The sequence below is a fragment of the Pseudobutyrivibrio sp. ACV-2 genome (genome assembly GCF_900107545.1).
Classification (GTDB): Bacteria; Bacillota; Clostridia; order Lachnospirales; family Lachnospiraceae; genus Pseudobutyrivibrio.
The window spans coordinates 519,042-576,712 of record NZ_FNQZ01000001.1; the positions used below are offsets into that span (position 1 = coordinate 519,042).

Annotated in this window: 61 protein-coding genes, 1 tRNA gene and 1 CRISPR repeat array (2 of these 63 cut by a window edge); of the genes, 4 read left to right on the forward strand and 58 right to left on the reverse strand. The window is 37.6% G+C overall.

Annotated elements, in window-relative coordinates; all coding sequences use genetic code 11:
* The 30 genes from BLV53_RS02350 to BLV53_RS02500 form a co-directional block, all read right to left on the reverse strand.
* Window positions 1-535 carry the 5' portion of an ABC transporter ATP-binding protein gene (locus BLV53_RS02350; protein WP_090296532.1) on the reverse strand. It extends 257 nt beyond the left edge of the window, so only the first 535 of its 792 coding nucleotides appear in the window; its start codon is at window positions 533-535; the stop codon falls past the left edge of the window.
* Window positions 535-1,563, reverse strand: a complete 1,029-nt coding sequence (locus tag BLV53_RS02355) for a FecCD family ABC transporter permease (RefSeq protein WP_090296535.1) — start codon at window positions 1,561-1,563, stop codon at window positions 535-537. Before BLV53_RS02355 ends, BLV53_RS02350 begins: the two co-directional genes overlap by 1 nt.
* Window positions 1,560-2,558 (reverse strand): FecCD family ABC transporter permease, encoded by a 999-nt coding sequence (locus BLV53_RS02360; protein WP_090296538.1) that lies wholly within the window; start codon window positions 2,556-2,558, stop codon window positions 1,560-1,562. Before BLV53_RS02360 ends, BLV53_RS02355 begins: the two co-directional genes overlap by 4 nt.
* Window positions 2,551-3,606 carry an iron-siderophore ABC transporter substrate-binding protein gene (locus BLV53_RS02365; protein ID WP_090296540.1) on the reverse strand — a complete coding sequence of 352 codons (1,056 nt, stop codon included), beginning with the start codon at window positions 3,604-3,606 and terminating at the stop codon, window positions 2,551-2,553. Before BLV53_RS02365 ends, BLV53_RS02360 begins: the two co-directional genes overlap by 8 nt.
* A 212-nt stretch (window positions 3,607-3,818) precedes the next feature.
* Window positions 3,819-4,511 carry an LrgB family protein gene (locus tag BLV53_RS02370; protein WP_090296542.1) on the reverse strand — a complete coding sequence of 231 codons (693 nt, stop codon included), beginning with the start codon at window positions 4,509-4,511 and terminating at the stop codon, window positions 3,819-3,821.
* Window positions 4,511-4,870, reverse strand: a complete 360-nt coding sequence (locus tag BLV53_RS02375) for a CidA/LrgA family protein (protein ID WP_090296545.1) — start codon at window positions 4,868-4,870, stop codon at window positions 4,511-4,513. Before BLV53_RS02375 ends, BLV53_RS02370 begins: the two co-directional genes overlap by 1 nt.
* A gap of 124 nt (window positions 4,871-4,994) precedes the next feature.
* Window positions 4,995-5,732 carry an alpha/beta hydrolase gene (locus BLV53_RS02380; RefSeq protein WP_090296548.1) on the reverse strand — a complete coding sequence of 246 codons (738 nt, stop codon included), beginning with the start codon at window positions 5,730-5,732 and terminating at the stop codon, window positions 4,995-4,997.
* 22 nt (window positions 5,733-5,754) lie between these two features.
* Window positions 5,755-6,057, reverse strand: a complete 303-nt coding sequence (locus BLV53_RS02385; protein ID WP_090296550.1) for a Dabb family protein — start codon at window positions 6,055-6,057, stop codon at window positions 5,755-5,757.
* A 66-nt stretch (window positions 6,058-6,123) separates the two neighbouring features.
* Entirely contained in the window at window positions 6,124-6,672 is a 549-nt protein-coding gene (locus tag BLV53_RS02390) for a DUF3990 domain-containing protein (protein ID WP_090296553.1), read from the reverse strand.
* A 37-nt stretch (window positions 6,673-6,709) separates the two neighbouring features.
* The gene (locus BLV53_RS02395) at window positions 6,710-6,940 is read right to left on the reverse strand and encodes a purine biosynthesis protein PurH (RefSeq protein ID WP_090296554.1); all 231 of its coding nucleotides are present in this window, start codon (window positions 6,938-6,940) and stop codon (window positions 6,710-6,712) included.
* A 12-nt stretch (window positions 6,941-6,952) separates the two neighbouring features.
* Window positions 6,953-7,642, reverse strand: coding sequence for a YczE/YyaS/YitT family protein (locus tag BLV53_RS02400; protein ID WP_242879022.1), 690 nt, complete (start codon window positions 7,640-7,642; stop codon window positions 6,953-6,955).
* A 109-nt stretch (window positions 7,643-7,751) separates the two neighbouring features.
* Window positions 7,752-8,063, reverse strand: coding sequence for a YbjQ family protein (locus BLV53_RS02405; protein ID WP_090296558.1), 312 nt, complete (start codon window positions 8,061-8,063; stop codon window positions 7,752-7,754).
* Window positions 8,044-8,688 (reverse strand): MerR family transcriptional regulator, encoded by a 645-nt coding sequence (locus tag BLV53_RS02410; RefSeq protein WP_090296561.1) that lies wholly within the window; start codon window positions 8,686-8,688, stop codon window positions 8,044-8,046. Before BLV53_RS02410 ends, BLV53_RS02405 begins: the two co-directional genes overlap by 20 nt.
* The gene (locus BLV53_RS02415) at window positions 8,685-9,500 is read right to left on the reverse strand and encodes an alpha/beta fold hydrolase (protein ID WP_090296564.1); all 816 of its coding nucleotides are present in this window, start codon (window positions 9,498-9,500) and stop codon (window positions 8,685-8,687) included. The genes BLV53_RS02410 and BLV53_RS02415 overlap by 4 nt, the downstream gene beginning before the upstream one ends.
* Window positions 9,501-9,502: 2 nt before the next feature.
* A complete protein-coding gene (locus BLV53_RS02420) occupies window positions 9,503-10,288 on the reverse strand; it encodes a YhfC family intramembrane metalloprotease (protein ID WP_090296566.1) in 786 nt (261 codons plus the stop codon).
* A 205-nt stretch (window positions 10,289-10,493) separates the two neighbouring features.
* Window positions 10,494-10,883, reverse strand: coding sequence for a flavodoxin family protein (locus BLV53_RS02425; protein WP_170830728.1), 390 nt, complete (start codon window positions 10,881-10,883; stop codon window positions 10,494-10,496).
* A 251-nt stretch (window positions 10,884-11,134) separates the two neighbouring features.
* A CRISPR array of direct repeats spans window positions 11,135-11,694; the repeat unit is 36 nt; unit sequence GTTTGGCACCTAACTGAATTAACAAGGCTCTCAAAC.
* 62 nt (window positions 11,695-11,756) lie between these two features.
* Complete coding sequence (csn2, locus tag BLV53_RS02430; protein WP_090296570.1) at window positions 11,757-12,428, reverse strand: type II-A CRISPR-associated protein Csn2; 672 nt, start codon at window positions 12,426-12,428, stop codon at window positions 11,757-11,759.
* Complete coding sequence (cas2, locus tag BLV53_RS02435) at window positions 12,425-12,730, reverse strand: CRISPR-associated endonuclease Cas2 (RefSeq protein WP_090296753.1); 306 nt, start codon at window positions 12,728-12,730, stop codon at window positions 12,425-12,427. Before cas2 ends, csn2 begins: the two co-directional genes overlap by 4 nt.
* Window positions 12,731-12,734: 4 nt before the next feature.
* Window positions 12,735-13,607, reverse strand: coding sequence for a type II CRISPR-associated endonuclease Cas1 (gene cas1, locus BLV53_RS02440; protein WP_090296573.1), 873 nt, complete (start codon window positions 13,605-13,607; stop codon window positions 12,735-12,737).
* Window positions 13,604-17,668, reverse strand: a complete 4,065-nt coding sequence (cas9, locus tag BLV53_RS02445; protein ID WP_090296575.1) for a type II CRISPR RNA-guided endonuclease Cas9 — start codon at window positions 17,666-17,668, stop codon at window positions 13,604-13,606. The genes cas1 and cas9 overlap by 4 nt, the downstream gene beginning before the upstream one ends.
* A 741-nt stretch (window positions 17,669-18,409) precedes the next feature.
* Window positions 18,410-21,610 (reverse strand): carbamoyl-phosphate synthase large subunit, encoded by a 3,201-nt coding sequence (gene carB, locus BLV53_RS02455; RefSeq protein ID WP_090296581.1) that lies wholly within the window; start codon window positions 21,608-21,610, stop codon window positions 18,410-18,412.
* Window positions 21,610-22,680 carry a carbamoyl phosphate synthase small subunit gene (locus BLV53_RS02460; RefSeq protein WP_090296583.1) on the reverse strand — a complete coding sequence of 357 codons (1,071 nt, stop codon included), beginning with the start codon at window positions 22,678-22,680 and terminating at the stop codon, window positions 21,610-21,612. Before BLV53_RS02460 ends, carB begins: the two co-directional genes overlap by 1 nt.
* 237 nt (window positions 22,681-22,917) lie before the next feature.
* Window positions 22,918-26,718: a phosphoribosylformylglycinamidine synthase gene (locus tag BLV53_RS02465; protein ID WP_090296586.1), complete on the reverse strand. Its 3,801-nt coding sequence runs from the start codon at window positions 26,716-26,718 to the stop codon at window positions 22,918-22,920.
* Window positions 26,719-26,957: 239 nt separating this feature from the next.
* Complete coding sequence (locus BLV53_RS02470; protein ID WP_090296588.1) at window positions 26,958-29,363, reverse strand: ATP-dependent DNA helicase; 2,406 nt, start codon at window positions 29,361-29,363, stop codon at window positions 26,958-26,960.
* Between the two features lie 62 nt (window positions 29,364-29,425).
* Window positions 29,426-29,653 carry an HPr family phosphocarrier protein gene (locus BLV53_RS02475; protein ID WP_090296591.1) on the reverse strand — a complete coding sequence of 76 codons (228 nt, stop codon included), beginning with the start codon at window positions 29,651-29,653 and terminating at the stop codon, window positions 29,426-29,428.
* Between the two features lie 384 nt (window positions 29,654-30,037).
* The gene (locus BLV53_RS02480; protein WP_090296594.1) at window positions 30,038-31,261 is read right to left on the reverse strand and encodes an EAL and HDOD domain-containing protein; all 1,224 of its coding nucleotides are present in this window, start codon (window positions 31,259-31,261) and stop codon (window positions 30,038-30,040) included.
* 195 nt (window positions 31,262-31,456) lie between these two features.
* Complete coding sequence (locus tag BLV53_RS02485; RefSeq protein ID WP_090296597.1) at window positions 31,457-32,989, reverse strand: glycoside hydrolase family 32 protein; 1,533 nt, start codon at window positions 32,987-32,989, stop codon at window positions 31,457-31,459.
* Window positions 32,990-33,014: 25 nt separating this feature from the next.
* Window positions 33,015-34,676, reverse strand: coding sequence for an extracellular solute-binding protein (locus BLV53_RS02490; RefSeq protein WP_090296600.1), 1,662 nt, complete (start codon window positions 34,674-34,676; stop codon window positions 33,015-33,017).
* Between the two features lie 52 nt (window positions 34,677-34,728).
* Entirely contained in the window at window positions 34,729-35,637 is a 909-nt protein-coding gene (locus BLV53_RS02495) for a carbohydrate ABC transporter permease (protein ID WP_090296602.1), read from the reverse strand.
* 14 nt (window positions 35,638-35,651) lie between these two features.
* The gene (locus BLV53_RS02500; RefSeq protein WP_242879023.1) at window positions 35,652-36,563 is read right to left on the reverse strand and encodes an ABC transporter permease; all 912 of its coding nucleotides are present in this window, start codon (window positions 36,561-36,563) and stop codon (window positions 35,652-35,654) included.
* A 253-nt stretch (window positions 36,564-36,816) separates the two neighbouring features.
* On the opposite strand from BLV53_RS02500, the gene BLV53_RS02505 reads away from it, so the two are divergent.
* Window positions 36,817-37,878 (forward strand): LacI family DNA-binding transcriptional regulator, encoded by a 1,062-nt coding sequence (locus BLV53_RS02505; protein ID WP_090296607.1) that lies wholly within the window; start codon window positions 36,817-36,819, stop codon window positions 37,876-37,878.
* A 63-nt stretch (window positions 37,879-37,941) separates the two neighbouring features.
* On the opposite strand, the gene BLV53_RS02510 is transcribed toward BLV53_RS02505, so the two are convergent.
* From BLV53_RS02510 to BLV53_RS02570, 13 genes are all read right to left on the reverse strand, one after another.
* Complete coding sequence (locus tag BLV53_RS02510) at window positions 37,942-38,553, reverse strand: sugar O-acetyltransferase (protein ID WP_090296610.1); 612 nt, start codon at window positions 38,551-38,553, stop codon at window positions 37,942-37,944.
* 12 nt (window positions 38,554-38,565) lie between these two features.
* On the reverse strand, window positions 38,566-39,093 hold the full coding sequence (locus tag BLV53_RS02515) for a 2'-5' RNA ligase family protein (protein ID WP_090296612.1): 528 nt from the start codon (window positions 39,091-39,093) through the stop codon (window positions 38,566-38,568).
* Between the two features lie 129 nt (window positions 39,094-39,222).
* The gene (locus tag BLV53_RS02520) at window positions 39,223-39,492 is read right to left on the reverse strand and encodes a hypothetical protein (RefSeq protein ID WP_090296615.1); all 270 of its coding nucleotides are present in this window, start codon (window positions 39,490-39,492) and stop codon (window positions 39,223-39,225) included.
* Window positions 39,493-39,494: 2 nt separating this feature from the next.
* Window positions 39,495-39,791 (reverse strand): hypothetical protein, encoded by a 297-nt coding sequence (locus BLV53_RS02525; protein WP_090296617.1) that lies wholly within the window; start codon window positions 39,789-39,791, stop codon window positions 39,495-39,497.
* Between the two features lie 44 nt (window positions 39,792-39,835).
* Window positions 39,836-40,081, reverse strand: a complete 246-nt coding sequence (locus tag BLV53_RS02530) for a heavy-metal-associated domain-containing protein (protein ID WP_090296620.1) — start codon at window positions 40,079-40,081, stop codon at window positions 39,836-39,838.
* A gap of 258 nt (window positions 40,082-40,339) precedes the next feature.
* The gene (locus BLV53_RS02535) at window positions 40,340-40,510 is read right to left on the reverse strand and encodes a hypothetical protein (RefSeq protein WP_242879024.1); all 171 of its coding nucleotides are present in this window, start codon (window positions 40,508-40,510) and stop codon (window positions 40,340-40,342) included.
* 48 nt (window positions 40,511-40,558) lie between these two features.
* Window positions 40,559-41,212, reverse strand: coding sequence for a hypothetical protein (locus tag BLV53_RS02540; RefSeq protein WP_090296624.1), 654 nt, complete (start codon window positions 41,210-41,212; stop codon window positions 40,559-40,561).
* An 85-nt stretch (window positions 41,213-41,297) separates the two neighbouring features.
* Window positions 41,298-41,696 carry a (deoxy)nucleoside triphosphate pyrophosphohydrolase gene (locus tag BLV53_RS02545; protein WP_090296627.1) on the reverse strand — a complete coding sequence of 133 codons (399 nt, stop codon included), beginning with the start codon at window positions 41,694-41,696 and terminating at the stop codon, window positions 41,298-41,300.
* 116 nt (window positions 41,697-41,812) lie between these two features.
* Window positions 41,813-42,133, reverse strand: a complete 321-nt coding sequence (locus BLV53_RS02550) for a nucleotide pyrophosphohydrolase (RefSeq protein ID WP_090296756.1) — start codon at window positions 42,131-42,133, stop codon at window positions 41,813-41,815.
* Window positions 42,134-42,362: 229 nt separating this feature from the next.
* Window positions 42,363-43,202, reverse strand: a complete 840-nt coding sequence (locus BLV53_RS02555; protein ID WP_090296629.1) for an aldo/keto reductase — start codon at window positions 43,200-43,202, stop codon at window positions 42,363-42,365.
* 13 nt (window positions 43,203-43,215) lie between these two features.
* Window positions 43,216-43,584 (reverse strand): nuclear transport factor 2 family protein, encoded by a 369-nt coding sequence (locus BLV53_RS02560; protein ID WP_090296630.1) that lies wholly within the window; start codon window positions 43,582-43,584, stop codon window positions 43,216-43,218.
* 2 nt (window positions 43,585-43,586) lie between these two features.
* Window positions 43,587-44,171, reverse strand: coding sequence for a DapH/DapD/GlmU-related protein (locus tag BLV53_RS17690; RefSeq protein WP_090296632.1), 585 nt, complete (start codon window positions 44,169-44,171; stop codon window positions 43,587-43,589).
* A gap of 25 nt (window positions 44,172-44,196) precedes the next feature.
* Window positions 44,197-44,718: a flavodoxin gene (locus BLV53_RS02570; RefSeq protein ID WP_170830730.1), complete on the reverse strand. Its 522-nt coding sequence runs from the start codon at window positions 44,716-44,718 to the stop codon at window positions 44,197-44,199.
* A gap of 149 nt (window positions 44,719-44,867) precedes the next feature.
* Here BLV53_RS02570 and BLV53_RS02575 point away from each other — a divergent pair, with 149 nt between their 5' ends.
* The gene (locus BLV53_RS02575; RefSeq protein WP_090296637.1) at window positions 44,868-45,755 is read left to right on the forward strand and encodes a LysR family transcriptional regulator; all 888 of its coding nucleotides are present in this window, start codon (window positions 44,868-44,870) and stop codon (window positions 45,753-45,755) included.
* 134 nt (window positions 45,756-45,889) lie between these two features.
* Here the strand turns inward: BLV53_RS02575 and BLV53_RS02580 are convergent, their stop codons facing one another.
* The 7 genes from BLV53_RS02580 to BLV53_RS02610 form a co-directional block, all read right to left on the reverse strand.
* Entirely contained in the window at window positions 45,890-46,189 is a 300-nt protein-coding gene (locus BLV53_RS02580; RefSeq protein WP_090296640.1) for a helix-turn-helix domain-containing protein, read from the reverse strand.
* 238 nt (window positions 46,190-46,427) lie between these two features.
* Window positions 46,428-46,499: transfer RNA gene (locus tag BLV53_RS02585), tRNA-Leu, on the reverse strand.
* 100 nt (window positions 46,500-46,599) lie between these two features.
* On the reverse strand, window positions 46,600-47,259 hold the full coding sequence (locus BLV53_RS02590; protein ID WP_090296643.1) for a hypothetical protein: 660 nt from the start codon (window positions 47,257-47,259) through the stop codon (window positions 46,600-46,602).
* Between the two features lie 100 nt (window positions 47,260-47,359).
* Window positions 47,360-48,670 (reverse strand): DUF6557 family protein, encoded by a 1,311-nt coding sequence (locus tag BLV53_RS02595; RefSeq protein ID WP_090296646.1) that lies wholly within the window; start codon window positions 48,668-48,670, stop codon window positions 47,360-47,362.
* A 19-nt stretch (window positions 48,671-48,689) separates the two neighbouring features.
* Window positions 48,690-49,730, reverse strand: a complete 1,041-nt coding sequence (locus BLV53_RS02600) for an RNA ligase family protein (RefSeq protein ID WP_028235823.1) — start codon at window positions 49,728-49,730, stop codon at window positions 48,690-48,692.
* A gap of 22 nt (window positions 49,731-49,752) precedes the next feature.
* On the reverse strand, window positions 49,753-50,469 hold the full coding sequence (locus tag BLV53_RS02605; protein ID WP_090296649.1) for a hypothetical protein: 717 nt from the start codon (window positions 50,467-50,469) through the stop codon (window positions 49,753-49,755).
* A 128-nt stretch (window positions 50,470-50,597) separates the two neighbouring features.
* Window positions 50,598-51,179 (reverse strand): metallophosphoesterase family protein, encoded by a 582-nt coding sequence (locus tag BLV53_RS02610; RefSeq protein WP_090296651.1) that lies wholly within the window; start codon window positions 51,177-51,179, stop codon window positions 50,598-50,600.
* Between the two features lie 117 nt (window positions 51,180-51,296).
* Between BLV53_RS02610 and BLV53_RS02615 the strand changes: the two genes are divergently transcribed.
* On the forward strand, window positions 51,297-51,614 hold the full coding sequence (locus BLV53_RS02615; protein ID WP_090296654.1) for a helix-turn-helix domain-containing protein: 318 nt from the start codon (window positions 51,297-51,299) through the stop codon (window positions 51,612-51,614).
* 293 nt (window positions 51,615-51,907) lie between these two features.
* Here the strand turns inward: BLV53_RS02615 and BLV53_RS17790 are convergent, their stop codons facing one another.
* From BLV53_RS17790 to BLV53_RS02650, 8 genes are all read right to left on the reverse strand, one after another.
* Window positions 51,908-52,102 (reverse strand): DUF7695 domain-containing protein, encoded by a 195-nt coding sequence (locus tag BLV53_RS17790; RefSeq protein WP_330400065.1) that lies wholly within the window; start codon window positions 52,100-52,102, stop codon window positions 51,908-51,910.
* Between the two features lie 249 nt (window positions 52,103-52,351).
* Window positions 52,352-52,507: a hypothetical protein gene (locus BLV53_RS16950; protein ID WP_170830731.1), complete on the reverse strand. Its 156-nt coding sequence runs from the start codon at window positions 52,505-52,507 to the stop codon at window positions 52,352-52,354.
* A 497-nt stretch (window positions 52,508-53,004) separates the two neighbouring features.
* Window positions 53,005-53,364: a hypothetical protein gene (locus tag BLV53_RS02625; RefSeq protein WP_170830711.1), complete on the reverse strand. Its 360-nt coding sequence runs from the start codon at window positions 53,362-53,364 to the stop codon at window positions 53,005-53,007.
* Between the two features lie 134 nt (window positions 53,365-53,498).
* Entirely contained in the window at window positions 53,499-54,884 is a 1,386-nt protein-coding gene (gene amrA / locus BLV53_RS02630; protein WP_090296658.1) for an AmmeMemoRadiSam system protein A, read from the reverse strand.
* Window positions 54,885-54,896: 12 nt separating this feature from the next.
* Window positions 54,897-55,733, reverse strand: coding sequence for an AmmeMemoRadiSam system radical SAM enzyme (amrS, locus tag BLV53_RS02635; protein ID WP_090296661.1), 837 nt, complete (start codon window positions 55,731-55,733; stop codon window positions 54,897-54,899).
* 66 nt (window positions 55,734-55,799) lie between these two features.
* On the reverse strand, window positions 55,800-56,594 hold the full coding sequence (locus BLV53_RS02640; protein ID WP_090296663.1) for an alpha/beta fold hydrolase: 795 nt from the start codon (window positions 56,592-56,594) through the stop codon (window positions 55,800-55,802).
* 19 nt (window positions 56,595-56,613) lie between these two features.
* Window positions 56,614-56,787: a chorismate--pyruvate lyase gene (locus BLV53_RS02645; RefSeq protein ID WP_090296666.1), complete on the reverse strand. Its 174-nt coding sequence runs from the start codon at window positions 56,785-56,787 to the stop codon at window positions 56,614-56,616.
* Between the two features lie 12 nt (window positions 56,788-56,799).
* A complete protein-coding gene (locus BLV53_RS02650) occupies window positions 56,800-57,189 on the reverse strand; it encodes a DUF3795 domain-containing protein (RefSeq protein ID WP_090296669.1) in 390 nt (129 codons plus the stop codon).
* Between the two features lie 267 nt (window positions 57,190-57,456).
* Between BLV53_RS02650 and BLV53_RS02655 the strand changes: the two genes are divergently transcribed.
* Window positions 57,457-57,671, forward strand: partial view of a hypothetical protein gene (locus BLV53_RS02655; protein WP_090296672.1) — the 5' portion only. The gene runs 586 nt beyond the window's last position; the window shows 215 of its 801 coding nt (coding positions 1-215); its start codon is at window positions 57,457-57,459; the stop codon falls past the right edge of the window.

Consider the following 57,671-nt stretch of genomic DNA (forward strand, 5'->3'; position numbering starts at 1 on the left):
CCACCTGATATGCAATATCAAGGAATGTGGTAGGCTCGTCTAAAAATAAAATATCTGTCTGCTGTGCCAAAGATAATGCTATAAACACACGCTGTCTTTGTCCACCTGAAAGCTCATCTATGCTGGCATCAGCCAAATCATTAATTCCCATAAAACACATAGCTTCGCTTATGGCCTCATAGTCGTGCTTGCTGAGCGGCGTCATAAATTTGCGATATGGAAATCTTCCTCTGGCCACCAAGTCTGCCACCTTTATTCCCTCTGGGGCGATTGAATTCTGTGGAAGAAGCCCTATTGTTTTGGCAAGGGTTTTAGAATTTATGCTGGAAATATTTTTTCCATCTAATGTCACCTGTCCTTCAGCTGGACATAACAACCTGCAAAATGTTTTAAGCATAGTAGATTTACCACTACCATTTGATCCTAAAATAACACTGATTTTATTCTGAGGAATGGTTATATCTACACCATGCAGAATTTCCTTATCAGAATATCCTGCATGAATTTGTTCAGCTCTAAGAATGTTTTCACTCACTAGACCTTTTCTCCTTTGTTGATGTTGATGAGTAAATATAGTAAATAAGGCGCTCCGAGAATTCCTGTGATTACACCTACCGGATATCTGGTTGGAAGCAGGTTTTGTCCCACAAAATCTGCTGCAAGTACAATGCACGCTCCAACTAAACCTGCGCTTACTGTATTAGTCTGTCTTTTACCACAAATCCTTGTAGCAATTGGTCCTGACAAAAAAGCGATTGAGGAAATAGGGCCTGTTACAGACGTTGCAAATGCAATTAATACAACTGCCAGAATTATAATGATTATTCTCGATAGATTTACATTTATTCCAAGCACTGTTGCGTAGGCATCCCCAAGCTCAAGCCCCTTTAGGATATTGCCCATAAACATAATCCCACCGGTTATTATAATAACTACAAAAATAAGTAGTGGAAGTCCATCAGACTTAATATCGTTTAGATTTCCTGTCATCCATCTCATGGCTGATGGCACATCATATTCTGCCCCCTTTAAAACCATCCAGTTTATAAGTGCTGTAAAAAATGCCTGTGCACCTATACCTGTAAGTATGAGTCTGGCTCCAGAATATCCACCTTTAGTTGCAATCCAATATATAGCCCCTGCTGCAGCCAAACCAGAAATTAGAGCCATAACCGAAACAGCTCCATTTGAGGCATGTAAATACAAAATTCCATATACAGCTGCCACTGTAGAGCCCGTTGAAACGCCTATTATGTCCGGGCTGGCAAGTGGATTTCTAAGCAATGTCTGAAAGGTATTTCCAGCTACACCAAATGCAATACCGCAAAATACTGCTGCAATTGTTCTTGGTAAACGGAGATTTTTAATTATATATGCACCCTTGATTCCATCCTGCCCCATGAGCACTTTAAACACATCTGAAAGTGGATATGTTGCATTAGTGCCTAATGTCATATTTATGCAAATAAGGGAAAGCAGCATCAAAAGAATAATACACAAAATCAAGTTATATCTCTTTTTACGCTTTTCAATTCCCACTAAAAAGCCTTTGTTTTCTATCATATATTTGCCACCTTTGCCCTTCTTATAATTGCAATAAAGCAAGGTGCACCGATAAGTGCTGTCATAATTCCTGATTCCAACTCACCTGGTCTTCCAAGCAATCTGCCAAGCACATCAGAAATCACAAGTATGCTTCCTCCATATAAAGCGCTGATAAGTATCAGCTTCTTTTGCTCAGAGCCTACAAGTAGTCTGATTAAATGAGGAATCATAAGTCCTATAAAGCTGATTGGACCAGCAAGTGCTGTTATGGATGAGCAAAGTAGCACTCCACATACTGCAGCAATAAGTCTTGTACGATTAACATTTAATCCCAAAGCTGTGGCTGTTTCCTCTGATAAAAGTAAAGTGTTTAAATCTGAAGATATAAAAACACTTACGATCAATGAAATGATTACAACAGGAAGAATTAATAAAATATCCTCATTACTTGCACCACCCACACTTCCAATCTGCCAAAATCTAAAGGATGTCATAACACTTGAATCAGGCATAACAAATACACTAACGAGTGATGAAAGGGCTGTTGAAATAGCAGCACCGGAAAGGGCAAGCTTTATAGGTGTTGCTCCACCATAGCCCATAGATGCCAGCTTATATACTAAAATTGCTGTAAGCATAGCTCCTAAAAAAGCAAGTGATATATAAGATAGCTTTGATTGAATATTAAAAACAGAAATTCCTATTACGATAAAAAGTGATGCTCCTGTGTTAACACCTAGTATGCTTGGGTCGGCAATTGGATTTCTGGTTATGGTCTGCATCAATACACCAGAAACACTAAGTGCAGCTCCTGCCAAAATCCCAAAAACGGTACGTGGAATTCGGGCCTGCACCACATTCACATTGTAATTTTCTATATTTCGTCCAAGTACTGCATCTATAACATCAGCAAAACCTACGGATTTTGCTCCGTAGGTTATTGAAAGCATTGATGCAATAATAAGAATTACTGTACCTGTAATTATTGTAAGATATATCTTTTTATTACTCATTTACCTTGCTGGCTGCCTCATTTAATACTGTCAAATAATCATCAATTGCATAAGGGATAGATAAAATGGAAGGTGTAGTTGCTGCTGCAAGTACTGATGTAGAATCAAGAAGTACAACTGCACCATTTTTAACTGCTGGAATCTGGCTCATAAGTGGATCAGCCTGCATTGCCTCAAGCAATCCCTCGTCACCATAGCACACCATGATATCCACATCTGAAAGAATATCTGCATTTTCTCTTGAAATAGTTACTGAGAATTCTTCAGTATCTTCACCTAATTTATGAATACTATCTGGTGTTGCAAGCCCTAAATCATTTAAATATGCTGCTCTAGGATCTGCTGGTAAATATGCGTAGAAGGTACTCATATCATCCTGTGATACCCAGAAAAATCCTGCTGTCTTTCCATCTAAGTCTGGATATTCAGCTAACTTATCTGCAATGAGCTTGTCTGTTTCTGCTACAAGCTCCTCGCCTTTTTCCTTCATGCCTACCGCTGTAGCATTTGTAATCATCTGCTCTCTCCAGGTAGTCTTCCATGCTATCTCAGCGAAAGGAACTGTTGGTGCAATTTCTGAAAGCTGATTATACTCATCCTCTGAAAATCCTGAATATGAAGCTACAATTGCATCAGGCTCTGCTACTGCAATAGCCTCAAAATCCCAGCTAGTCTCGTCGTTAAATACATTAGGTGAGTCTACTCCAAGCTCTGTAAAGGCATCCTTTGTCCATAAATGAAGCTTGTCCTCTGTTACAGCTCCATAATTTGCTGCTGATACACCTACTGGAACGATTCCAAGTGCAAGCATTGTGTCCTGGTTGCCCCAGCCTAATGTAACTACACGCTCTGGCTTGCTTTCAATGACTGTCTGTCCGTATGCATGCTCCATAGTGATTGGGAAACCTTCAGTCGCTTCCAAATTACTTGCAGCCGCTATATTATCTGAAGCCTCACCTACTGCCTCGTTATTTGTGGTTCCACATGCCATAAATGCAGATGTAGCCACTGCAGCAGTGAGCATCAATGATGTTATCTTCTTTTTCATGTTGTTATTCCTCCTGATAGTTAAAGCTTATATCTGTTAGACTTCGCTAACAGGTCATTACTTTACCATAGAAAGTTAGTGGTGTCAAATCTATTTTAGCGCAATCTAACATGTAAAATAAAAGTGCACCCTGGTTTACAAGCTTTTATGATAAAAAAGCTCATTTACCAGGATGCACATCCTAATTTTATTATTATATTTCTACTCCTTTATTAGATTAAGCCTGCAAATAATGAGGCAAGTACTACAGTAAGCACTCCTGCCACTGCAATAGAAAGTGAACTCATAGCACCTTCCACATCACCAAGCTCCATTGCCTTGGCAGTTCCAATTGCATGTGCTGCTGTTCCAAATGCAAGCCCCTTAGAAATCGGCTCATGAATTCTAAATATTTTGCAGATAAGCTCTCCAAAGATATTGCCTAAAACTCCTGTAATAACGATTACTGCAACAGTGATGGTAACATATCCGCCAAGCTCCTCTGAAACACCCATCCCAATGGCTGTGGTGATCGATTTTGGAAGCAGTGTAACATAGTTGGCATGATTGAGTCCCATCAAGCGAGCCAAAATGAATACTGTCACAAGGCTTGTGAGCACTCCTGCAGTTACCCCTAGCATAACTGCACTGGCGTTTTTCTTTAAAAGCTCCCATTCCTCATAAAGTGGAATGGCAAGACATACAGTAGCTGGAGTGAGCAGCCAGCTTAAATATTTTGCACCTTCATTGTAGGTTTCATAATCTACATGGGAACCTATTAAAACAAGGATTGTTACGATAATAGATATCAACAACGGATTAAAAAATCCAAAACCAAATTTTCTTTTGAGCTTTGCGCCAATTGCGTAGGAAATCAAGCTGATAGTTACTCCTGCGTAGGCGCTGTTTTGCATAAACTCTACCATTATTTTGCCTCCCTTTTACTGCGTCTGATAATGAACTGAGAAATGACTCCCGTAGCTCCCATTACAGTAAATATCGTAATTACGGTAATGATGGATACAGGTAAAAGCACTGGTGCTAAAACGCCCCAAGAGGACATAAGCCCTACACCAGCAGGAACAAACATGACAGGCATGATTTCGATAAGGAACTTTCCAGTGTCACGAACCTGTTCAAGCTTTATCAGTCCACTTAAAAGGGCAATGAATAAAAGTACCATGCCATAGATACTTGCAGGAATTGGAAGTGGCAGTACTGCCTTTAGTATCTCTCCAATAAGAGAAATAGCTAAAATAATAAGAAATTGTTTTAAGTATTTCATTGTATATTATTAAACCTCGTGCAATAAAAAAAATTAGGGTTTGAAGAAACTATCCCCCAAACCCCAAATCATTATACTACTTGGAATTGCATTTACAATTCTATTTTGACAGCAAATTGTATTATTATAAGTTCATTATGAAATCCTTTACCACATCTGTCACCTGATCTAAATGTCTGTCATAGCAGTGGTCGTCATCTTTAATCAGCTCAAGTCTAGCATTTGCAAACTTTTTAGCTGCTTCTATAGAGAATTCAACAGGTACTGCTTCATCTGCATCACCGTGAACAAGAAGCACCGGCCCTGTGTATTTTGCTATTGCACCATCTAAATCGATAGTCTGAGCAACCCTGATATAGTTGCCACTAAGTGTCAATCCATCCCAGGATATAAGCTCATCAGGAATATTTACAGGATCAAATGGCTGTCCTAAAAGCTCGCCTTCTTTTGCACCCTTAATAATCACATAAGCAGGTGAAAGTGGAATGAGAGCCCTTACCACATCCTGCTCCATTGCTGCTGCAAGTGTTACCGCAAGACCTCCCTGAGAATGGCCGCACATATAAATATCAGTGACAAAATCTAAGCTCTTTGCATAATCAACTACAGCTAAAATATTATTCAGCCATTTGTAAAGATTGTGATTTCTGAATTCTCCATCACTTTTTCCATGACCAAACAAATCAACTCTAAGTGTGGCTACTCCCACCTCATTCATTGCCTTTGCAACTTTTACAATATGCTCCTCTTCTATGTGTCCTGTAAAACCATGAAACACAAGACAGAGAGGACATTTGTCTGCCCCTGCTTCTGGCATATCAAGCTTGGCATTAAGCTTAATATCATCATCAAGTATGTACATTTCTTCTCCCTCCAATAAACTTTTAAATTTCAAAATCCAGACAACTTCTGATTTTGGTATAAGGTCTTACCTTACCATCCGCTACAGCCACATGCTCTGGATGAGTTGCATAACCCTTTAAAGCTTCTTCGCTTTCAAATGTGGAATCAAGCATCAAATCTGCATTTGAGCTTGCAAGCCCGTTGATATTAACCTTGATATCTACCATTCCAGGAATCTTGCCAGCAAGTCCTTCAAGTCCTTCTTTAATACCCTTTTTTACCTCTTCCTTTTCTGCAGCTGAAAGCTCATCCTTAAGTGTCCATAAAATAATATGCTTTACCATAATATACCTCCCAAATTTATTTCATAATGTCTATTATACCTATCTGGTTTTAGAAGACAAACTCGTCTAAACTAATTTTTCCATTCCTGCAGCAAAAAGCTCCTGAAACTCTTCCTCTTCTATTTTCATCTGTTTATGATAATCAACTAGCTCTTCAGAAGTTAAAACACTGCTTTTAATCCATGATAACTGAGATACTGCTTTTTCAGATTTAATAACTATTTGTTTGTAGGTAGGCCCAATCAAAAACAGCTTCATGGCATCATCCTTTGGTAGAAAGCCACTTGTGGTGATTCCCAGGACATCATAAATAATATCATTGGCGATAGGACCTATAATAACATCTGCCCCTATCTCATCTGGCTTAAGGTGCCTGTTTCCATAGATATAATTGAACCAGTCCTCACCGCGTGTAAACTCATGAACACTAAGCCCTGTTAAATCCAATTCATATTCATTTAGAATTGTATCTGCTCCAGATTTTTCCTTTGCCCATCTATAGGAAAACTCTTTGTCATCTGTCAAATAAAATCCCTGTCCAAAATCGGCATTTTTGCGCCCATAATGTATATCAGGAATTTTTATTGTGTCAAAACCAACATGATAAACAAGCATAGATTTAGTCCTTTCTACACTATAACAAACACATCCACTACATCACGCAGCTTCTACCTTCACTGCCTTCCATATTGTCATCCTTAACATATCTGGCATTGAACTCCATATTGATTTCACGAAGCTCCTTTTTGCCCTCAATATACTCATCATACATCTCTGCCAAACCTGCCATGCAACCATCGCAGTTCGCTTCAATATTTCCAAGGGACTCCTTAACTATCTGCTCTCTTTCTTCTTTTGTTGTGTCTTTAATTAAATATGACATATCACATCTCCATTACTTGTTAAAAATAGTTTTAAAAGATTCGCTCAATCTCTGATGGCGAATCTTTGCAGCATCAAAATGAACTGAATTGAAAGCCAACTGCATTATAGGTCCTGTACCAAAAGCACAAATCAAAGTTCCCACTCCAACAGGGCCTCCAAGTAGCCAACCTACAAAAGTGGCCATACTTAAAAGCACAATACTCACTGCACCAATAGGCAATCGTTTAATTCTTTTGACTAATGCCACAAGTAAAGTATCCCTTGGGCCACAGCCAAGTGCCGCTGCCATATAAGTATACTGCGTATAGGAGATAATAACCAGCCCTATAAACATAACAGGAATACCTGTAGCAAGAGAGTTGCAAGGCTTTACCAAATCTATTTTATTAAACAAATCCACTGATTTTCCAACCACGAATGCATCTATGAACATTGCGATGCCGATTGGTTCCTTCATGAAAATATCGATGCCCAAAATAGTATATGAAACAATAATAGATGCTGTGCCATATAATATCCCAAGACTTTTTGACAGGCCAAGGTTAAGCACATCCCATGGGCTAGCTCCTATATTTGCCTGTATTGTCAGATACACTCCAAATCCATTAATAAATAAGCTTACTGCTGCAAGTATCACATTAGAAAGAATAGTGCGCTTATTGCTATTGCTTCTATTCTCTTCTCTTATAAATCTGTACACGTAATATTTCCTCGGTAAATCTAAGTTTAATTTTACTCAATTAATCCGCGAACAATTATACAACATACCTATAAAAAGAGCCAGAAGTTTTACCTTCTGGCTCCTGGCATTATATAAATTTCACTGCTGTTCCATAGGCTAGCACTTCTGCAGCCCCTTGCATTACAGATGATGAAGTATATCTGACACCTACAATGGCATCTGCACCGAGCTGTTCAGCCTCATCTACCATTCTTTTTGTGGCAATTTGACGAGCCTCAACAAGCATATCAGTGTAGCCTACTATTTCCCCACCTACAAGAGTTTTCATTCCAGCCATAAAATCTTTACCGAAATTTTTCGACTGTACAATAGTTCCCTTTACTACTCCTAAAACCTCAAAGTTCTGTCCTGGAATTGTTTCAATACTTACGAGCTTCATTTAATTCTCCTCCATCAATTTCATTTAATCTTTGTTTAAGTGCAACAATAGTTCCAACAATCATTGCAATAAATAGAGCTATTATGATTGCAATAAATCCCATTGGTGTGTCAGGGTCACTTAAAGCTGTAAATCCAATTACTACAATCATTGCAATAAAAAATACTATGCTCACAATTGCTGCAATAATAGGTCCCTGCTTACTTTTCTTTATATCAGTTTTATTTACATCCATAAATCTAATGCCTCCCTTCTCAAGTTTTTTCATCTCCTCAAGATAAGAGTCAGCCTGTAGATTATCAAAGTGAACATCCGCTTCTATCATTTCCCTACACATTTCCTTCATTACATCCAGTTCCTGCTGTCTGTGAGTGAAATGAGAAATGTGCCTATCCAAACAATCTGTCACAGAGATTTCTCCTATTTCAAGTCGTTTTATTTCTTCTATGGGAACCTCTAATCTTCTAAGAAGCTTTATCTTGTTTAACAGCTCCACATCCTTCAATGAGTACTCTCTGTATCCATTGTCTCTATTTCTCTCAGGACAAATCAGTCCCTGCTCCTCATAAAAGCGAATATTCTTTTTTGTAATCCCAACTAGTTCTTCTACTTGATTAATCTTCATGCTGTCCTAATAAACTCCGCTATTAAATCATTAATTTCATCTGGCTTATCCGTATTTGCGTTATGCCCAGCTCCTTCTATCCAGTGAATAGGTATTCCTGTGCGGGCATGCCATGCTCTGTTGTATCTTTTGGTTGAGCCTGCCATATCCTTTGTTCCACAAATAAGCATTGCCAGACAGGTGATTTTGTATGGTAGTTCTGCTTCAACAGCATCCACCAAAATCTTATAGCCGCCTCCTGCAAGATTTGCATATCGTTCCTGATCACCATCGTAGGTCATCATAAACTCACGCATCAAGGCACGGCCATACTCAGTAGTTGCTACTCCATTTGTTCCCTGTTTTAAAAGTGTCTTCCAAGGATAATGACGATATACCGGAGTCATCCTATGAAGTAGCCACAGTTCAATCCCTGTATAGTACTGTTTCTGCAAAGGTGCTGAATCAATCGATACAAATCCAACTACCTTTCCTGGGAATAGCTCCATGTACATCTGTCCCAGATAGCCCCCCATGGACTGTCCTATGATAACAGGATTATCAAAACCATTTTCTAAAAGAATTTCATTTAGCCATGTAGCCTTATCTGCCAGGGAAAAATCCATATCAAAAGGATAAGAAAGGGCATGTACTGGTGCATCCCACACGAACACTGGATATTTGCCTTCAAAAAACTCAATCTGCTTATCAAATAATCTATGATCTGCTGTTAATCCTGGCAAAAATACCAGCTGCTTTTCCTGGCACTTACCATCAGGATTTATCCAATAATGAATTTTCCCACACCTTGTGCTGTAAACCTTCTCCACCATAACTATGCTGTCTCCCTATTCTTTGAATACATCTTGTATACCAATACCGCAAGAATACATACCAACACAAGTAGTACTATCTCTAACACTAAACTAGAAACATATCCTGCCAAAAGTACTGTCACAAAATCCAATCCTGCATGAAGAACAATTGCTAAAAACAATAGCTTCACCTTTTTATCTTTCACTGACCTATAAACTATGTAAGAAAGGCAGATATGTAAGGTAATAGCAACAACTCTCTCCACTCCTGCCAGGTAGAAATCCAGCGAGCCTGTAGTCCATAGCAATGAAATTTGGTTCATCGTTTGCTCTTTTGTATCTACATCGATGGATGATAACATTGGCTCAAAGGTTCCCGTGTTAATCATTATTGAAGTTATCAGATTTGATATAGAGGTTAACCCAACAATGATAATTGCCTCTATTCCACCATGGCCTATACCATACATTATTGCATTCCGCTTATTTAGTCCCTTCCGTTTAAATAGGTTCATTGAAGTAAAACGGCCTACCTCTTCAAAAACACCTGCTGCAATTCCACCATAAACCGCCTTCAGCAAAAGATTTTCTGTTAATGCCTCTCCAAAATGCCTAACCATAACAAAATGAAGACATTGCTCTAGAACCAGTGCGAAGACTATAAATGTAACCGCTCCAATTCCAAACCAACGCATATCAGCCTTTAGTTTGAGAAATGCGTAGACCATGAGTACCATTGGAAGACCCACAGCAACCAAAAATGCAAAGCACATTCCTACAATTGATAACACAGGTACTGTTCCCATAAAACAGCCTCCTTAAATAAAATTTTTAAAGACTTGGCCTTGTCTATGCCTAGAATATAAACCTTCCACAGGGGGGAAGGTCAACACTTTTTCAAAAATAATCAAATAATCTACAAATATTTAAAAGTATAGCATAACGTATATAAGTAAGTATACAAAAAGCTCCAATGCATTAACTGCAATTGGAGCTTAAATCCTAATTTAATTATAGGAACTTCTTAGCAAATGCCTCTGCCTCAGCAAGCTGCTTATCATTTGGCTTGTTTCTTACATAGCATGTTTCATCCTCAACCTGAATTTCCTTTTCCCTGAGTGCCTTTTTAATCAAGTCAATAGAATGCTTTGAAAGCCAAGAAGTAGAAAATACTACTGCCTTCTTTACTTTCTTACCATCGATTCCTGCTAAATAGTTATTCATTTCCTTATCAAGACCATAGGCATAAAGTGCACCACCTATGAATAACACATCGATGTCCTCTGTAATCTTTGCGCTATCATCATCTACAGAAATTGGAATAACACCTGCTCCCTTTGCAATTGCCTCTGCAAGAAGCTTTGTATTTCCTGACTTTGAATAATATCGTACTGCGACCATAATTACCTCCATTAATTTAATGATTCGTTTGTATTTGTAGCGCTATTTAATCGTGCGCAATTTATATTCATAATATATACCTGACCTTCTAAGAAGTCAAACAATTTTTCCATCACTAATAATTTTGTATTAGAACATCAAAACTGTATCCAAATTTTTATTAGGCGTACATCATTAAAATCTAATAATCATTCATCAATGAATTAACAAGGCTCTCAAACACCAGAACGGCCACAGTTCCCACTGGAAAGGTTTGACACCTAACTGAATTAACAAGGCTCTCAAACCCGGTCTGCTTCAGAATCGGATAATCGGAGTTTGACACCTAACTGAATTAACAAGGCTCTCAAACGTGTCCACATGCTGTCTCGTAGTTGAACTCGTTTGACACCTAACTGAATTAACAAGGCTCTCAAACGGAACATTGGCGTGAGTTCATGGGCGAAAAGTTTGGCACCTAACTGAATTAACAAGGCTCTCAAACTGAAGTCGATAATGCAGCAGAAGGATGGCTGTTTGGCACCTAACTGAATTAACAAGGCTCTCAAACCAAAATTGATTGAGCACAATCTATGGTATGTTTGGCACCTAACTGAATTAACAAGGCTCTCAAACGAGTTGCGTTAGCTGAATCGCTCCACTTTGGTTTGGCACCTAACTGAATTAACAAGGCTCTCAAACCATCACGCCTGTAGCTGTCTTTATCTTTAGTTTGGCACCTAACTGAATTAACAAGGCTCTCAAACGAAGGCAAATGTCTTACCATTGAAAAAAAGTTTGGCACCTAACTGAATTAACAAGGCTCTCAAACCTCAAATTACAATTTTGGTTCTCACCGAGCCACACATACTTGCGATATGTTGTTAATTCATTCTATGATTCAATTATGCATAAATCGTCGTCTAACACAACCTTTTTTTCTTCATCTAGCTTAGCAGTATCCTTACTTTCGAGTATTACTAAATAAGCTTTGCTATACATTGCCTCTTTATATAGTTGTTTCATTTCATTATCATCTAAATATGTTTTTATATTGACTAGTACATATACTTTTTTCTTCAATACTTGACTAGATGTTTTTATGTAATTAATTATTCTTTCAGTTAATGAAGTATATTCTTCATCAAATTTCACATCATACAGCTTAAATAATCCTTCAATATCTCCGCTAAGCTCGCTTACCAAAGGGTATGGAACATTCTGCAAAACAGTGTCTATTAAATTAAAAATTCTAGAATTAACTTCTGAATAGGCATCGCAATACTTTTGCTCTAAAACATCATGAAGCTCCTTGTAAACGGCATTAAGAATCTTTCTATCATTACATGAAATTGAAAATGGATTGACAATAACTTCAACCCTCTTTGAAATACAGTGTTCCTCATCATTATCTGATAAAATCCAAGCGCCATCATCTCCCTTGGCTTCAGAATAGAAATCATACACCATAGATTTAAATGCATTTCTATTTTCACACACAATATTCAATACTGTATTTTCTGTCAACTGAAACTCAACTCCAAACTCCTTATTGACTAATCTCATAATATAATAAGCCTTTCATCGGAATTAATAACATCTGTCTTCCTATCCCCTACTATATATTCCATATTATTGTATTGCTTTTCAGTCACTTTCAAGGCTTGAACCAAACCTTCAGGTGGTTTATTTTTTTTGACATTTTCAATGACAGCATCGCCAACCGTACTATTCGAGACCAGCTTGCAATAAACTGATTCTTGTACCATCATAAATCCAGATTTAATCAAAAATTTTCTAAACTCTCTATATGCTTTTCTGTTGGCATTTGTCAATACAGGTAAATCAAAAAAGACTATTACTCTCATAAATCTATAATTCATACTGATAAAATTTTATTAACGAAACATCTTCGTCATTTAAAGCGTCAAAAATACTCTTTGTATATATTTTAATAGCGTTTGTTAGATACTCATTTCGCCCTGCAATCATTACTTCCGCCTGAAGTAACCGTAACATCTCAACTTTCTCATCATGTTCAAATTTATCTGGTAATAATACTTTTACAGCCCTATCAACTATTGGTCTAAATGGCTCCATAAGATCCGACCCTAAATTAAATTGATTAAACATATTGTCATGAAAAAGCCCTAACTGTGTAATATATCCATTCGCTACAATCTCTCTGTTAAAAGTCGATAAAATCAATCCGTAACCATAATTCAATGCTGCATTTATACTATTTTCAGCAGTTCGCGTAAAATCCATCCCAAATAAAGCATTAAAATATACTTTAGCTGCGTGCCCTTCTCTGTTCGTTGAATCTCCAAATTTTAGTTCATTGTTATACTTATATAACATCTCTGCCTCTTTTAATCCATATTCTTGGAGATGCTCTGCTTGCTTTTTAATCTTGTCAGAAATAATCTCTGTCCAAACAGAAGCTTTAACATCATTATTCCACGCAATCTGTTTCCTAACTTTAGCACTAGTATCATGGGATCCATAATAAGATATTAACTCTGATGAAGGATTCCTTTTTTCATCACAAAATATAATCTTTACTTTTTTCTTAGTCAGTTCACTCAATAGGGCTGCTGTAATTGCAACTGCTGTGTTTTCAATCATTAACAACCCTATCTCGTCTATATGAACTTTAACCGTTTCAGAACCTCTAACAACTAAATATCCCATTTGATAATCTAGTTTTGCACTACTAGATATTAATACTGTTCTCCAACTCATACTCTCAATAAATCTCTTTTGGTTTCGTATATCCCTGTAATAGACTGGTTTACTAAAACTATTGAATCTATATTACTTATATTTTTATTGATGCGTAAATAACCAAACTTATCAGCTTCGCCAATGACCTTTAATGATGAAAATTGTGCTCCAATACTTGTAAGTTGAATCAAATTTATTAATACATCACTTTGAATGTTTTTATCACTATTAATAAACTTTTCGTACAAGTTATCAAGCTTGTCAATTATACATACTGGCCTCTTATTGAATATGGTATGTTTATGCTTTTCAAGTATCTCAATAAATAAACTAATATTCTGGTTGCAAGTTACTTTCTGGTTATCCTTCTGTTCATTATGCATTTTTTCAAGGTTATGAATGTAATTATTCCATTCATTATTGAGAATAAATGACATTTCATTCTTTAGTAATAATCTATTATCACCTCGACCAGAAATACGGCATCTATATCCATTGATTTCAACCAATGATTGTAATGGTATTCTTTTTACACAGATTCTAGGATTTTTTAAGCCCAAATTATTAATACAGTAGTTAAGCAATCCTTCTTCCGTTCTCTCTATTCTACTCTTTAAATAGATTGGAACTGTTTCTATTGTTCTAATTCTTCGTTTTTTATCATCATGCTCCACTAAAAAGAAATAGGCTGTAGAAACGCTATTATATCCACCATACTTTGTAATATCACGTAATTTATCATCACTTTCTTTTAGTGGTATATATCCATCTTCTTTTGCTTTTTTTGCTGGATATAATGTCTCATTTGCTATTCCCCCTTTAGCTTCATAAACCCACCTTGTTATAAGTGGTGTATTCTTACTCATAACAGTCTTGACCGTATTTATTGTTGGATTTTTCTCACCGTTTTTTGCGGCAATCCATGCTTTATATCCATTTCTCTCAACGTCTTTCTCATACATTTTACCCAAATTATAGCCATACCTGTTTTCATCCTTTGATAACTCATTTTTTATAAAATTCAACGGATTCTGAGTAAATTTGGTAAAGTAAACATTTCCTACAACAATATTTAAATAGGCATCTTTTGCGTGATGAAAATCATTTATCAATCTAGACTTAAGAAAATCATTATCACGCCTAAAATCTGATACATTACTAGCCTTTGCATATACAACAGTAGTATTCTCAGAAAATAGATGCTTAATTAAATCAGCAACGCCTTTTGTTCCTTGGCTAGTTTCCACCAACTGTCTAGCAATGAACCCAGCTTTCTGCTCATCTGTAAACGGATTCCTACCTGTCAATCTTCTATATTTCTCATCATTAATTAATCCCTTAATATGAAGCATACGCCACAGTGAATACACTGCTTCAGGCATTTTTTCTAATGGATAGTTGTCACTCTTTCTTGCGTTTTTTGATTTATTGACTAGAACAAGATTGTTATTAATATTATCATCCTTAACATAATGTCTTGGATAGATATGATCTATATCATACTTATTTGAATCAAATAAGTCTTCTAAATCAATTGGCTCCCCAGTGTACATGCATCGTCCCATCTGAGTGTAATATAAATATAACTTTTTGCTTTTTAAACTTCCATCTTCATCTGCTTTTTTTATTTGCCCAGACCAATCCCTACTTTCATCCTTAATATTCTTATATAATTCAAGCAATTGTTTGCCACGTGAAGTTGTACGCTTTCCCTTTTCTCCATCGCGTCTAGTCATCTCGATAAATACTCTCGTAGGTTCAACTCCCATTTCTTTAGTAATAGTACGCAATAACACAATCGTCTGCCAAACCATTCGCTTTACTGGCGCAGAAAAATAGTATTCATCTAAATCTTCGTTCTTAAACTCTGTCAAACTTTTTAATAATCTTATTTGTTTTTCCTGTAAAGACTCCTTATATGAGAAAACTTCACTGTTAATTAATTCCATAAAATTACAGTTAGTATCCCACATAGACTGAATTAATGATTTTGATTCTCCAGTTTCTTTATCACATCCGGGTAGTTCAAGCATCTCTCTCGATACTCTACCCCAATCCTTGAATTTATAACCTAAAATTCTTTTTATCTTCTTTTCATCTAGCAAATTACCATATTCTTTTTTTAGCCATAACTGCAAATCACTTTTTGATTCTCCAAAAACTGTAGAATAATAAATAATCCTTTCTACTACATTCTTTATTGAATCTTTTTCAATATCATCTCCAAAAATTGCGTAAAATTTTCCATAAGAAGACAGACTACTGTTGATATTAATATCTACACCAGTCAACTGAGTTTCATTCTCTAGTAATCCTCTATTTGCTAAATATTTTGCTAGTTTTCCTTTAGTTAATTTTTTTCCCTTTTTAAATTCATCATTGTAAATATCCTGTTTTAACTGAACAGATATTTTTTTACCATCAATTCGTAAATTATTTATTTCATTAAGAACGCAATATTTTTCGTATAGAAGAGAATTCTTTGGAAGAACCTTTTCACCAGACAAATATGTACAATTACGAACAAGTCTATCTATAAACTGTACCCTAGTAGCTTCAACATCAATCTTTTCTTCAATATTCCATGGTAAAACTTGTCCCTCATCTTTCCTTATTACCCATCCTGTTTTACTTTTCTCTGAAGTTGGGCCAATATAATATGGCATTTGAAAAGAAAACAATCTTAATATCTTTTCACTCACTGAAAGACCTGTCTCATCGTTTTCTTTCAAAAATGATAATTTCTGTTCTGCATTCTTTAGAATTTTCTCCATTTCAAGCCTATGTAATTGATTAGGTATAACTCCATTATCAGATGTAATTTGTTTAGGGAGAAATGTCTCATTTTCTATCTCTTTAAGCACATATTCAACATCTTTGCTAGATAGATTTTTCAAGTCATTTCGGATAGTCTTATATAATTCCTCACGACTTCTACCTTTTCCAACTAATGATCTACGAATTAATCCATCCCCACCTTTTATTCCACTATTAGTAGAATTGACATATGCGCTATAATTTCCAGGTTGAATTTCTCTAAACATAGCATCATACTTTTCAGTTGGTAGTTCTTCTTTATATATTTTCTTTAGTAACGACAAGTCAGCTTTATGCTTATTATATGCCTCAACTCTAGCCAACGATAAAAAAGAATGCCCATGTAAAGTACTTGATAATATACCAGTATCATAAATCTTTTTCATTAAAGCTATTAGTTCATATTTATCATCTCCAATAGCATCTATAATTTCAGTCTCTTTTTTAGAATAATTAGAATCTGAAAAATTAATTTCTACCTTTTCTATTTCATCTAGTTCAAAAATTTTACTAGCATCAATCTTTAAACCACAGATACCACGAACAATCAATTGCTCCTTTTTATTGGCCCTAGAAAGACCCAATTGTTCACTTATCTGTGAGGCTTTTTCACTTCTGGAGATTCCTCTATTTCCAAGAATAGATTCAATTTTCTCAGCTCCATCAACTGGAAAAATAACATTCTCTAATGTATCCTCCATTTTTTCAACAAGAGCCGCGTAAGTCGACTCGATTGCTACTATTCCATCTTTGCCAATCTCGCCCCCTAAAAAATGTCCTCTATGTTTGAACATATTTAAAAGTGCCAAATATACGAAGCGTGCATACCGCTTATCATCTTCAATCGAATCTTCCAACAGTGCTTTTCTCAAGTGGAATATTGTAGGATACTGTGAGAAATATTCTTTATCACTGTAATCCTCATCATTAAATACCCCGTTAACGGATTCCAATAATAAATCTTTATCTTCTTTCCAATACTTACTATTCTCTAATCGCATAAAGAATTGACTATCTTCTTTCTCAATAGCATCATGAAAGAAGCTCTGCAGCATTCCAATTCTGACCTTTTCACGCTGCCTACGTCTTCTGCTAGTTCTATTATGTCTCCTATCCTCAGATGTTTGAGCTTCGTCAAATTCTCTTACGCCCCAATAGTCTTTACCTTTAATTCTTATTAAATTGTACTTATCATCAGTAACTGCCCATCCTATAGAACTGGTTCCTAAATCAAGTCCAACATAATAATTTCTTTTGTTCATTATCTATCCTCCGCTTAAATATTGACTATATATACGCATAAATGATATTATCAATATGAATTAACAAGGCGAGTGCAAATAAGGTTTATCCGGAATCGTCTTTTTTAAGAACCGCATGGTGCGGGTATTTGAAGCCATTGTTATGGCTTCTTTTATTTTTAGTATAATCGAATTCTAATTAAACTCAAATATTTCTTTTTGTCGGTTTCATTATATAGCCTCTAATACATTATGGGAAAATTAATAGTTGAATACATATTTCTATGATGTTATATTATATATAAAGAAAGCACCCACTCCAAAGTGGATGCTACCGAGAATGATTGAATTAGCTCATAAAGAGCCGCCTCTCCCGTTTGCAGACAGGAGAGGCATTTTTATTTGCGCTTATTATTTCTCTTGTCGAGAAAAGTCAGCAACGCAAGGAGAGAATTACAAACTGCAAAAGGCAATGCCAGAATACCTAGCACTATCATAATGATTTCATAATCGCTCACAGGCGCCACCTCCCTTCCGTTAGTGACATCCAAATGGACCACCATATAGGCTCGGGAGACTACCACCCTGTCGTGGGTACTTCTATTAAAACTTGCGGATGAACCGCATGAATAATCTAGCACAAATGTTCTATATTTTCAATCAAACATCCACATTTAACAAGTTCTTTTCTAGATACATTTTACTTCGCATAAATCAAAAATCCTGTCAGGTTTCACCCCAACAGGATTTTATAAATTCTATTTAGATTTTTGCTACATCTACAAGTGTATATTCTGTAGTTGCGCTTTCAAGTGATGTAGCGAGCGCTACTGCAGTATCGATAGCTGTGATACAGTTCACACCTGTCTCGATTGAATTTCTGCGGATAAGGAATCCGTCTCTGGTCTTATCTCCATGTCCCTGAGTAGGTGTATCAATTACAAGGTCAATCTTGTGTCCAAGGATAAGATCCATTACATTTGGAGATTCCTGTGAAATCTTGTTGACCTGAAGCGCATCTACACCGCCATCCTGCAGATATTTAGCAGTAGAACGTGTAGCGTAAATCTTGTAGCCAAGCTTCTCAAATCTCTTTGCGACCTCAAGTGCCTCTGGCTTGTCAGCATCCTTTACAGTGATAATCATCTGCTTGTGCTTTGGAAGTACCACACCTGCGCCAAGGAATGCCTTGTAAAGAGCTTCCTCAAATGTCTTTGCGATACCGAGACACTCACCTGTAGATTTCATCTCAGGTCCAAGGCTAATCTCAGCTCCGCGAAGCTTTTCAAATGAGAACACAGGCATCTTGATTGCAATGTAATCTGCCTCTGGCTGAAGTCCTGGCTTGTATCCCATATCTGTAATCTTGTGACCAAGAATAGCCTTTGCTGCAAGGTCAACGATTGGAATACCTGTAACCTTGCTGATGTATGGAACGGTACGAGAGCTTCGAGGGTTAACCTCAATTACATAAACCTCTCCATCCATGGCAATGAACTGGATGTTAATCATACCAAGTACGTGAAGGGCTTTAGCAAGTCGCTCTGTATAATCTACAATCTTGTCCTTGATATCCTGTGTGATAGTGTGAGCTGGATATACTGAAATACTATCACCTGAGTGGATACCTGTACGCTCGATGTGCTCCATGATACCAGGGATAAGGATGTTCTCTCCATCGCAGATGGCATCTACTTCGATTTCCTTGCCCTGTAAATATTTATCTACAAGGATTGGATGATCCTGAGCAATCTGGTTGATGATATCCATGAATTTTTCGATTTCTTCATCGTTAAAGGCAATCTGCATACCCTGACCACCAAGTACGTAAGAAGGTCTTACAAGTACTGGATAGCCCAGGCGATTTGCAACTTCCTTTGCCTCCTCGGCTGTAAATACTGTACCGCCGGCAGCACGTGGAATCTGTGTCTGTTCAAGGATTGCATCAAAAAGCTCTCTATCTTCTGCTGCATCTACATCCTCTGCCTTTGTTCCAAGGATAGGCACACCAATCTTCATCAAATGCTCTGTAAGCTTGATGGCTGTCTGACCACCGAACTGTACGATAGCTCCATCTGGCTTTTCAAGATTAACGATTGACTCTACATCCTCATTTGTAAGAGGCTCAAAGTAAAGCTTGTCTGCAATATCAAAGTCTGTAGAAACAGTTTCTGGGTTGTTATTTACAATAACTGTCTCCCAGCCTTCCTTGGCAAATGCCCAAGTAGCATGAACTGAACAGTAGTCGAACTCAACACCCTGTCCGATTCTGATAGGACCAGAACCAAGTACTAGTACTTTCTTTCTATCCTTTGTCTCTACCGCTTCGTTTTCGCTGCCGTATACGCTGTAGTAGTAAGGTGTCATAGCATCAAACTCTGCTGCACATGTATCAACCATCTTGTAAGCAGCAACAATGCCATTGTCGTAACGCATCTTTCTAACTTCATCCTCAGTCATCTTGCCATTGAGCTTTGCGATAACACTATCTGGGAATTCGATGCGCTTTGCTTCCTTGAGAAGCTCTACTGTAAGTTCTTCCTGCTGAAGTCTAAGCTCCATCTCAACAAGAATCTTAATCTTATCGATAAACCACATATCAATCTTTGTGATATTGTGGATTGTTTCGTATGACGCGCCGCGTCTTAACGCTTCAGCGATGCAGTAGATTCTTCTGTCGTCAACAACCTTAAGAGCTTCCTCAAGCTCAGCATCTGTCATGTCGCAGAAATCGTAGCTTAAAAGTGAATCTACATGCTGCTCAAGTGAGCGGATAGCCTTCATAAGGGCTCCCTCAAAGTTGTTGCAGATAGACATTACCTCACCAGTAGCCTTCATCTGAGTGGTAAGCTTTCTGGTAGCAGTGATGAATTTATCAAATGGAAGACGTGGAATCTTTACTACGCAGTAATCAAGCATTGGCTCGAATGATGCGAAGGTCTTTTTTGTGATAGCATTTGGAATTTCATCAAGTGTATATCCAAGTGCGATTTTAGCAGCAACCTTTGCAATAGGATAACCTGTAGCCTTTGATGCAAGCGCTGATGAACGAGATACTCGTGGGTTTACCTCGATTACACAGTACTCAAAGCTCTCTGGATGAAGTGCGTACTGTACGTTACATCCACCTGTAATACCCAGCTCATCGATGATGCGAAGAGCAGATGTACGAAGCATCTGGTATTCCTTGTCACCAAGTGTCTGAGATGGCGCTACTACGATTGAGTCACCTGTATGTACACCAACAGGGTCGATATTTTCCATGTTACATACGGTGATGCAGTTGCCGTTAGCGTCACGCATTACCTCGTACTCGATTTCCTTCCAGCCTGCGATACATCTTTCTACAAGTACCTCATGTACACGTGAAAGACGAAGACCATTTGTAAGGATTTCTACTAATTCTGTCTGGTTGTGAGCGATACCACCGCCTGAACCACCAAGTGTATAGGCTGGGCGAAGTACTACCGGATATCCGATAGTGTTTGTAAATCTGATACCATCCTCAACTGTATTTACTACAAGAGAAGCTGCAACAGGCTCACCAAGCTTTTCCATGGTGTCCTTAAAAGCCTGTCTGTCCTCAGCTCTGAAAATTGTCTCTGCTGTGGTACCGATAAGCTTTACCCCCTGCTCCTCTAAGAATCCTGACTCTGCAAGCTCCATACCAAGGTTAAGTCCAGCCTGTCCACCAAGTGTTGGCAACAGTGAATCTGGCTTTTCTTTTATGATAATCTGCTTTAATACATCCACTGTAAGAGGCTCAATGTAAACCTGATCAGCGATTTCTTTGTCTGTCATGATGGTAGCTGGGTTTGAGTTTACAAGACAAACTTCCATGCCCTCTTCCTTAAGTGAACGGCAAGCCTGTGTTCCGGCATAATCAAACTCTGCTGCCTGTCCAATGACGATAGGTCCAGAGCCAATCACCATTACTTTCTTAATGTCACTTCTCTTTGGCATTACTGCTGCCCTCCCATCATCTTAATAAATCTATCAAACAAATATCCGCTGTCCTGTGGTCCTGGGCATGCCTCAGGATGGAACTGAACAGTGAAAATGTTCTTTCCTGTATATTTAAGTCCTTCATTTGTACCATCGTTTACATTTACAAATGCAGGTGTAGCGATTATCTCATCAAGTCCATCAGTATCAACTACGTAACCATGGTTCTGAGATGAAATGTAAACCTTGCCAGTCTCCAAATCCTTTACAGGATGGTTTCCACCTCTGTGACCGTATTTCAGCTTGTGTGTATCAAGACCATTTGCAAGAGCCATAAGCTGATGACCAAGGCAGATTGCAAAAATAGGTACGTCGCTGTCGTATAATTTTTTCACTTCATCTATGATAGGTCCGCAATCCTTTGGATCACCAGGTCCGTTTGAAAGCATAATTCCGTCTGGCTCTGCGGCAAGGATTTCTTTTGCAGATGTGTGTGCTGGATAAATTGTCACCTCACATCCTCTATCATTTAATGACTTTGCAATGTTTCGTTTTGCACCAAAATCAAGAAGGGCTACCTTTTTACCCTTTCCAGATAAAACTGATTTTTCATGACATGTAACCTTTGAAACAACATCACCAGTTCTATAAGCTTCAAGCTTTGGCTTTATCTCCTCAAAATTGAAGTGCTCATTTGTGGTAATCATTCCATTCATGGTTCCTCTATCACGAAGAATCTTTGTAAGAGCACGTGTATCAATACCTGAAATACCTGTAATGTTGTGTTTTACAAGGAAATCCTGGATTGTACCCTTACAACGGAAATTTGATGGAATACGGCTGAGTTCTCTTACAATAAATCCATCAGGCCATGGTCTGCCACTTTCCATATCATCAGTGATACCGTAGTTACCGATAAGTGGATACGTCATACATACAGCCTGTCCCGCATAAGAAGGATCTGTAAGAACTTCTAAGTAACCAGTCATTGAAGTGTTAAAAACTATCTCACTGATGACTTCTCTTGTGGAGCCGATGCTTGTTCCTTCGAAAACTGTACCGTCCTCTAAAATTAAAAATGCTTTCATCTTACCTCTTTCTACCCTTTTATTTTTGCTCGCTTCTGCCTGTAGTCTTTGAAGTGTCCCATCTGCTATTTCTAACTATTCCAATATCGTTTTCACTATATTCATTAGAATAGTAAGAAATAGCAAATGGCACACAGCCCATGTTTTCGAGCAGAAGCTATTTATTAACATCAGAAATCAGAACGATTCTACGTTTTACAAAACTCCAAGGTGGAATTTCACCTTGGAGTTTTAGTTTTATCTGAAGTAATCTACGCCTGATTCGAAGAGCTTCATGTCCTGGTCGCCGTAGATGTTGATTGCTACGCCTTTGCCGATACGCTCTGCGTGGCACATCTTACCAAATACACGTCCATCAGGGCTTGTGATACCCTCGATAGCACAGTAGCTGCCGTTGATGTTCCACTCTTCATCCATTGTAGGATTGCCATTTTCGTCAACATACTGAGTTGCTACCTGACCATTCTCAAAGAGCTTTTTAATCCACTCTTCTGAGGCAACAAAACGTCCCTCACCGTGAGAAGCTGGAGCACAATATGTCTCACCAAGTGTAGCACCTGCAAGCCATGGTGACTTGTTGCTTACTACCTTTGTATAGGCAATCTTTGAAATGTGACGTCCGATTGTGTTGTATGTAAGTGTTGGAGAATCCTCTTTCTGAGTATGGATTTCTCCGTATGGTACTAAGCCAAGCTTGATGAGTGCCTGGAAACCATTACAAATACCAAGCATCAATCCATCGCGATTGTTTAAGAGTCCATGGATTGCTTCCTTCATTTTTTCATTTCTGAATGCAGTAGCAAAGAACTTTGCAGAACCCTCTGGCTCATCACCTGCTGAGAAACCACCTGGGAACATAACAATCTGAGACTGAGCAATGGCGCGTGAGAATTCATCAACTGATTCTCTGATATCCTCTGCACTCTGATTCTTGAATACCTTTACATTTGTGATTGCACCAGCCTTTTCGAAAGCTCTTGCTGAATCGTACTCACAGTTTGTACCTGGGAATACTGGAATGAATACTCTAGGCTTTGCAATCTTGTTCTTGCAGATGTAGAAATTCTTTTCCTCATATACACCTGTGTCCACAAGTGAAGTATCCTCATGGCTCCGAGTCTTAAATACTTTTTCAAGAGTGCCTGTCCATGCTGCGATAGCCTCATCCACAGAAATCTTTACATCTCTATATGTGAATGTAGCATCGTCTGTAACTTCACCGACTACATAGCCACAATCCATGAGACCAACCTTTGAAAGCTCATTCTCGATAGCAGATACTGCATCCTCTGAAACCTCAAGAACTAGATCACCAACAGAGAATCCAAATAATGTCATAGATGAGAAATCATCATAAATCTTAACACCAAGCTTGTTACCGAATGCCATCTTAGAAACAGCAGGTACAAGACCGTTTGCTCCAAGGGCATAAGCTGCTTTAATGTTGTCCATTTCAACCATCTGACGGACAACTGCATAAATCATTTTAGCCTGGTCGTAGTTTGGCTGATCATAATTATCTCTAAGAACTCTGAGAATAAACAGCTTGTCTCCTGCCTGCTTAAGCTCTGGAGTAACAATATCCCCCTGCTTTGCCACATCTACAGCAAAGGAAACAAGTGTAGGTGGAACATCGATTTCATTGAAGGTTCCTGACATTGAGTCCTTACCACCGATAGATGGAAGCTCAAACTGCATCTGAGCTCTATACGCTCCAAGAAGTGCTGCAAAAGGCTGGCTCCATCTCTTTGGATCTTCGCTCATTCTGCGGAAGTATTCCTGGAATGTAAATCTAATTTTCTTAAAGTCACCACCTGATGCTACGATTCTGGCAACAGACTCAAGTACCGCGTACTGTGCACCATGGTAAGGTGACCATGAGCTAAGGTATGGATTGAAACCATAAGCCATCATAGTAACAGCATCAGTGTTTCCATCTGCAACAGGAACCTTTGCTACCATTGACTGTGTCTCAGTAAGCTGATATTTACCACCGAAAGGCATCAAAGTAGATCCAGCTCCGATAGAACCGTCAAACATCTCCACAAGCCCCTTCTGAGAACACTCATTTAAGTCTGCAAGAGAATCAAGCCATGCTGCCTTAAAGTCGTCTGCCTCAACATCCTTTGCAACCTTTTCAATACCAATTTTGTCGATGTATTTGTCATTGTTGTCAGGAAGCTCTACGTAAACGTCTGTCTCCTGATGTGCACCGTTTGTATCAAGGAATGCACGAGAAAGATTTACGATTTCCTTTCCTCTCCAGTTAAGAACAAGACGTGGCTCTTCAGTAACTACAGCAACCTCAATAGCCTCTAAGTTTTCCTCAGCTGCATACTGAAGGAATTTGTTTACATCTGAAGGAGCAACTACTACTGCCATACGCTCCTGTGACTCTGAAATAGCAAGCTCTGTTCCATCAAGTCCTGCGTATTTCTTTGGAACCTTGTCCAAATCAACTACAAGTCCTGGAGCTAATTCACCGATAGCAACAGAAACACCGCCGGCACCAAAGTCGTTACACTTTTTGATTATGTATGAAACCTCTTCTCTTCTGAAAAGACGCTGAATCTTTCTTTCTGTAGGTGGGTTACCCTTTTGAACCTCAGCACCACAAACTGCTGTGGATTCTGTATTGTGAGCCTTTGATGAACCTGTAGCACCACCGATACCATCACGACCTGTACGTCCACCAAGAAGGATGATTTTATCGCCTGGATCAGAGTTAAGTCTCTGAACAGCACGTCTTGGAGCAGCACCCATAACCGCACCAATTTCCATACGCTTTGCTACGTAATCTGGATGATAGATTTCTTTAACGTAGCCTGTAGCAAGACCAATCTGGTTACCATATGAGCTGTAGCCATGAGCTGCTTCACGAACCAGCTTTTTCTGTGGAAGTTTGCCTTCGATTGTATCCTTTACAGATACTGTAGGATCTGCTGCACCTGTAACACGCATAGCCTGGTATACATAAGTACGTCCTGAAAGTGGATCACGGATTGCACCGCCAAGACATGTAGCAGCACCACCAAATGGCTCTATTTCTGTTGGGTGATTGTGTGTTTCGTTTTTGAAGTTGATAAGCCACTCTTCTTCTGTTCCATCTACATTGATAGGAACAACAATTGAGCATGCATTAATTTCATCTGACTCTTCCTGATCTGCAAGTTTGCCATCAGCCTTAAGACGCTTCATCGCAAGAAGTGCAAGGTCCATCAAGCATACGAATTTGTCATCACGATCCTTGTAAAGGATTTTGAAATTATCAAGGTAGTCATTGAAGGTATCCTGAATAGGTGCCTTATAAAAGCCATCTTCGATAGTTACATTTTTAAGTTCTGTAGAGAATGTGGTGTGACGGCAATGATCTGACCAATAAGTATCAAGAACTCTGATTTCTGTAACAGTAGGATCTCTGTGCTCTTCCCCAGCAAAATATTTCTGGATGTGGAGAAAATCCTTAAAGGTCATTGCTAAATTTAAAGAATCATATAAAGTGCGTAAATCATTTTCAGCCATAGAAGTGAAACCGTCAAAAGTATTGACGTCGGCTGGTTCATCGAAATTATTAGATAGAGACTCTGGCTTATCAAGTGAAGTCTCTCTAGAATCAACAGGGTTGATACAATGCTTTTTGATAGCATCGAATTCGTCGTCAGTAATGCTACCCTCAATAACATAAGTAGTAGCTGAATGAATAGTAGGCTCTTCGTTTTCATTTAAGAGCTTAAGACACTGCTCCGCAGAGTCAGCACGCTGGTCAAACTGACCTGGTAAAAATTCAACAGAAAAGACACGACCACTGTAATCAAATGTCTCTTCATAAACATTATCAACAGGAGGCTCAGAAAAAACTGTCTTCACCGCTTTCTTAAAAACGTCGTCAGAAACATCTTGAACGTCATACCGTATCAAGACTCTAACTCCTGTAACATCCTTGATGCCTAAGTAGCTTCCTATTTCAGAAAACAGTGACTTGGCAGATACTGCAAATTCAGGCTTTTTTTCAACGTAAATTCTTCTTACTTTGCCCACTTTACACCTCCGTATTATTTACTTTAAATCTGTGAGACAAGACCCCTGCCAATAATTCAGGTCCCAAAAACTAGTAAAATAATTATGTCTCGAAAACTAGTAGAATTATGCCTCAAAATCTAGTAAAAATTTATGTCTCAAAAACTAGCAAAATTATGTCTCAAAAACTAGCAAACTGGCAGGCAGCCTCACAGTTAAGGAAAGTATAACACAAAAAATTCACATCTCCTAATAATAATTTAAGCTTTTTTAGACCAAAATTTTGTAACTTTTAACGAAATCTCATCCACTGTGGTATAACAGGCGTCTTTCCACTCACGGGGAAAAGTCTTTTGGTAACTAGCGAAGCGAAGTCTTTCGTCTAACAATTCAATGATTCCCACATCATCCTTTGTCCTGATTAGTCGACCTGCAGCCTGGATTACTTTATTCATTCCAGGGTATAGATATGCATATTCAAATCCATTTTTTCCCTGTCCATCAAAGAAATCCGACATCAGCTTTCTGCTGTTTCCCACCTGCGGGAGTCCTGTACCAAGCACAACTACACCTATAAGCTTTCCGCCCACCAAATCTATTCCCTCAGAAAATATTCCTCCAAGGGTGCAAAATGCCACCATGGACTTTGTTCTTTTTGTTTCAAATTCTAGCAGGAACTCTTCCCTTTCTTGCTCCGTCATATTCTGCTGCTGGGTCAATATATCAACATCACCGGCCATAGTCTCATATTCAGCCTTCACATCCTCTATAAACTTATAGGAAGGCCCAAAAACCATGTAATTACCCATTTTGCCATCCACAGCTGCCTTGATATATTTGGCATATTTTATATACTCCTCCTGACCACGTCTGGTGTATTTACTGGTCACATCTGTACCAAGCACCAGCAAACGATTGGAAGTGTCAAAAACAGAGTCTACATAAATGGCATACACATCCTTAATGTTACACAGCAAATCCTTGTAATAATCTATTGGAAGTAATGTAGCACTAAAATAAACAGTGGCTCGTGCCATATTCAGCCTGTCCTGAAGCTGAGCAGATGGGTCTATACAAAATAGATGAAGATTAAAATTTTTATCATCATCAAAATCGCAATATATCCTGTAGTGATTATTATCCTGTTGATATGCCAGCGCAGTAAAATTTCTAAGCCTGAAATAAAAATCCAGCACCTCATCCTGATATATTCCAAACTTTACCTCTTTTTTGAAAAGCTGCTCAAAAATCATTTGCAGATTATCGCATGCAGTAAGAAGCATATCGATATCGGGAAGTACTGTGATATCATGGTCACACTGTCTTTTATATTCAAGCAAAATACGATTACATTTTTCAAGTGCATTAACAAGCTTTTTGCTGACCGGCTTTGCATATCTTTTTATAGAAAGGATCTCTTCTTTAATGAGGGTCTCTGAATACATTTCTCTGGCTCTGTCCACCATGTTGTGTGCCTCATCAATAAGAAAAATATGCTCTCCTGTTTTTCCATCGGCGAAAAATCTTTTTAGATAAACATTAGGATCAAAAACATAGTTGTAATCGCAAATAATACCTTCGCACCAGGTGCTCACATCAAGAGCCAGTTCAAAAGGACAAACCACGTATTCTTCTGCATAGCCTAAAATCACATCTCTTGTTATGACGTTTTCCTTTGTGATAATTTCATAAATTACATCATTCACCCTGTCAAAATGCCCGCGAGCGTATGGGCAGTTGTCAGGGTTACAATCCGCCTCATCACACATACACATTTTTTCTTTAGCCGTAAGCATTATAGTAAGGCCTTCATATCCTGACTCGGCCAATAATTTATAAGCATCCCTGGCAGCAATTGCAGTGGCGGTTTTAGCCGTAAGATAAAACACTCTCTCCGCCAGATTTTGTCCCAATGCCATTACCGCAGGAAATACATTTGCTATGGTTTTGCCGGTACCAGTAGGCGCCTGCATAAATAAGATTTTCCTTCTATATATGCTGCGATAAACATCCGATACCAACTTCTTTTGACCATCCCTATACTCATAGGGAAATTCAAGCCCCTGAGCAGATTGAAGCATATCCATTTTATGATTGTATTGAAAATCCACCCATTTTCTAAATATATTAATAATAGTTAAAAACCACTCTTCGATTTCACTGTATGTATAAGTATGGTTGAAGTGCTTTATTTCCTCTGTCTCAAGACTGACATATGTCATCTGCACCTCAATTTCAGGGAGATTATATTCGTTAGCTAAAATATATCCATAGCATTTTGCCTGAGCATCATGTACCAGCACAGGCTTTTCAAAGGTCATTACATCCATGTACATACCCTTGATTTCATCCACAAGCGCAGACACCACTGTGCCTTCTTCATCCATCTCAAGTACCACACCATCTGCTCTTCCTTCGATTCCAAGAGTGTAATCCTCACAATCAACCTGAAACTTAAGGGGAACCTCTGCACGATAAAAAGGACCCATAGAGCTTTGAATCTTTCTATGAATCCTACTTCCCGCCTGCATGGCCTCAAATGGGTCTACGGAGCCCCTTCTATCATCGATATCTCCCTCTCTAAGGAGAAATTCCACCAGACTCCTAACGGATATATTTATTTGTGCCTTTTCCCCCTCCGGGGTAACAAGACGTGCTACTTTCATAATACTCCTAATAAAAAAAACCTGTGAGATTACTCACAGGCTTAATTATACAATATAAAATATTATGCAACAATGAACTTCTGAACAGCTTTTTTAAGGATTGAATTATCCTGCTCGCTAATAGAAACATTCATGTCTCTCTTAATACCCATGGCAATTACACCGAGAAGTGACTTTCCATCGATATAAACCACGCCACTATGGAGATCAACATCTCCACCGCATTGTGATGCTGCCTTTACAAACTCTTCAGCGTCATTTGTGTTTTCTAATCTAATTTTAAACTTCATTATAACTTACTCCTATTACTTCAAAACAGTTCCCAAAACAGTTTTAACTTATGTATATCACCATTTTTTTGAAGTGTCAACGAGTAAACCAATCACAAAGAATCTCGTTTTTAACCATTTGAGTATTATATATCGGCAACTTATTTGTACTCACTTTGTCATTTTCGTAGATATGAATATCAGTTTCCTCTCTAAGCGTACAAATACACCTTTCGCTAATTCTAGTCAGATTTCGGTTTCCATTTTGGTAACATTTTCGTTACTTGTATACAAGCAATAATTACATTGTGTAATAATGTATTTATTCAAAAACAAAGCCCCGATGTTAAATCCACCGAGGCTTTCTACTCTTTAGTTTATTTATGAGTTTTCGACTTATTATGATTATGAATTAAACATCTCTCCATACCACTCCAGTGCTTCTACATATGCGTCATAAACAACATGCATTTCAATATCATGAAGCACCATTAGTCTGGATACTTCCTGCCAATCACCAGCTTCATAGCTAAGTAAAAATTCAAGCTGTGGAGCAAATATTCCATCACCACTTACAAGAGCTTTTTTAATCTCATTACTAACACCTACCTGCTCTAAAGCCTTTTCCATAGGCATATCTAAGATTAAATTCAATAATGAGAACAGCCCCATCAAAAACAGCTCGTCTTTTCTCATAGCATAATCAAATGCCTTTGAAAGATTTTCAGCAAATCTGGCTCTTACTAGAGAAAGTCGTGTAATTTCATTTGGCTTTCCTGCCGCCAATTCATTAAAAAGTGTGGTATTTAACCAACGTCTGATTTCTCTTTGTCCTAGAAGTGCTGTAGCCTGATTAATAGAGCGAATATTAGAATTAATAGTAAGTCTGTTTGCTATTTTTAGGAGTTCAATTGATAAAGCAGGATCCTGTGCCACTACGTTGGCTACATCCTCTAAATCAAAATCTGATTGGTTAATTACAGTCATGAGTTTCATGTAATTAATCTTGATAGGTGTAACTTCTGTGTCCTGCTTGTTTATAGGAACTCTAAAGAAGGTTCCTTCGAATATCTTATACTGTCCACATTCTTTAGCTTTGTCAAATTCTTCTTTGGTGTGGAGATTTTCTGCACAGAAAGTCATATCAGGCATTAGCTTTCTGAATGCATTTGCCTGTTCGACAATATCGCCTGCATCTGCATTAATAAGGAATAAATCAAAATCCTTAAGCATAAATTTATAGTCTTCAATGTTCTTAAGAGGCAGGTCTTTCACTCCTAGCTTAAATCCCTTTTTCTTTAAATCGAGTAACCTCTTATTATACGTCTCCTCTGGCTTTAGAGATTGATCCATCATAAGGACTATTCTGCCATCAAAACCAGTCAATTGTTGCTCAATATTAGCAAATAGCGAAATATTATTTATAGGAATAATTATTTCGCAATTAGCAACCAAATCATCTTCAGAAATACTTTCAAAAACCTCAATACCTACAATTGAGCCAGCACCATCATATTTACCTGATGCAAGCAAATGAGGGTTCTCAAACATATTCTCTTTCTGAGCATACAAGCAATAAGATGCAACAGACATGTCTTCAAAAAAAAGTGGTACCAATGTAGCTAGCATATTCCTTCTCCTTTTCAAGCCTCAAATATAGATAGTAATAACCCCAAAAATATTCTGACAGAATTGTCTGAATATTTATAAAAAAATTATATCACTCCTCATTTTTCAATTCAACGTCTAGTAGTGGAAAAATAAATCCTTTATAGCAAAAAAGGCACTATTTTTTTCAAATAATGCCTTTACAACCTAATTATTTTAATTGTCGCTCAAATCGTATTTTGTTACGTCAATAATAACGTTTTTGTTAGCCTCGAAATAAATCTCTTTTGCAGATACATCTGTATCTAAAGTGGCTGTCATTGCATATGCGCCATCCTCAAAGAACAGTTCCATGCTGAATCTATCAAGAATAATACGTACCTTTACTTCTCCATTGTTGAATGGAACCTTTGTACGTCTCTGATGAACAATGCTTCTGCGGGATCCAGAGAATTTTCTATCAAGCTTTACAATGTTCTCCTTTGGTCTAAAGATAACATCTGTATGCTTCTTAGAATCTGATGCCAAACCGATAGTAAATTTATCATAAATGTCTTCGACATTCTCAGGGTGAATAGTAATGGTCATATCTATCTGGCGGCCTTCGATTCCATCCAAGTATACACGACTTGATGGGTTGTGTCCTTCCGTATCAAGTACACTCTCATCTCCCTTAATAACAGTATTAAGGTGCTCAACCTTGTCTTTACGCATTGATTCCAATTCTCTGATTGGATTCTGATATAATCTTCCATTTTTAATCTCAAGCTCTCTTGGAACAGTCATCTGACCAAACCAAGGAAGATTTCTATCATGTGCTCCTGATGTATCCCAATTCTGCATCCAGCCAATCATTACACGACGACCATCTGGGGTTAAGATGCTCTGATGTGCATAAAAGTCAATTCCATAGTCTACTGCCTGGAAAGTCTTTGGTACAAATGTATCTGTAGCATCATCATAATCACCGATGATACAAACATTTCCATTTCCATTATGGAATTCAAATCCTTCTGGAAGCATATCCTGTGGGCTGACAAAGATAACGCCCTGTCCATCAAGCTCGAAGAAGTCTGGACATTCCCACATAAGACCATATGAGCCATCGTTTTCGGCAAATACTTTTTCAAACTCCCAGTTAAGAGCATTTTTACTCTTAAATAAGAGAAGCTGACCAAAGCCGTCATCCTTAAGATTGGCTACTAAAAGACGATAGCTTCCATCTTTTTTCTGCCAAATCTTTGGATCTCTAAAGTGCTCGACATTTCCATTTGCAGGAATTGCATCTGTTCCAAGAACAGGGTTATTAGCATACTTTTCGTAATCCTCGCCATCTCCCATGGCCAAACACTGTGTCTGGAATTCCTTAAGATGACCATTTTCAACTGTACGCTTCATAACACCTGTGTAGATAAGAAGCTGTCTTCCATCAGGAAGGCCTATAGCACTTCCTGAAAAGACGCCATCTTTATCATAGAATTCATCTGGTGCAAGCGCGCAAGTCAGATGTTCCCAATGTAGTAAATCATCACTTACAGCATGGCCCCAATGCATTGGACCCCAAGCAGCCTCATATGGATAATACTGATAAAACATGTGATACTTTCCATTATAATAGCTGAAACCGTTTGGGTCGTTCATCCAGCCTACTCTAGGAGACAAATGAAATCCCGGTCTATCCTCTTTTGAAATTAATTTAGCTAATGCCTCCTCGTATTTGCGAGCTTCTCTTAATGTCTGACTGCTCATTTTACACCTTCCTATCTAAATATTTCTAATTTGCTTCGTAGTATTTATCAAGATACTGCTGATAAATATCAAGATACTGAGCCAAGCCGTAATCATCAGCCTGTGCCAAGTATGACTTCCAAGCTCCGTCTGTCACACCATCTCTGATGAACTCAGACTTGCTTGAGTTGAAGAATGATACTAAATCTGTCTGAATACCTGAAAGCTTTTCTGTATCCTCAGATGACATAAATACTCTTGGGTAAACATACTTGCCGTGCATATCATCTGTGTAGTAATCCTTAATCCAATCTAATCTGTACTGAGCATCATCTGGGCATGTTACGTATACACCATAGTACTCATCTAAGATTGCAAGAGGTCCACCTACGCACTCTGCTTCTCTAACCTCAACTGGTGAAGCATCACCAAGTGCTGCATGCTTAAGCATCTTGTCACCATTTTCATTTTCGCCAAGCTCGAAGATATCGAAGTCATCATCTTCGCCGTATGTACCCCAGTTGTTCTGTGGAGACTGGAATGGATCATACATCTGATCAAGCCATGCACAAATAAGTGCAGGGTTCTTGCAAACGCTTGTTACTACACAACGACCTCTGTCGAAACCTGATGTAAATGAACCGTTCTGTGGAGTAACGTTTACTGTATCTGCCTTTAATGCCTTAAGTGGTACATAATCATTGATATTGTCAATGTTAGCTACATCCCAAGAGAAACATACACCGTAACGATGTGACTTACCCTTTGCTACGTATGTAGCCCAATCCTGTGTGAAGCACTCTGGATCGATAAGGCCTTCAGCATAAAGCTTGTGTAACCACTCAACACCCTTCTTAAATCCATCTGTAGTAGCTGTACAAACAACCTGTCTGTCATCATTTACTGCGATGTGCTGACCCATATCTACGTCACCGATACCATCGCCAAAACCATTTGTAAGGATGTTAGGATCCTGATCATTGATGATGCATGACATTGGAATGATGTCGCCTTCGATACCGAACTCATCCTGTAATGCCTTTGCGTTATCCTGGAATGCAATAAGAACCTGCTCGAATTCATCAACTGTTGTAGGTGTCTCAAGTCCTAAGAAATCAAGCCACTTCTGATTGATGAAGCACATGTTGTTACCAACTGTCTGAATAGCAGTCTTTTCTGAACCTAACTGCTCAATCCAAGGCAATGCCCAGATATGTCCATCTTCGTCCTCACACATTGTTCTGTACTCAGGACACTTTTCAAATACAGCTGAAAGGTTTGGCATATACTGATCAATATAATCCTCAACTGGGATAATAACGCCCTGATCTGCATATCTAAGCAAATCGTTATCGCCAAAGCCTGCGTTGAATACAAAATCTGTAAGAGTGTTAACATTTGCCATGTTAAGAGATATCTTATCTCCCCACTGGTCAGAAGAAATAGCTGTCCATTCTACATGTACGTTTGTCTCATCCTCAAGTCTCTTGAAAATTGTACGATTGTTTGGCTCTTCCTCTGTTCCTGTAGGATAACTAATCATACCTGTGATTGTTACCTTGTCAGCGAGTGGGAAGCTTAAATTTTCTGTGTCTACAGAATCTGCATTACTAGCTGACTTTGATCCTCCACCGCAGCCAGTAAATGTGCCCATGGCAAGTGTAGCTACCATGGTTGTTGCTACTAAACCTTTGAATACTTTCTTCATTTTTCTCCTCCTAATTTATATCAAACAGGTTATCCTGTTTGTTTCACTTTTATTAGCCCTTGATTGAGCCAACCATAATACCTTTATCAAAGTACTTCTGGAAGAATGGATACATAACAATAAGTGGTAAGCTTGAAATAATGATTGTTGCATATTTCAAAAGCTCTGCTAACTGTGCACGCTGTGCTGTTGACTGCATATCTGCAATCATGCCTGGGTCAGGCTGGTTCTGAATAAGAATAGATCTAAGTACAAGCTGAAGTGGCTGCTTTGAAGCAGAGTTAATATAAATCATAGCGTCAAAGTAACTGTTCCACATAGCTACGAACTGCCATAAGCAAAGAACTGCAATAACTGGTGTACATACAGGAAGCAAAATCTTGAAGAAGTAAATGATTTCATTTGCTCCATCAACCTCAGCTGCTTCTCTAAGCTCTGCTGGGATGCCCTTGTAATATGTTCTTGCGATAATCATATTCCATACTGAAAATGCACCAGGTAAAACTACTGCCCACATTGTATCAAGTAATCCCAACTTACTAATAAGAAGGTATGTAGGAATAAGTCCACCACCGAAGAACATTGTGATAATGAAAATTGTGTTAAAGAAATTCTTTCCTTTAAAATTATCAAGTGACATTGGGTATGCACAAAGCATTGTGATGAATACTGAAAGGAATGTGAATACGCATGAATAAACAACTGCGTTTTTAAATCCTACCCAAATCTGTCCATTTGAAATAACTCGCTCATAAGCTGTCAATGTCCATTTTTCCAAATCAAAGGTGATACCCTTATTCTGTAATGTGATTGGATCCATGAATGATGCAATGACTATGTAAATCATTGGAACAATAATTGCTAAAACAAATAGTCCTAAGAGAACGTAACCAGAAATAAGAAAGGTTTTATCTCCCATTGAATATCTGGCAAATTTACTTTTTTTCTTTTTTTCTTTCATTATTTACCCCCTGATTAAAGTCCCTGACCATCGTTCATTTTTTCAACGACTTTATTAACTACTACAAGAAGAATTACATTAATTACTGTATTGAAAAGTCCAACCGCTGTTGAGTAACTGTAGTTACCATCAATAAGACCTTTCTTATATACATAGGTAGCAATGATTTCTGATGCTCCAAGGTTCAAGTCTGTCTGTAATGCATATGCCTTTTCAAAACCGATACTCATGATGTTTCCGGCCTGAAGAATGAACTGGATTACAACCATGTCCTTGATTGCTGGCCACTCTACTGCTTTGATCTGCTGGAAGATATTTGCTCCATCAATCTGAGCTGCTTCCTTTAATTCCTGGCTGGCATTTGCAAGTGCTGCTGTGTACATGATTGATGCCCAACCTGCGCCCTGCCAGATACCACTTGCAATGTAGATTGGTCTAAATGCTTCTGGCAATGTAAGGAAGTTTATTGTAGTTCCAAGTGCCATGTTGAAAGGTCCTGTAACTGATAAAAGGATACGAACCATACCACAAAGGACGATTACTGATATGAAGTTTGGCATGTAAAGAACAAGCTGAATCTTTTGCTTTATTTTGCTGCTTTCGATTCTGTTAAGTAACAGTGCCAGGATAATTGGTACTGGGAAGCCCCAGAGCAATCCATAAATACTAAGCTTTAATGTATTAACCAGATATGATATGAAATCCGGTGATGATAAAAACTGTTTAAAGTAGTCAAACCCTACCCATTCGCTTCCAAGGAAGCCTTTAAATGGACTGTACTTTTCGAATGCTATCAAGATACCACCCATTGGCAGGTATCTAAATATGATAGTAAGCAACAGTGCAGGTCCTAGAAAGAAAATGTACAATCTCCAGTGCCTAATTACATAATCTCTCGTTTCACTTATTTTCCCTTTTGTTTTCATTAATCTCCTCCATTGCATATTTGCATATGCGCTTTACGTTTTTGCATATACTTACTATATCACTTTTTACATATGAGTCAATATTTTATTTCACATTTGTAACAATATTATATTTTTGCATTGTTTGTTTGTCGCATTTACACAAAAGAATTTTACATTTGACAAATTGAGCTCGATTTTTTATTATATTTAATGTGTATTGCAATTACGTGCAATTTATATATTTGCACAATATATAAATAAGGGGGACATTATGTCAGCTAAAGTTACAATTCAAGACATTGCAGATGCCCTTGGCATCTCTAGAAATACAGTTTCAAAAGCTATCAATAATACAGGAGTTCTTGCTGATTCCACCAGAGAAAAGGTTTTAGCCAAGGCTGCTGAAATGGGATACAAGCAGTTTTCATATGTAAATCCACTTAATTCTTCTATATTAGATGGTGCTTCTAAAAAGCCTATCGCTACAGGAGAAATAGCACTGTTTTCTGGCAACTTTTTGGGTAATGCCCACTTTGCTTCTACAATGCTTGATAAATTCCAAAATGAAATATCAAACTACGGCTACAGCATGACCATGCATCGTATTAGTGAGGATATTATAGATAATAAGGTATTACCTAGTTCACTCAATCTAGAGCGCACCAAAGCAATCATATGTGTTGAGATGTTTAACTATGAATATTGCAAGATGCTTTCTGAGCTGGAGGTACCTGTTCTTTTCGTCGATGCTCCATATGAAAGCTATTTTCATCCACTTAATGCAGATGTGCTTCTTATGGAAAATACATCAGGCATTTTCTCTCTCGTTGAAGCCATGAAGAATCGTGGAATAAAAGAGATAGGCTACATCGGGCAAAAATATCACTGCCGTTCATTCTTCGAGAGATATCTTTCATATTTCAATGCTATGCATCATTTCGGACTAGATATCAAAGAAGACTACATATTCACAGATATCAATCCTCACAATGAAATGTACAGACCCCGCCTTTTAGATTGTTTATCAAAGCTTGAGCACTTACCTGATTTATTCATTTGCGCTAACGATTTCGTCTGTATGGATACACTAGACTGTTTGGGACACCTCAACCTATCATGTCCAAAAGATACCCTGCTCTCTGGCTTTGATGATTCCACAGAGTCAAAGCTTATGACCCCGACATTGACTACCATTCACATTCACAGTCAGGTAATGGGTATGACTGCTGCAAACCTTATTCTTTCACGTATTCAACAGCCAGATATGAATTATAGAACTATCTATACCGAAACAAATCTCATTTACAGAGAATCAACAAGCCCTTCTAAATAATATGATAAAAAACGCAGGAGCTAATTCCTGCGTTTTCTTATCTACTATAAAATTGAAATTTTATTACTTATAATCTTCTACATCAAATTTTAAATTTCGATAATAATAATCTCTATCTTCCTCTGAGATTTTTCTAAGGATTCTACATGGGTTTCCTACCGCAATTACATTGTCAGGCAAATCTTTTGTCACCACACTTCCAGCTCCAATTACAACATTATTTCCTATAGTGACCCCCGGCATTATGCAGGTGTTTCCACCAATCCAAACATTATCTCCAATAGTAATAGGTATTCCGTATTCATAACCAGAATTTCTTGAATCGGGATGAATAGGATGACCTGCAGTGTATATAGATACATTAGGGGCAATCTGAGCGTTATCACCTATTTTGACTTTGCCTACATCAAGAATAGTAAGATTGTAATTTGCAAAAAAGTTCTCTCCAACCTCGATATTGTAGCCATAGTCACAACGAAAAGGCGCTTCTACATTGATTATATTTCCCGTTTTACCAAGGATTTCTTTTATCAGGGCATCTTTAGCCTTTTCATATTCTGGTTCAAGATTATTATATTTAAAAATTTTCTTTTTGTTTTCCAAGCGTTCTTCACTGAGACCATCCATCCATGCTTTATATGGCAATCCTGAAAGCATTCTCTCTTTTTGATTCATTAGTATCTCCTTTTAAATATCTGCTAATTGAATTTCTCTGACATCCTCATGAGGATTAACCTTTGCCAATCCAATGTGTGTAATTTTCGCATCAATGGATTTAAAATCCTGCATTACTTTGACCGCTTCTATCATTTGCTCTTTGGATAGAGTTTTAGCTATAGTTATATGTGGTAGCCAAGATAATGGCCTGTAATAATTGCTGATTGTAGTTTCAGGTATATTTGAAAAGCCATCATATAAACACCTGCTTGTTTCATACAAATATTCATTTAGATACGGGGCCACATATATGACATATGGCATTAACTGTCCTACGGTAATTATTGAAATGTTCCCTCGTGAAAGCTTATTTGTAAGAGCTTCAAAAGGCGGAATAAGAACCTCCACAGATCGAGCCTCTATAGCTGAAAACGTCAAGTGCGGTGGTACATTATGTGATATCATAAAATCATTTCCAGTGACCTCAGCCACTTTGTTTATGTAGTTTTTGAGTATTTTGTTTGTGGTTTTATCAAAATAGGCTGATATCAGAAACATCTTGATTCCTCTAAGTAATTAACACCTTTCTTGGATTAATTATAGCTAATATTTCAAACTGAAAAAAGCCCCATACTCTAAGCATAGGGCTTCATTTGCGTTATCTATCTTATAATATTTTAAGCAAGCTTACATCCAACTATAGTCTCCTCCAGTGACAGCAAGAGAAAGTAAAGCATCCATCTTTTCTATTTCTTCTTCACCTCTAACCACTGAAATAAGTTTTGCTGTTTCTGACGCTACAGGCATTTCTTCATCGGGGCCTATTTCCATATTTGGCTGTTCACCACAATATGGACAGACCAGAGTTGGTCCAACCTGAATTGATAAAAATCTATTGGCACATTCACTACATTCATAAAATCCTGCAAGGCTTGTGCCGTCTGGTACATAATACATTACTAAAACTCCTCTTCTATTTCTGTTATGGCACATTTACCGCAAAGCTGACCTACAAATTCTTCCATATAAAAGAACTCTTCATTAAAATATGTATCAAAGTCATTGATGGCTCCAGCCAGAGTAAACGGCTTTCCACAGTTTTTACATTTTCTCATTAGAGACATCGCCACTTCATCATCTTCCACTTGGTAATCCTCGTGTTCCATGTCTCCCTGCTCGTATCCCTCCAGTGAATGGATGGACAGATATTCGTCTGAAGGCTTTAATTCTCCATTTATTTCCGAAAAAAATCCCATATTTCCTCTCTCGTAATATATGACTTTTGTGAGTCTAATATTATTTAAAACAAAAATCTTTTCTTATATGGCTCTACATTCATTGAAAGAACTGTGTAGCCTGTCTCAACAATTGCTGCGACAATCTGGTTTTCTTCAGGCTGATTATTGGAGATAAATGTACTTTCACCAGTCTTATGTGAGCTTTTTACTTTTTTAGCATCAGGAACAATTTTTCTGATAACATCATTTACATGTGACTCACACATATTACACATCATGCCATCAATTTTTAGTACTATTTTTACCATAACTACCTACTTTCTATTACCTTTTGTGCTTATATTTATAGACTAACTGCCATATTAATGCAGAAATAAGAATTAAAATAGCGAGAATTTGTTTTGCGGTCATACCACATACCCCCTCTTCTAATATCTTGTGTCTATATTATAGCATCTATAGTTAGGAATGTCTAACTCACTTTTTGATAGGGGCAGCGTAAATTTGTTGAACAAACACTAGCAAAATTAAAACATAAACCTAGCATTTAAATGACACCAAACTAATCAATCCATCCTCTTCTCAAACCTAAACATCCCATCCGGGAACTGCTCGTCCTCTTCAAAGTGATTATCACGCATGCCAAATTCTTCCAATGCACCGTAGTTGAAAGCTTCCTGGTTGTCCTTTATAAATTTCTCTCTGTCTGATTGTTGTAATGGTGTTAATGTAACCATAGTTTTCCCTTTTGCTGATGAATCCGCGCTATTCACTCCCCATCATTCCTATAAAATAAATAACAAAATGATAATAGGTAATGCCTTTCTGTAATCTCTATTCACAAAGATATATGCTGCGCCAAATAGAAATCCACTAAGCATCGCAAAAATTCCAATCACGATACTGCCCTTAGATACAATGTGTGATAATCCCCATACTATTCCTAGCACTATGCCGCCATAAGGGATAGAGTCTTTGACAAACCATTTTTCATATGCCTTCTGTCCATATACTATTACCAGTGATATTAAGAATCCTTCGGCTAAATAGTATAGATATTGGAATGCAAACAATAATGGCGCTTTAGAATTCCATTCAATCAAAACCTTGAACCCATTCCAGTCCATGTACTTGGCAATGATATTAATAACAAATGTTAAACAGATTGCGATATACTGCCATTTCTTTAAGCCTTCCCTGTGCTCCCAAATATCAAATCCAGTTGTTTTCTTTCCTATATATATGACTAAAAATCCGGCACAAATCCAAAGTATCGTTGTTAATCCCCAATGAACAATATTTTGCAAATCTGTATAGTTTCCTGTGTCTATTCCTATCTTTCCCTCGATAAAAACTAATAACAGCTCAATTGCAAATGCTGCGCATACATACAACGCGCACCATAAATAATCAAAACCCACTCCAACTCTCTCTTTCATCTTAACACCATCTTCTTATTTATTTTTGTAAAATCGATTTGATTGGAAAAACATATAACTTTTACCTTTGCAGCACTTTAGTCGTTTACATAGCCTGTCTTATCTGATCAATTAAAGTAATATCTGCAGGTAACCACTCTACAGAATCCAGCTCATCTTTAGTAAGCCATTTGGCAGCCTCAGCTTCTAATAGTTTCAACTCTCCAGATTCTACTTCACACCAAAAGCAATCCATTGAAAGATGAAATGTTGGATAATCGTACTCGATAGTATCAATCAAATCTCCAACCTTGACAGTAGCCTCTAGCTCTTCTTGGATTTCCCTTACTACGGCTTCCTGAGGGGTTTCACCTTCTTCAATTTTTCCACCGGGAAACTCCCAGCCACCTTTAAAATCACCATAGCCCCTGGCTGTAGAAAAGATTTTTGTTTTGTTTTCAATGGAATCGCATATTACCGCTGCTACTACACGAATTGTTTTCATATTACACCTCTCCAACTAAATAATCATAAACAAAAAATCTTGTCTCAATTTATTGAGATTTCCGAATGCATTTTCCTATTTTGCATTCGGAAACCTATACATACAAGCAAGTACAACTACAGTTGGTCATACTTATCAGCCTTGCCCCTAGCCTTCTCCACAGGATACTTAGCTTCATTCTGGTCCATCTTTTTATTAATAATCTCATCTGGATCTACCCCAAGCTTATCTGCCAAGTTTTGGCAATATACCATTACGTCAGCAAGCTCTTCTTTTACATGCTCTAAATCATACTCATCGTCGTTCCACTGAAAACATTCAAGTAGCTCTGCCGCTTCTATCACAATAGATTTCGCAAGATGAACTGGCGCATGAAACTGATCCCAGTCTCTGTCCTCTGTAAATTTTCTAATTCGTTTAATTGTCTGTTCTGTCATCCTCATCAGTACCTACTCTAGCTTACTTATCTTTATAGTTTTCTCACTTTACTTTAATCTTTCTCTTTTCATCAAATGTAAATGTCCGTATTCTTTCTAGCATATTTGCCCCTCATATACAGAATACCCTCCTGTACATACTATATCTAGTATATCACAGGAGGGTAAAATATTGGACGATTTATGCAATTAAAGACGAGTCAAAATGAGGCAATGTCGGTCACATAGCTTATTTTTCAAAATCCGGTTTCCAACCAGCAAACTGAACAAGCTGTGCATCAGTTCTGTGATAATATCTCTCGTTCTTATCAAGCTTAGCAATTTCTGCCATTTCTTCATCTATAAGCTTAAAATCGAGAATATCTAAATTATCCTTGATGTGGTCCACATTTTTACTTCCTGGGATAACAACAAAACCCATCTGCGTATGCCAGCGAAGAATAATCTGTGCAGATGACTTGCCATATTTCTTACCCAGTTCTGCAAATACAGGCTCGTTGATAAGAGACTTGTCACCATGGCCAAGTGGATACCAGCTCATGAGCTTGATGTCATATTTATCCAAAGTCTTGCGAAGCTCTGTCTGTGTAAAATATGGATGTGCTTCTACCTGAATAAACTTAGGAACAATTTCCCACTTAGTCTGAAGTTCTTCGATATACTTTCCTTCGAAATTTGAAATGCCGATAGCCTTAGCCTTACCTTCTTTGTATGCTTTCTCAAGCTGTCTGTATCCTGCAAGCCAATTTCCAGCAGGCTGGTGGATGTATAATAAATCCACATAGTCAACACCAAGGCGCTCCAAGGTTTCGTCTACCGCATTTACGTTTTCATATTCTGAAGGCCAAAGCTTAGTTGATAAAAATACATCCTTTCTATCTACTCCACTTTCCTTGATTCCTCTACCTACAGCACGCTCATTTACATAAGCATTTGCTGTATCTACTAATCTATAGCCCATCTTAAGAGCTTCACGCACACTATTTTGCGCATCAGCAGGTGATAGCATAAATGTTCCAATTCCCACTACTGGGCACTCCAATTTGTTATTTAATACGATGTTTTCCATTGTAAAATCCTCCTTAATATGTTGATGCTCTGGAACTTGTAAACTTCCAGCTTCCATTTTCTTTTCTAAGAGTAAAGTCTCCCTGCAATCTCCAGCTTCCTTTTCCACCTCCATAGACTGCAGCAACTACCCTGCTTTTACCAATCATGGTTGCCTCATCACCATGAACACTTACTATTATTTCATCATGATCAGCTGAATAATAATTAAAAGTGCCATTATCTAATCCCTTCAGAAACTCATCAGCGGACTGTTTCACCCCGGTCATATGATAAAGACAATAGTCTGTAGACATAAGACTTCTGAGACCTTCTATATTTTTCTCAATCATATAGTGCCAATAGTCTTTATATAATTCTGTGATTTTTTCTTCTTCACGCATATCTATTCCTTCTGTTCTGCTGGATCCAGCATCTTAATTACCTTAGCAGGTACACCACCTACTACTGCATATGCAGGTACATCTTTTGTAACAACAGCTCCCGCTCCAACAACTGCATATTCTCCGATGGTTACGCCAGGACAGATAGTTACATTAAGGCCAAGCCATGCATTTTTCTTTACAGTGACTTTTCCATAGGTATATTTCGTGTGACGCTCGTTCACATCATGATTAATCGTTGCAATTCTAAGTCCAGGTGCAGCCATAACACCATCCTCAAATTCTATTACACCTGATGCTGAAAGAATTGCAGAATGATTGATAAACACACCCTTACCGAACATTACCGTATTTCCGAAGTCACAGGTAAATGGCGTAAGGATTCTTACATCATCAAGCTTTCTACCAAAGAGCTCTTCAAGGTAACCCACATAAGATGGATCATCCGGCATGCAGGCATTCGCCTTTGCACAAAGAGTTCTGGCTCTCATCATTTCATCAACTGCATCCTTAAAATAAGGCTCTCTATTATCTGTAGGACCACCATGGGCCATTAATTCAAAAACATATCCTTTTTTGTAATCCACTAATCTATCCTCCGTTTCTATCTCTTTACATTAATCCATTTGCCGCAAACCACTGTTCCACGGATGCTTTTACATTTGTAGCTTGGCTACCTGTGATTGCAAGACCACTTTTCACCTCTGCGCCACTAGCATATTTTTTTACATCGCGTTCACTAGAGCCCATTCCGCTTCCCTCGTTTGTGCAAAGAGGAAGGATTGTTTTTCCTGAGAAATCGTATCTCTCTAGAAATGTTGCAACAGCCATTGGAAATGTTCCCCAGTAATTTGGATAAGCAAGCACAATGGTGTTGTATTCATCTATGCTGTCTATATAATTTGTAAGCTCCGGGCGAGCATTTTCTCTTAAATCTTTCTTAGCTTCATCAATACAGGTCATGTACACCGGTGAATAAGGATTTAACATCTCAATTTTGAATGTATCCGCATCTATCAGTTCCTTCATATGGTTAACAACGATTTCTGTGTTACCAACCTTTACATATCTCATTGCTCCGCCAAAATAATTTTCATCCGCTCTTGAGAAGAAAGCGATTAATGTTTTTGCCATTTGAATTTCCTCCATTTAGATTTTCTATCAATATCTGTTATTCCCAATTGGTTTTGTTCTTTGTTGTTTACATTATCTCACGTCGGTTTTATAATATCCAATAGAAACATTAGATAGTTGATTTAATTTTTAAATATCAGAGGAGTGCTATGACAACAAAACAGATAGATTATTGTATAGAACTGTCTCGTACAGAGAGCTTTTCCAGAGGTGCTGAGAATATGTTTGTAAGCCAGCCTACATTTTCATATCAGATAAAACTTCTTGAAGAGGAAGTTGGATTTGAGATTTTTGTTAGAAATGGAAAAGGGGCTACTCTTACTCCTGCCGGTCAGCAGTTTGTAACCTACCTTTCAAATATGCGCGAAGAGATGAAAAAAGCCATCGAACAGGGCCAGAACTTCAGTGCAAAATACAAAGAAAACATCACTATAAGTATATCAGTACGACAGGCTCTCTACTTCCTGCCAGAAGCAATCAAGGTATTTGAAAAGGAAGCACCAGGTACTCAAATTACACCACGATTCCAGTACGGAAATAGTATGGATAGCTTTCTTAAAAATGAATCAGATGTTGTATTTGCCTTAGAAGAACAGACAAAACAGCTTGCAGGCACCACTGTCCACAAGCTGTTTCAAAGTCATATTTATTTAATTTGTGATAAGAATGATCCTCTTGCAGAAAAAAATCTCATAACTGATGAAGACATTTATGGACGCACTCTTATGGTAGGTGGCGGGTCACCGGCACTTCTCCGCTCTGTTCAGCAAAAGCTTATTTCATCAGGTAAGATTGAATATTTTAATAGTCCAGATCATGACACCACACTTACTAACGTTGCTTCCGGTAAAGGAATCTGTCTGGCTCCCGGTTTTCTTAACGACCACAGCGGACAGTTTGCATGGATTCCCTATGACTGCGACGATACTTTCTCCTGTGTTTTATGCACTCACAAAGCAGATCAACGTCAAAGCCTTGATACTTTTATTAAAGTGTTACAAAAGTTATATAACGAAGCAGTTGCCTTTCCGCTATAAGGCACTGCTTTTCATTTCATTATATTTGGCATTGGCAGCTTCGCTTGCTTTCTTTTCCCGCCATTTATCTACATTGCTGCAAATAGCAAAGTGCCTCTTCCACTATAAATTCTGCAAATCCTAATGCATATAGCCTAAGCGGCTATAATATCCTTTAATTTATCATAATAATGCAATACTCTATCAGGTATATTCTGATCAATTTTTTCTAGCTTATTACCACATATCATATCATCAATTGATACGTTTAATAAATCGCTCAGAGCATATAAATTGTCAATAGAAGGAAGGCAGCTTCCGTTAAGCCAGTGATATATACTCTGTACACATGCAAGGCCTAAATATTCTTGAATATCATTGACTGAATATCCATTTGCTTCCATGAGCATTCGGATTTTTTCACCAGTTTTAATTTTATCTATGATGGGATACATTTAAGTGCCTCCTTTCAAAAATAGCCTACAATACAGCCATGAGGATTACTAAAGACCAACCAGCTTAACATCTAAAACCTGTGTCATGGATTTCAGCACATCTCTATGCCTAAATAAAAGTTATCAATTATCAGTTAGTAATTTATATGAAAAAGGTTAACAATTCAAGATTGATCAAATACAAATAATAGAAAACAGTTAAATATGCATGGTCATTATGACCATCTCCTGTTATGGGATCCGGAAGTAGGATTCGAACCTACAACATAAGGTATTTACTACCTTTGCGCTACCATTGCGCCATTCTGGAAGTCCTTACTCTTTAATTTGCTATAAAGAATAACTTGATTGTAACTTAACCCTGTTACAGGGAAGCTGGGTTTATAGTTTACGTATTGCAGGCAAAAGCGTTATATTTCTATAAAAGTTGTCGCGTTAGAAACCTTTATCTGAGTATCAAGCTCAGATAGTAGTGTATCTCTTTTCTCCTTGAGTAAAGAAATCTTTTCCTTAATATTTAAAGGATCAACAAGCTCAGTTGTATTTTCCTTAACATATGTATCTACAACCTCAAGAGGCTTATCATCCTTTACTTTCGTATCTTTTCCTAGTATTGACATTCTCATACTTTCAGCAGTACTTTGAAGCTGACTATTTTTCAACTCAATTTGGGTTAAACAATTATTTAATTCTTCTTCCATTTTTTCTTGTAAATTATATTCAAAATCAAGGCTTGAATCATATATATCACTATTTCTCAATCTGCTTCTAAGAGATATAGCACCTGCTACAGTATACTCACCATAAGATGTTTTAATTACTGTCGCTGCATTAGAAGCAACGATGGCAGAATCAATTTTCTGATAACGAATAATTAAGTCCTCAATCTGCTGATAAGCGCTCTGTGCATTCTTTGCAAATTCATCCTTTTGTATTCTTCCATCAAAAACCTTTTCTTCATTATGTTTAATACTATCGACAAAGCTTGCTTTAGCAATCTTGTCTGAAATCTTTTTTACAAGTAAATCTCTCTCATCAAGAGCCTGTGTAACTAACATTTTTTCTGACATAATCTTCCCTCCTAGAACCATTTTTCTTACCTATAATATTGTCTCACGGAATGTTAGATATGTCATTGAACTTGTAGTATAAAACATTATCAGTATCTCTTTATAGGCCACACAAATCAATGAATCTATTTTTCATTTTCTTCAGCTCCATCTTCTTGCAATACTGAGTATATTCCATTCCTGCTTTATAAAATGCATCCTTTCTAATATCTTCATCAGGATATATTTCTTTTTTTGGTAATCCCCATTTTTTCCTAAGTTCTTCGCTAGAATAACTTACTAAGTTTTCTGGGTGTTCTTCAATTTCTTTTATTGATTTGTGCAAGGACTCTAGGTTCTCGCCTAAGTCCTCCTGCTCATATCCGAAAAATGAAACTTCATGCAGAAAAGAAACAACTACATCCAGCAAATTATCCTGTGTAAGTTTAGAATCTGAAACTAGAAATGATAAAGCCTCTGCCTGTTCCGTAAACTCATATGCATATGAATTTACTTCAGATAAATCTTCTGCTGCCATCAATTCATCAACATGTATTAAACCAACGTCTATCTCTAGAATTGAACTTTCTGTTTGAGACTTATAAACAAACAATACCCCCTGCTTACCTGAATCATTATTGATTTCCATGTTGAGAAGTCTTTCAATAAAGTTCCGGAATTTTTTAGATATTGCATTCTGAAATTCACCTATAGTAGTATCATCCAGTTCTTTTAATTCATGTATAGTAATTGGATGCTCATAAAAATACGCACTTTCAATTGAATTAATATCAAATTTCCTTATAACATCTTGAATATTACTCAATGATTTTGATATATTCTCAATATTTATTTCATTATAGGATTCGCATTTAAATTGACTTTTAACAGTAGCTCTATCTATTGTTTGCCGATGTATACTTTTAATGCCAGAGAGAATTCCCTCCTTGATTAATCTTCCAAGATTGAGTGGCTTGTACCCACAAACATTAGCAGCCAGGTTTAAATGTTCACAATCGGCTGCATAATTTTCAATATTATTATGGTCATGACCATGAATATTTAAACACCATGATAATCCATAGACTGGTTCATGTGAAAGAAGAATCTTGTCCGAGATAAAAAGAGGTCCCTCATAAACCTCATCAAAGCAATCAACATAATCCTTCTTCTTATCATGGTTACCTAACAACAAAATTTTTCTACTCGCCTTTATTCTCTTAATATAGTTGGCCTGCCCTACGTCGCCTAGACATATAAATGTGTCATTCTTCATAATAATGGAATTGATTATATCAATTTGTTCATTAGGACTAATCCAGTTTTCATCCATCAATTTGCAGTCAGCATCATCAAGATGTAAATCTGAAAGTAAATATATTGAGCCTGTTTCTGCCCACTTTTTAAAAGGTTCATATAAACTTGGTATCATTCTACACCTCTCTGCCTAATTATTCGTTCTTAATCAAATATTTATTACTAACCACCTTCATTGAAAGTGAAGCGCTTATTCGTTCACAATAAACAGGCTCCACCGGGCGTATTACAATGCCTTCCTTTTTTCCACCTTTAGGATATTCCCCATCAGCTCTTTCCAATAAGGCTTCAACAGTAGGATACTTTGAAGGTAAGTCATTACCCACTTCTTCAATAGGCACAGTCGATAAATGCAATGTTTTACATATTTCTTGCATTTGCTTAAGTCCTACTCTATTTCCATTTACCCGTATCGTAAATACGTACCACTCAGGTTTAGTTAGTTTTAATCTGTTCTTTTGAATGCCCGGAGCACATAGCTCTCCCTGAATCGTAATTATGTTTAGATTATTAGCCTTATAATAGTCCATTAGTTTTGCTTCAATTCCCAGACTATTTACAAATTCATAAAAAGAACTTTTCCCATCATTCTTGTATTCATAATTGTGTCCTGTTACATGGAAGCCATCATCATCTATAGAAATAGAATGTGATGAACCATCCATCTTGGTCGAAATATAATAATCTAGTCCTTTAAAATCATTGATAAGCTCAGGCTCTGCTTGAACACGTGTCTCGTCTGTGTGTGGTACATCAATTGGCAACTCTCCTATTATGGTTCCACCTGTGGTAATCTTTTCCTCCACTTCCCACTTTCTTACGCCTAGTGCTTCAGACACATCTGTTCCTATCTCATCGCAAGCATCTAATTCATTAAATTGTCCTAATGGCAACAGCAGGCCTTGAGAAATCTGCCCCCTAAACCTCATTGTCTTTAGTCTAAACCCTTCACCTAAGATATCGTTTTTACGATAGCTGCTAATTCTAAGGAATTCAAATTCATCACGAATTGGTAAAAAACTATCTATTTCAAAATATACAGCCAAATCCATTGGCTTAAACTGTCCCTTGTTAACAACACATTGCCATCCCAAAACAAAGGCTAATTCTATTTTGTCAGCACCTTCTATAGGCTCAATCTTCCATATTCTTTGTATGCTTGCTAGTTTTCTCATTATGTCATTCTCCCTTGTAACATTACCAGTCAATAGTCTCGATTCTGCGTGCTTTATCCGATTTCTGGTTCTTTTTTAGTACCAATCCCTTAATATAACTATAATCTTCACTTGTCTTCACTAATACCCAATCATCAAAATAATCATATATAAACTTATAATTCGTCCATATTCTATAACATGGATTACGAAATTTAAGAACATCATCCTTAATGTAAGCTATTCCTTGCGGATACTTAGATTGAATTAAAGTCCGAAAATCCAAATCAACCTTGTAATGATCTTCTAAAATATATGTCGCAACTAGCTGATTTAACATATATCTTTCCTCAAACTCATATTTTTCAGCGTCCAAATGCTTATAAATATACCACAATGGAACTTTAATACGAAATGGTTCTGGTATTACATAATACCAAGTATTATCTAAATCATAAAAATAACCATAGTCTATAAAAGCTATTTGACTAAATATCTCCCTTTCACTTTCTCCTAAATAAAAAGGCGTTCCATCTAGTCTGTGAGTTAATAGTGCTCGTTCTCCCCCATTTTCACTTCCAGGCTTTCCTATTAAGCCTGTCTGACCTAATCCAAAAAGGTACTCTACTAAATCAGCCTCTTCATACCACGACAACAGTCTTAATCCAGCACTTTTAAAATAACCGCCATTGCCACACCACCCATATTGAACTCTGTTCCCACCTTCTAGCCGCCTTGCAATAATACCTATATCGCCCATATTCTGCCTCCTAATAACTCAGTATGTGATATATTTTTCCACAATTAAATTATTTTGTCATTGAACTTGTAGTATAAAGAAAGCCCAGACTCTATAACTCGAGCCTGAGCTTTCTACATCTACAAACATTATTTGTGATTTATCCCCTCAAGAATCTCCCTTAACGTCCTAGGTTCATACCCCATCCATGGCTTCATGCAACCTACATTGATTGCCATTGGATGAGTGTCATGTAAATGACCACAATTAATCTTCATATCACTAAGTGCCTTCAGATACATTTCATCCTCGATGCTGTTATGGGTGTGACCATACAAATGTATCCATCCTCGCCCCATATTTTTCCAACTAAATATTGGATAATGGCTTAACACCAGGTCATAATTTTTTCCATCAAATGAATCATGCACTTCTTTGTAATCACATATTTCCGAAAACAATTGCTGATATCTGTAATCTGACACATCATCATGATTTCCTTTAACAAGAACCTTTTTGCCTTTCAAAGTTGAGACATAAGCTATCAGATTATCCTTCTGACCACGTAAACTCACATCCCCTAGAATATAAACGGTATCTCCATTTGTTATTTTATTATTCCAATGTGTACGTATGTATTCATGCATAGTTGAAACATTGTCAAATGGGCGATTGTCAAATCTAATAGCTGCATTATGAAACAAATGTAAATCACTAATATAATATTTCATCAAAATCTCCTCCAAGTCATTTATACTCTCAGAATATAAACTATACTAAACAAATACTACATATGAGTCAATACTAATAGTATAATTATCATATTATTAATAGACGGAGATGTTACCATGAACGAAAACTACGGTGAACAAATAAAGAATTATAGAATTAATCTTGGCATGACACAGAATCAGGTGGCCACTGAATTAGACGTAACTCCTGGATACATTAGCAATGTTGAAAATGGACGTACTGCCATGTCTCTAAAACTTCTGATTTATTATTCTAAGCTTATGGGAATTACATTAGATGAGCTTATAGGAAATATAGAGCCCGACTATAAAAAATCCGCAATAGATAATGCTTTATGGGATGTTATAAAAACTCTAGACGATGAACAAAAAGAGAAGCTTCTTGAGACAATAAAAATATGGCAAAAACAGTAGACTCAGGCAGTCATCGCACCTTTAATGACTGCCTGCAATGTTTATCCTATCAGGAGTTATCTACAGCTTCAATAAATTCATAACCAATGTTGTAATGATATATCAGCAAAAGGATGATCCTTTATCATAAAGTACAAAAGATTTGCTGTCTATTAAGCCAAACATTTCCTTTATCCACTGGAACAGAAAGCTTAACCTCCTGATCCTTAGTTTCAAATAAAACTATTTCATTTTTCATTGCATAAGCTCCTCTTATATCTAACTTTTATTCTATCGTTTTACGCTTATAAACTCTACTTTGAATTATCTTCCTCCACTACACTCAAATCTTCGTAGTCCTCTAGATAACCGCAACGTCGCAGATAATCTTTCCCTCCATCAACACATACTGCACCGCAAGAACATGATTTAAAATCATGTCTGGATACAGATTCAATAATATCTCCACATTTAAGGCATTTAATACAATTTTTAATTATTACCATCATTTTTCCTTTCCAGTCAATCCCAAATTATTACCGCAAAAGGGAATCTTTTATGTTCTATTATTAACCATCCTCTCTCTCTTGTCATTGAACTTGTAGTTCAGTGGCAATTACTTATTACGGGACAAACAGAGAAAACTCCCACAATAATCTGGCTTCGTCAGATACACCTTTGCATAAATGCAAAGCTCATGCAATCACGATTATTGAAAAACTAATGTTTTCCTATAATCTATCCATTACTAAAAATGATTATAATAATAATAGACCAGTACGAATGTACTGACCCATTGTATGCTCAAGCACACTAGATAATGTAACTAAATTGGAACCATCGTCTCCCTCTGGCGCATTAGTAGCAATGTGCTTTGGATTGTATAAAGTAGTCTCATATAGTCTCAAATTCATATGAGACTGAATGAGACTATAGTGAGACTATGATATTAATTTACTCTAATAAGTCCGACCAAACTGATTAGACGTTGGTTATATTTTTAGGGTATATCAACATATTCTCCTTAACATTTAAAATGGGAATGTACATTGCTACGGCATATACATTCCCATTTAGTGGTTGATTTTTCCGTTGTCTGCTAACCTCCAGCAAGCTCCTTATCAAAGGAAACAAAACAGCCTTCTGCTCCTTTGATTTGAGAATACTCCTGTAATATTCGTTGAATTCTTTCAAAAATCCTTATAAAAAATGCAGTAAAACTTATCTTATATTCCCAATGGATTTAAATCGATAAACATCCCTGTTAAGACACCCAGCCAGCCTACAACAAATATCACAATAATCAATTTGATAAATATATCATCTCTTAAGTGATAAAATTCAATCTTTCCTAATCCTATCAGCAGAACCCATGCGCCAATGATTATGTGAATACATGGAAATAGATTAACTAGTAAAATTCCAGTGTACTAAAAATAAAGATTCCAACAACCAAAAATAGTGTGCCTATCGCTCGGAATATAAAGCCCTCTTCCCAAGGAATATAGGTGTGATTCCATACTCCTGAACGGTAGGAAAAACCTTTATCCCTCAGATAATGTTCTATAATAGAGAACAGTTTTTCCTCGTCATGACCTATATTGGCCCACTCTTTAAACGCAACCTTTTTTCTCCATTTAGGATTTGTAGAAATAGAATATTGGGCTCTTGTTTCTGCTCTCAAAGGCGGCTTGTACATGTCTACATTCACTGTCATCTCACCACCAAACACCATTCCCACTAAAAGCAAAGGAAGAAATACAATATACATTAGTACTTTGAACAGGCCCCAAGTAGCTCTAAAGGCAAACCCAATCATCTTTCCAAACACCATTAAAAATGATAAAAAGAATACTCCCTATTTTTCATTTTTTGCGAAATAAACCCGGCGATTCCCAGTAAAGTCTATATATGTCTTATTACTTCAAATCGTTGTAGGCTGATTGGCTCATTCTCTCCAATGCCGCCCTTTTGTCTGGCAATAGAAATCTGCTGCTTAACAGAGGTCACCCCGTCCAAATCTGGAAGCAGCAAGCCTCTTCTGCCACCGCTGCTAACTATGACACCATATCGTTTAACATCCAATTTATCCGGTGAATCAATGGCCTCTGGCTTGCTTAAAACATCTACATTTATTTCCAGGTCAGGGATTTCTTCCGGGCTGATAGGATTGAATCTGTTGTCCCTGGTAGAGGCGCTGATTGCATTTTGAATAATCTCCTCGGCCACGCATTTAGTGGTAGGAAGAATTGTTCCAATGCAGCCTCGTAAGCGTCCTGCTTTGTGAATAGATACGAATGCCCCTGCCTGAGTTTCCAGCATTTCCTTTGGCAAATCCATTGGAAGCGGCAGCACCTTTTGATTTAGAATGTAGCTCTCCAAGGATTTTCTCGCAAGCTTTACATATTCATCTGATGATGCGTTTGAATCATCTAATGTCTCTCTTAGCTTGGCAAGATAAATGTCTCTGAAATGACGTCTTGCGTCCTCCCCTGCTGGATAAAATGATGCTATGCCATAGCCCACTCCGGTTACATCCTGATGAGAATACACGGTAGCATCTACAGCCATTCCGTCCAGTGCCCCCGCCATAATTACAAACGAACGATGGCCACATTCTGCAGCCTTCTCGCAAAAATCTTCCTTGAAATCAAACATCTCACCAAAAGACGCTCCCTTTGCCACGTCCATAATTTGCTCATCATAAACAGGCCCTTCTTTTGAAAAGCCATATGGTCCGTAGTCCTGCAGTTTGTGGGACAAATCCCCGCTAGCAACGAAAACCGCTCTTCTGCCTGTGTCATTTACTGCCTTTTGAATCATCTGGCCAAGCCGATAATGATCCAGCAGTCCTAGGCCAGATAAACCGATTCTCACAATCTTTCCGCCCTTGTATTTTTTTCGAATAAACCATAGAGGAACCATGGTGCCGTGGTCCAGCTCCGGTTCTCGCTCCCCTAAAGTTCCTGCAGCAAAATCCTCCTCATAAGCAATATCACTAATCGCTTCCACCAGCTTCTCATCGTACTCCTCTTCAAACGAAACTTCCGGCGCATTGAATCTGGCAAATGAGCCTTTCGCTCTCTTTCCTGGAGAAATATGAAAATAATCAGTGTACATAATGCTATGAGGGCTTGTGATGATAATGGTTTCCGGCGCGATTTTTGCTATCTCATCTGCCACCTTCTCATAAGCCTCTGTAGTTTCTTGAATTTGCTTTTCCCCACCTCTTCCAACAGCTGGAACAATCAGCGGTGGATGTGGAACCATAAATGCAGCTTCTATTGCCATAGTCGTCCCCCCTTAACAGTTTCCCGTATATACGTATGTCAAATGCTTTTCTGCTATAGTTTTCAAGTGATATATTTTTTCTACCGGTGTTGCTTCCCTGTCTAGCAAATGAAATCTAGGAAAGAATCTTGATATATGAAGTGGTATGTCCTTATTTAATGAAGCAATCCAGGCACTCAGCTCATCCATTTCTTCATCGGAATCATTTTCCCCTGGAATTATTAATGTGGTCAGCTCCAGGTGGCAATGCTTTGTAGCTTCAGTAATAAAATCCATTACCATCTTTCTATTTCCCTGCAAAACATCTTCATAATAGTGGTCCGTAAATCCCTTTAAATCGATGTTCATAGCATCTACATATTTAAAAAGTTCTTTTACAGTATCAACCTGTGCCATACCGTTTGAAACAAGTACGGTTTTCAGCCCCTTTTCTTTCAACAGTCTTGCGGTATCTAGCACGTACTCATAGTAAATGAGTGGCTCATTATACGTAAATGCGATACCGATATTTCCATTAGCCGTTTGTTCCTCGGCTATCCTTGCAAGCTCTTCAGGCGAAACATAAGCCGCTTCTCTTTTAAAAGATTCTACCTCATTCCCCCAAGAAATATGATAGTTCTGGCAAAATGGGCATCTTAGATTACAGCCATAACTTCCCACCGACAGTATTCTGCTTCCCGGATGAAATCGATTCAGTGGCTTCTTTTCTATAGGATCTAGGGCTATCGACGTAAGCTTCCCATAACTGGCTGGAATGACTTTACCATCCTTGCAGGTTCTTACTCCACAAAACCCAAAGCTCCCTTCGGTAATATTGCATTGTCTGAAACATAGATTGCATTTGGCCATAAGCACCTCAATCTCCCCGTCTCTATTTTTACAGTTTCTTTCACTCTTTGCACCAAAGTGCCTTTGCTATTCGCAAAACTCAAATACTTTATTGTAAAAATCCTTATCCTCTTCAAACAATCCATGGCCCAAACCTTCAAAGATAAGCATTTCACTGTGCTCAATCCCAGCCTTTAACTCATAAGGAGCATCATTTCCAACTGTATTGTCACTGTCGCCAGACATAATATATGTACTGCATTTTATTTTTGATAAAACTGGTCGTGCGTCGAAGTTTAATATCGCATATGCGTTTTTGCAAAACCTGTCATAATTCTTAGGCTTTGTAAATCTGGCCAGAAGTGGTAGATACTTCTTGTTCTTTTCGTTGAATTCATTCGTATAAACTTTCTCCGCAGTATCTAGCATTAGCTCTGTATGAGTTGAATTTTTGGTCATTTCTATCCATTTTGTAACAACACTTTTTATTGTATCGTTGGCGTATGGTGCAGTGACCACAAGAATCAATTTTTCAACTAGCTCAGGATGCTTTGCCGCCAGATATTGAGAAATCATCCCTCCCTGGGATACCCCCATAACCATTGCCCTGTCTATCCCAAGATTCCTCATAGCTATTGCCTGATCATCTGCCATATCTTCTATGGAATACCCCTCTGGAATCTCATCCTTTCTGCTGAACATGTAAACGGTATAATCCTTGAAAAACCTTTTGTAGGAACCTGCCAGAAGCATAGCCTTTCCCTTTACTGTCCACAATCCATCTGACAATCCTGGCAAAACTACAAGATTCTTTTTTCCTTCTCCGAAAGCCACATAATACATGTCTGTATCGCCAACCCTCACGCAACCATTTTTCTGCATTTTTATATTCCCCCATCGATTAGCCTACAATATAATACTGCATCAACTCATATTTAAGCATTGTGCCTTCCTCAATATCAGCAGGCAACAGTGCTCTTGCTACTAGCTTAAGCTCATCTGAATCTATATCTGTTCTCTTTAGATTTGCATAATCCCCATCTATATTTACAACTGTGTAAAACCAAGTTTCCATATCATCTATCTCCTATTTCCTTAAATTATCTTCCTTCTCAAAAAAAGCAGTCGTCAACTGCATATATTCTTCATCAGTACAGGCTTCTCTACACTTAGGCTCAAAAGATTTAGTGACCTGAAAACATTCTTTCATGTTATCGCATGGGTATTCCTGACATTCAGCACATGTTTTGATCCCCTTATCTTCGCAACATTTCACCACCTGATATCTGCACCAGTTTTCAGGCTTACATCCTGTGCATGATATCTCTTCATTTGTCACAAGATGGTCCCGATAGCCAATCTTCATCCAAAGTTCTGCCGTATGTCGTAGTTCTTCATTTGACTTTTCATATGGATGCGCCACGTACCTTGGGCACGCAGCACAATCATTTCCACATGCTGCTATTATCTTCTCCATCTAAATTCCCCCACATACTATATTTTATCTATTTCTAATCTTTCTTACATTGCGATTCATTAGATGTCTTCCAAGAATCCTGAAAACAAATGCTTATATCCTTTTCCATTTTAGTATACAGAACCTAAGGCCAAATTAAAATAATCCACACATATTATGATTTGGTTCTTGATTAAGCATCAATTTTGTTATATATTTCTACTGTTTTCCAAATGCTCATTCGAGCGATAACCCCCCTAATTTTACTATTAGTTAGAAAGGATATTAATGAACATAACTTCATCACAAGAGCAAAGAATTGCCTCTTTAAATTCTGAGCTAGCTAAGATTACCAAGGAACTTTCTAAAGCTCCTAATGGGTCACTTAATGCTGTGAAAACTTCAAATGGTTTCAAATATTTTCAAATAGAAAAGAACCATGGAAATGTAAAAAGAACTTACATCAAAAAAGAAAATATCGAATTAGCAACCGCCCTTGCCAA

Excerpts from the sequence above, each read along its gene's own strand:
- BLV53_RS02355 (WP_090296535.1), bottom strand. The coding sequence starts at position 1,563 with ATGATAGAAAACAAAGGCTTTTTAGTGGGAATTGAAAAGCGTAAAAAG.
- BLV53_RS02360 (WP_090296538.1), bottom strand. The coding sequence starts at position 2,558 with ATGAGTAATAAAAAGATATATCTTACAATAATTACAGGTACAGTAATT.
- BLV53_RS02365 (WP_090296540.1), bottom strand. The coding sequence starts at position 3,606 with ATGAAAAAGAAGATAACATCATTGATGCTCACTGCTGCAGTGGCTACA.
- BLV53_RS02370 (WP_090296542.1), bottom strand. The coding sequence starts at position 4,511 with ATGGTAGAGTTTATGCAAAACAGCGCCTACGCAGGAGTAACTATCAGC.
- BLV53_RS02375 (WP_090296545.1), bottom strand. The coding sequence starts at position 4,870 with ATGAAATACTTAAAACAATTTCTTATTATTTTAGCTATTTCTCTTATT.
- BLV53_RS02380 (WP_090296548.1), bottom strand. The coding sequence starts at position 5,732 with ATGTACATACTTGATGATGATATTAAGCTTAATGCCAAGCTTGATATG.
- BLV53_RS02385 (WP_090296550.1), bottom strand. The coding sequence starts at position 6,057 with ATGGTAAAGCATATTATTTTATGGACACTTAAGGATGAGCTTTCAGCT.
- BLV53_RS02390 (WP_090296553.1), bottom strand. The coding sequence starts at position 6,672 with ATGCTTGTTTATCATGTTGGTTTTGACACAATAAAAATTCCTGATATA.
- BLV53_RS02395 (WP_090296554.1), bottom strand. The coding sequence starts at position 6,940 with ATGTCATATTTAATTAAAGACACAACAAAAGAAGAAAGAGAGCAGATA.
- BLV53_RS02405 (WP_090296558.1), bottom strand. The coding sequence starts at position 8,063 with ATGAAGCTCGTAAGTATTGAAACAATTCCAGGACAGAACTTTGAGGTT.
- BLV53_RS02410 (WP_090296561.1), bottom strand. The coding sequence starts at position 8,688 with ATGAAGATTAATCAAGTAGAAGAACTAGTTGGGATTACAAAAAAGAAT.
- BLV53_RS02415 (WP_090296564.1), bottom strand. The coding sequence starts at position 9,500 with ATGGTGGAGAAGGTTTACAGCACAAGGTGTGGGAAAATTCATTATTGG.
- BLV53_RS02420 (WP_090296566.1), bottom strand. The coding sequence starts at position 10,288 with ATGGGAACAGTACCTGTGTTATCAATTGTAGGAATGTGCTTTGCATTT.
- BLV53_RS02425 (WP_170830728.1), bottom strand. The coding sequence starts at position 10,883 with ATGGTCGCAGTACGATATTATTCAAAGTCAGGAAATACAAAGCTTCTT.
- csn2 (WP_090296570.1), bottom strand. The coding sequence starts at position 12,428 with ATGAGATTAGTCAATAAGGAGTTTGGAGTTGAGTTTCAGTTGACAGAA.
- cas2 (WP_090296753.1), bottom strand. The coding sequence starts at position 12,730 with ATGAGAGTAATAGTCTTTTTTGATTTACCTGTATTGACAAATGCCAAC.
- cas1 (WP_090296573.1), bottom strand. The coding sequence starts at position 13,607 with ATGAGTTGGAGAACAGTATTAATATCTAGTAGTGCAAAACTAGATTAT.
- cas9 (WP_090296575.1), bottom strand. The coding sequence starts at position 17,668 with ATGAACAAAAGAAATTATTATGTTGGACTTGATTTAGGAACCAGTTCT.
- carB (WP_090296581.1), bottom strand. The coding sequence starts at position 21,610 with ATGCCAAAGAGAAGTGACATTAAGAAAGTAATGGTGATTGGCTCTGGA.
- BLV53_RS02460 (WP_090296583.1), bottom strand. The coding sequence starts at position 22,680 with ATGAAAGCATTTTTAATTTTAGAGGACGGTACAGTTTTCGAAGGAACA.
- BLV53_RS02470 (WP_090296588.1), bottom strand. The coding sequence starts at position 29,363 with ATGAAAGTAGCACGTCTTGTTACCCCGGAGGGGGAAAAGGCACAAATA.
- BLV53_RS02475 (WP_090296591.1), bottom strand. The coding sequence starts at position 29,653 with ATGAAGTTTAAAATTAGATTAGAAAACACAAATGACGCTGAAGAGTTT.
- BLV53_RS02480 (WP_090296594.1), bottom strand. The coding sequence starts at position 31,261 with ATGCTAGCTACATTGGTACCACTTTTTTTTGAAGACATGTCTGTTGCA.
- BLV53_RS02485 (WP_090296597.1), bottom strand. The coding sequence starts at position 32,989 with ATGAGCAGTCAGACATTAAGAGAAGCTCGCAAATACGAGGAGGCATTA.
- BLV53_RS02490 (WP_090296600.1), bottom strand. The coding sequence starts at position 34,676 with ATGAAGAAAGTATTCAAAGGTTTAGTAGCAACAACCATGGTAGCTACA.
- BLV53_RS02495 (WP_090296602.1), bottom strand. The coding sequence starts at position 35,637 with ATGAAAGAAAAAAAGAAAAAAAGTAAATTTGCCAGATATTCAATGGGA.
- BLV53_RS02500 (WP_242879023.1), bottom strand. The coding sequence starts at position 36,563 with ATGAAAACAAAAGGGAAAATAAGTGAAACGAGAGATTATGTAATTAGG.
- BLV53_RS02505 (WP_090296607.1), top strand. The coding sequence starts at position 36,817 with ATGTCAGCTAAAGTTACAATTCAAGACATTGCAGATGCCCTTGGCATC.
- BLV53_RS02510 (WP_090296610.1), bottom strand. The coding sequence starts at position 38,553 with ATGAATCAAAAAGAGAGAATGCTTTCAGGATTGCCATATAAAGCATGG.
- BLV53_RS02515 (WP_090296612.1), bottom strand. The coding sequence starts at position 39,093 with ATGTTTCTGATATCAGCCTATTTTGATAAAACCACAAACAAAATACTC.
- BLV53_RS02520 (WP_090296615.1), bottom strand. The coding sequence starts at position 39,492 with ATGTATTATGTACCAGACGGCACAAGCCTTGCAGGATTTTATGAATGT.
- BLV53_RS02525 (WP_090296617.1), bottom strand. The coding sequence starts at position 39,791 with ATGGGATTTTTTTCGGAAATAAATGGAGAATTAAAGCCTTCAGACGAA.
- BLV53_RS02530 (WP_090296620.1), bottom strand. The coding sequence starts at position 40,081 with ATGGTAAAAATAGTACTAAAAATTGATGGCATGATGTGTAATATGTGT.
- BLV53_RS02535 (WP_242879024.1), bottom strand. The coding sequence starts at position 40,510 with ATGGTTACATTAACACCATTACAACAATCAGACAGAGAGAAATTTATA.
- BLV53_RS02540 (WP_090296624.1), bottom strand. The coding sequence starts at position 41,212 with ATGAAAGAGAGAGTTGGAGTGGGTTTTGATTATTTATGGTGCGCGTTG.
- BLV53_RS02545 (WP_090296627.1), bottom strand. The coding sequence starts at position 41,696 with ATGAAAACAATTCGTGTAGTAGCAGCGGTAATATGCGATTCCATTGAA.
- BLV53_RS02550 (WP_090296756.1), bottom strand. The coding sequence starts at position 42,133 with ATGACAGAACAGACAATTAAACGAATTAGAAAATTTACAGAGGACAGA.
- BLV53_RS02555 (WP_090296629.1), bottom strand. The coding sequence starts at position 43,202 with ATGGAAAACATCGTATTAAATAACAAATTGGAGTGCCCAGTAGTGGGA.
- BLV53_RS02560 (WP_090296630.1), bottom strand. The coding sequence starts at position 43,584 with ATGCGTGAAGAAGAAAAAATCACAGAATTATATAAAGACTATTGGCAC.
- BLV53_RS02570 (WP_170830730.1), bottom strand. The coding sequence starts at position 44,718 with ATGGCAAAAACATTAATCGCTTTCTTCTCAAGAGCGGATGAAAATTAT.
- BLV53_RS02575 (WP_090296637.1), top strand. The coding sequence starts at position 44,868 with ATGACAACAAAACAGATAGATTATTGTATAGAACTGTCTCGTACAGAG.
- BLV53_RS02580 (WP_090296640.1), bottom strand. The coding sequence starts at position 46,189 with ATGTATCCCATCATAGATAAAATTAAAACTGGTGAAAAAATCCGAATG.
- BLV53_RS02590 (WP_090296643.1), bottom strand. The coding sequence starts at position 47,259 with ATGTCAGAAAAAATGTTAGTTACACAGGCTCTTGATGAGAGAGATTTA.
- BLV53_RS02595 (WP_090296646.1), bottom strand. The coding sequence starts at position 48,670 with ATGATACCAAGTTTATATGAACCTTTTAAAAAGTGGGCAGAAACAGGC.
- BLV53_RS02600 (WP_028235823.1), bottom strand. The coding sequence starts at position 49,730 with ATGAGAAAACTAGCAAGCATACAAAGAATATGGAAGATTGAGCCTATA.
- BLV53_RS02605 (WP_090296649.1), bottom strand. The coding sequence starts at position 50,469 with ATGGGCGATATAGGTATTATTGCAAGGCGGCTAGAAGGTGGGAACAGA.
- BLV53_RS02610 (WP_090296651.1), bottom strand. The coding sequence starts at position 51,179 with ATGAAATATTATATTAGTGATTTACATTTGTTTCATAATGCAGCTATT.
- BLV53_RS02615 (WP_090296654.1), top strand. The coding sequence starts at position 51,297 with ATGAACGAAAACTACGGTGAACAAATAAAGAATTATAGAATTAATCTT.
- BLV53_RS17790 (WP_330400065.1), bottom strand. The coding sequence starts at position 52,102 with ATGATGGTAATAATTAAAAATTGTATTAAATGCCTTAAATGTGGAGAT.
- BLV53_RS16950 (WP_170830731.1), bottom strand. The coding sequence starts at position 52,507 with ATGAATTTGAGACTATATGAGACTACTTTATACAATCCAAAGCACATT.
- BLV53_RS02625 (WP_170830711.1), bottom strand. The coding sequence starts at position 53,364 with ATGTATATTGTATTTCTTCCTTTGCTTTTAGTGGGAATGGTGTTTGGT.
- amrA (WP_090296658.1), bottom strand. The coding sequence starts at position 54,884 with ATGGCAATAGAAGCTGCATTTATGGTTCCACATCCACCGCTGATTGTT.
- amrS (WP_090296661.1), bottom strand. The coding sequence starts at position 55,733 with ATGGCCAAATGCAATCTATGTTTCAGACAATGCAATATTACCGAAGGG.
- BLV53_RS02640 (WP_090296663.1), bottom strand. The coding sequence starts at position 56,594 with ATGCAGAAAAATGGTTGCGTGAGGGTTGGCGATACAGACATGTATTAT.
- BLV53_RS02645 (WP_090296666.1), bottom strand. The coding sequence starts at position 56,787 with ATGGAAACTTGGTTTTACACAGTTGTAAATATAGATGGGGATTATGCA.
- BLV53_RS02650 (WP_090296669.1), bottom strand. The coding sequence starts at position 57,189 with ATGGAGAAGATAATAGCAGCATGTGGAAATGATTGTGCTGCGTGCCCA.